We start from the raw sequence: 54,364 nt of genomic DNA, 5'->3' as shown, positions 1-54,364 counted from the left end.
AGCTCAGCCATATCTTCGGCTATCCGCCGGACAGGCAGATGACGCCGGAGGATGTGGTTGCCCGCATCCACCCGCTCGATGCTCGGCGTATGATGGCGGAAACCAAGCGTTTCTATTCCGAACTGCCGCCCGACATCGACTATGAATTCGACCATCGCATCGTCCATCCGGAGACGGGGACGCGCTGGCTACGCTGGCATATGCGCCGCTCTACCGGGAAGGGCCGCACGGCTCGCGGTATCTATGGCTCGGTGCGTGACATTACCGAAATCCGCCAGAACGAGCGGACCGTGCGGATGCTGCAATTGCGTGCGGAACGGCGGGTGAAGGAGCTGGACCGCGTAACGCAGGACCTGGAGGTTGAAAGAACCCGCGCGGAGGACGCGCTGGCCGTCCGCACCCGCTTCCTGTCGACCATGGCCCATCAGTTCCGCACGCCCCTGGCGGCGCTGTCCGGCCTGATCGACCTGCTCGACGGGCGGGCCGAGGACGAGGCGCAGCAACGTATCCTGCACCTCGCCGAACATTCGCTGGAGCGGATCGGCGCGCTGGTGGAAGATGCCTTGGCCGAAGCGCAGGGCGGTTCCGATTCAACGACCCTGTTCGATGCGCCCCTGTCGCTCGCGCGCCTGTTCGAACAAAGCCGCCTCTTCTGGGACGAAGCCGGCGACGGGCAGGACTATACGATCAGCTGGGAGATCGCGCGCGAGCTGCCAGTCCGCGTCATCGGCGATGCCGTGCGGCTGCGCGAACTGGTCGACAATCTGTGCGGCTTTGCAGCGGGCGAAGGGCATGACGCGCTGCTGGCCGCGGGGTGGGCCGGTGGGCTCGATCTGACATTGCAGTCCGCGCGTATCGGATATGAAGTTGCAAGGGGGAGCGATCCCGCGCTCGATCCCCAGTTCCGCCGGGCCGTGGAACTTGCCCGGGCCATGGGCGGACAAGCGAAGGTCGATGGAGAGCGGCTGTAAATCTCACTCCCGCTGCCGGTCGCGGCCGATGGCGACGGGGGCGAGGCAGCCACGCTTCGCACCGGCGACGGGGACGCACCCTCCGTCCTGCTGGCCGAGGATACCGAGAGCAATCGGCAGATTATCGCTGCCCTGCTGGAGAAGCTGGGCTGCACGGTGCAGACCGTGACCAATGGTGCCGAAGCCGTGGACCTTGTGCGCCGCGAGGCATTCGACGCCGTGCTGATGGATGTGCAGATGCCGGTCATGGACGGCGAAACAGCCGTCCGCACCATCCGGTCGATGGAGGGGGACGTTTCGCGCACACCGGTCATCGGCATTACCGCACACAGCCTGCAGGAAGAGCGCGACCGCCTGCTGGCGGCGGGAATGTCCGCGTGCCTGTCGAAACCGGTGAAGCAGGGCGAGATCCGCGCGGCGCTGGCGACGGCGCTCGCCGCGGCATCGCAAGGGCGGGCAGGGCAACCGCCCTTCGACCTGGTGCGGTTCCGCGCCGCGTTCGAGGCGCTTCCTGCCCATTTCGGAGAGCGTTTCCTCGAAGCGGTGAAGAGCGATCTGCTATCCTACGGCGAGAAGCTGGAAGCTGCCATGCGCGGCGGCGATGGCGAGGCCGCAGACCGGCAGGCCCATGCGCTGAAGGGCGTCGCCGGGAATGTCGGCGCGATCCGGCTGCTTTCCGCGATCGAGGCGTTCCGGGCGCAATTGTCCGGCAGTTCGCCCGGCCGGGCGGACGACGGTGCGGACGACCTTGCCGAGGCGCTGCAGGAAACGCTGGCCGCCTGTGACGAGGCTTATGCGCTGGTGGTCGCCGGCCAGTGATGACCGGCGAGCACGCGCATTCCGGTTTCGCTTTTCCGGCTCAGTAGGCCCCGCGTCCGCCCAGCACGGCGGGGACGGTGCGTGCCAGCAGGGCAAGGTCGGCCATCAGGCTACGGCGGCGCAGATAGGCGACATCCATCGTCAGCTGCCGATCGAAGGGAATGTCGGCCCGTCCCGAAACCTGCCAGATGCAGGTCAGGCCCGGCTTTCCGCGCAGGCGGCGATAGGCGTTGGGGCGATAGGCAGCGACTTCGCTCGCCAAAGCCGGACGCGGCCCGACCAGCGACATATCGCCGCGCAGCACGTTGATAAGCTGCGGCAGCTCGTCGAACGAGAATCGCCGCAGGATGCGTCCGACACGCGTGATGCGGGGGTCGCGGGCGATCTTGAAGCAGATGCCGGATCGGTCCGACTGGCTCACCAGCGCTGCCCGGCGCGCTTCTGCATCGACATACATGCTGCGCAGCTTGAGCATGGCAAAGGGGCGGCCGTTTTCGCCGATCCGCATCTGGCGGAAGAAGACGGGACCACGGTCTTCCAGCTTGATGGCCAGCATGGCGAGAAGGAAGAGCGGTGCAAGCATTGCCAGGGCGAGCGCGGCGACGACGGCATCGACGCAGCGCTTGGTTGCCGCGAATACGGCGTCTCCCACGTGGCGGACATTCAGGGCATGGCGCAGGGCGTGTCCCATGAAGATTGCATTGCCGACGAGATAGCGGCTGGCGAGGCGGCGCGGCTCCATGGCGAGGCGCCACGCCCATTCGCAGCCCACCGCACGGACGAGGGCGGGGGCGCGGGCGATGCGGCCGGAATAGTAATCGAACAGGCCGCCCACGGCGAGGACGACCGGCACGTCGATCCGGCTGCGCAGGCGTTCGATCCATTTTTCCTGTAGCGGCACGCCGAACCCGACGAACAGGATCCGTGCGCCCGATGCTTTGATCCGTTCGATCAGGGCATCTTCTTCCGCAGCCCGGAAATAACCATCGGCCGTCCCGGCGATGCGCAGGCCCTGATTGGCCGATACCATCGTGGCCCCGGCGCGCATGGCGATGCCCGGACGTCCGCCGAGGAGGAAGATGGGATCGCCCGTCTCGCTCGCGCGCTTGCAGATCTCGGGAAAAAGGTCGGTGCCGTTCAGATTGTCGTCGAAGCTGCGCCCGGCAAGCCTTGCCGCGATCCGCATGCCGCTGCCATCGGGCAGGATCATGTCGCTTGCCTCCAGCGCGCGGCGGTAGCCGGCATCGCGCTGGGCGACATTGATGCAATGCGCATTGGCGAAACTGACGGTCAGGCGCTGTCCGGCAGAGGCGGCGGCGACGATGCCCTGCGCCATGGCGCTGCGCGTGCGGCAGGCGATGGGCAAGCCGAAAAGGTCGGTCGTCCGGTGCTCGCCGCCCCGGGCAAGACGGGCAGCGAGGCCATGTTCGGGATAAAGGTTGGCGGTGCCGAGGGCGGGATCGAATTTCATGAGCTGGGCTCCGTTTGCGTTGAGCCCGTCACACAGCATCGGCTGTGCCAGATTGCCTAAATCGTTCTAATTACGTCGCTTTTTGCCCCTTTGACCTGATCGCCAAACCGTTCGCGACAGCGTTTTCGCAAATTGCGAGACGCAAAGCGGGAAAACACTCCTCACCTCTTCCCAAAATGCGAAATTTGCGATCCTCTCTTCGGTAGCACTGCATGGATCGGACGAAGAAACCGCGCATTTCCTGCAATCCAGCGAATTGGCACGCAAATTGAAACGAGGGCCGCATGACCATGCAACCTCGCCCTTATCCCTTTGCAATTCGCAGCCTCACCGTGCCGCCGGGCCTGCAGCCGATCCTGCGCGGGGTGGCGGGGTATGCTTCGGCGGAACTCGCCAACCGGGTCGTTCGCCTGCTCGCCATCCTGGTCATCGCGCGTCACACGGATGCGGCGATGCTGGGAACGGCGGCGCTGGCCCTGTCCCTGTTCGAACTCGTCCGGGTGCTCGCCAATGTCGGGATCGGCCAGCGGATCATCGTCGCTCACGACGCGGAGCTGGAGGCAATCTGCCGCACCGCGCTTCGGCTCTTCATCCTGCTGTGCGCGGGGGTCGCGCTTTTCCAGCTGGGCGTTGCAGGCATACTGGCTGTCATCTTCGGCCACCGCGAGGCAGGCACGATGCTGGCCGTGCTGGCCGGCGTCTATTCCTTCATGCCCGCCGGGCTGGTGCAGATACACCTGGCGCGCGCGAGCGCAGGTTGGCTACGACTGCGCGTATTGCCGCGACGCAGGCGATTGCCGATCACCTGCTGACCATGGCGCTCGTCGTCATCTGGCCGTCGGCATGGGCCATCGTCCTGCCCAAGCTGCTGACTGCGCCGCTGTGGACCGTCCTCGCACGCCGCGCCCGCCCCTGGAAGCCGCGCCGCGATGTCGCCCCGGCGCCTGCCGCGCAGTTCCGCACCTTCTTCGTGGGCGTGTTCGGCAGCGAAGCGATGATCGCCCTGCGCGGCCAGGCGGACAAGCTGGTGATCGGTGCGGTTCTGGGGGTGAAGGCGCTGGGCATTTACTACTTCGCCTTTGGCGCCGGGCTCGGCATCGCGCAGTCGCTGGTCACCGCATTCGGTATTGTCCTGTTCCCCAATCTCGCAGCCGAAGGCGATGCGGGCGAGCGTTCTGCAAGGATGCGCGCAGCCACGCTCGCCGGTCTCGCCTGCATCGTTCCCTTCGCGCTGTTCCAGGCCGTGGCCGCGCCGTTCTACGTCCCGCTCGTCTTCGGCGAGCAGTGGGCTGAGGCTGCCCACTACGTCGCGCTGCTTTCCCTTGCCGCGATACCCCTGTTCCTGGCGGCGGCCATCGGTGCCCATCTGCGCGCAGGCGGCAAGCCGGGCCGCGAGGCAGCGCTGTCGGCTGCGGCCACCGGTGCGGCGCTCGGCGGTCTCGCCATCGGCGCGCAGCTGTCCCTCTTCGCCGCGTGCGCCGGATATGCCGCCGGGCTCGCCCTCGTCCTCTTCCCCGCGGCGGCGCGGTCACTCCTGCCGCGCCGCCAAACCCTTCACCCCGCCCGAAAGGAAGCCTGACCATGACCTGCAAAGCGCCCGCCTTCTCCGTCGTCATCCCGGTCTACAATGCCGCCGCCACGATCGAGGCCACCATTGCCAGCGTGCTGGCGCAGGACTGCCGGGATTTCGAGATCGTGCTGGTCGACGACGGCTCGACGGATGAAAGCCTATCCGTCCTGCGGGCGCTGGCCTGCCGGCACGACTGCATTCGCTTTGTCTCGCAGTCCAATTCCGGAGTCTCGGCCGCGCGCAATCTGGGCGCTTCGCTGGCGCGCGGGACATTCCTCGCCTTCCTCGATGCGGACGATACGTGGGAAGGGGACAAGCTGTCGGCCCATGCAGAGCTGCATGCTGCAGGCCCGCGCATCGATGCCAGCTTCGGCAGGATCGCCTTCTGCGAGGCGCAGCCGGGCAAGCGGCTGGTCCCGCAGGTTTTCAGCACGGTCACCGCCGGTGCGAACACGCTGGACAGCGTGATCGCGGAAAATCCCGTCTGTTCCTCCTCCAACCTGCTGGTCCGCCGCACGGCGTTCGAAGCCATTGGCGGCTTTCGCGAAGGGATGCACCATGCAGAGGACCAGGAATTTATCGCCCGCCTGGTGGCTGCCGGACATGGCCTGCACGGCATTGACCGCCACCTCGTCAATTACCGGATGAGCGCGGACGGCCTCTCCGCCAACCTTGCCGCCATGCACGATGGCTGGCGCGCTCTTGCCGCACCCTATGCCGCGCAGGTGGACCTGCGGGCGGCAGAGGCGGTCTATTGCCGCTACCTCGCCCGTCGCGCGCTCAGGACCGGGGGCCCCGCACGCGAAGCGCTGGGCTACGCCGCGATGGGCCTGCGCAGCGATGCCGCGCGCTTCCTCGCCGATCGCCGCCGCGGCGTGCTGACGCTGGTGTCCGCCGTCGCCGCTCTCGCCATGCCGGGCGGCCTGCGCCGCCGTGTTTTTGCCTGAACCCCGATCCCAACCCGCTTTTCACCGGAAGGACCCTGCCATGATCACCGCCATCCCCACCGGAATTCCCACCGCCACCATCGTGTCCGCCCCCCGCATGTCGGTCGTCATGCCGGTCTACAATGTCGAGAAATATGTCGCGCAGGCCATCGAGTCCGTGCTGGCCCAGACGTTCGAGGATTTCGAGCTGATCATCGTCGACGATGGCGGGACAGATGGATCGATGGAGATCTGTCGCAGTTACGACGATCCGCGTATCCGGATCATCAGCCAGCGCAATCGCGGCCTGCCGGGCGCGCGCAATACCGGCATCGCCGCGGTCCGCTCCCCCTTCGTGGCGCTGCTCGATTCCGACGATGTCTTCCATCCCGACAAGCTGCTGATGCACTTCGTCCACCTGTCGGCCAATCCGCATATCGGCATCAGCTTTGCCGGGTCGCGCATGATCGACCACGAAGGCGCGGTCATGAGCGTCGCCATGCGGCCCAAGCTGACCGGCATCACCCCGGCCGATATCTTCTGCCGCAACCCGGTCGGCAATGGCAGCGCTGCGGTCATGCGGATGTCGGCCATCGATCTCGCCGCCTTTTCCACGCCCGGCGAGCCTGATCGCCTCTGCTGGTTCGACGAACGTTTCCGCCAGTCGGAAGACATCGAGTTCTGGACCCGCTGCGCGGTCCAGCATGGCATTGCGTTCGAAGGGATCGAGGGGATGCTGACCGATTATCGCATCGTCGGCGGCGCCTTGTCGGCCAATATCGTGAACCAGTATGTCAGTTGGCAATACATGGTGCAGAAGCTGTCCTCGCTCGCCCCCGAATTCGTCGAGAAGCACGGGGCACAGGCGCGCGCGTTCCAGCTGCGGTATCTCGCGCGGCGGGCGGTCCAGTTGGGCGATATTGCCTTTGCCCGCGATCTGCTGCGTAATGCGCTGAAGAACGACTGGCACATTGCCACGCGCGAACCGAAGAAGACACTCGCCACGCTGGCGGCCGTTGCTGCAGGCACCATGCTGGGACGCCGTGCCTTCACGTCGCTGATGGCGCGGCACCTGCGGGGCGCAGCTGGCCCCGCATGAGAGGGAGCGCATGATCCGTATCGCCCATTTGCTCGACGATTTCGCCATGGGCGGGGTGACGCGGGCGCTGGGCGTGTTCGAAGAGCCGGAGCTGTCTGCTATCGCGGACAGCTCCGTTCATGCCATGAAGCCCGGCTCGCTGGTCGCCCCGGCGCTCGATGCAGAAATTATCGTGACCCATTTTCCGCCGTCATGGCGGGGGCTGGCGTTCCATGCCGGCCTACGGGCGCGCAACAGGCACGCCCGTATCGTCCATGTGGAGCACACCTATACCGACGCGTTCGAGCGCCGGGAGGTGCGCTCGCTCCCCCGGTTCCGCGCCATGCTGCGCGCCCATGCAAGGCTGGTCGACGAAATCGTGTGCGTGTCGAACGCACAGCGCCGCTGGCTGGTGGCGGCGAGCAGGATCGGCGCAGCGAAGGCACGAACGATCTATCCCTGGAGCGGGCGTGACGCGCTGCTGGAGCTGGAGCCGCCAGCAGTGCGCGGCTCCCCCGATGTACCGCTCCGCTTCGGCGCCTATGGCCGCTTTTCCGAAGTCAAGAATTTCGCCGCGCTGATAGAGGCTGTCGGTGCGTACCCGGATAGCTGTTCCCTGCTGCTCGGCGGATCGGGTCCGCTGGAGGGGGAGCTGGCGCGCGCCGCTGCTCCCCATTCCAATGTCGCGCTGGCGGGCCAGGTAGAAGACGTTGCCGCGTTCCTCGCCCGGGTCGACGCCGTGATCGTGCCGTCCTTCTCGGAATCTTACGGTCTCGTCGCGACTGAGGCGCGGCTCGCCGCCCGGCCCATCCTCGTCGCCGATGTGGGCGGCCTGCCCGAGCAGGTGGGGCAGGGCGGCCTGTCCGCCCCCATGCACGATGCGCAGTCGATCGGTGCGGCCATCGATCGGTTCCGCGCGATGCCGCTTGCCGACATGGGCATGGCCGCAAGGGAGGAAGCCCGCGGCATTCGCGCAGGCGTCATCGCCGGATGGGTGGACCTTCTGACCGGACGCTGACGTCTCAGGCCTTTGTCTGACCGTTATCCGAAGAGGATGCGAGTGCCACCCCGATGGCGAGCCAGGCGGGCCAGCACAGATAGGCCAGCATCTCCAGGTTCTCGCCAAAGCTGTAGAGCACCATTGCCAGTACGAGGCCGAAACCGCAGCGGCCGGCGGCGCTTTCAAGGGCAGCCTTGCCCAGCACGGCTGCGGTCACCGCCAGGGGAACGGCAAGGGCGAGCGCGCCCGTCAGCCCCTTGACGAACAGCAGGCCGTACCAGCTGTGATGGCTGCCGATGGGCATGTATTCGACCAGATGCGGCCCGGCCTCGACCACGCCATGGCCGAACCACGGTGCCTCGTTCTGCCAGCGTTCGACGGCGATCCGGCCCAGCGCCGCACGCACCCGCGTGCTGTCGGCGCGGGCGCCCTGCAACTGGTCCATCACCTGAGCGGCCCATTCGATCAGGGCGCCGCCGAAGATACCGGCACACAGCATGGCGGGAACCGCTGCAAGCCAGAGCCATGGCCGCGCAGCATGGCGCATCGCCCACAGGACCGGCAGGATGGCCAGCAGTGCGACCAAAGCAAGGCGCGACTGCGACAGCAGGGCGACCAGGATCCATCCGGCAATCCCGGCGGCGCGCAGTCCCCGCTTACTTTCCTGCAAGGCGAGGATGACATTCAGCACGGCGACCATCCCGGCAGCGGGCGACCACGGCGCAAAGAACTGCCAGCGCGCCGTGCCGACGCCCGGTTCTATGGTGTAGAGCGTGGTGGCGAAATATTCCGGGCCCGAGCCGCCGATGATGCTCAGGGGCGATACCCACAGCGTCTGCGGCAGGCCCAGCATGGGCCCAGCCCTTCGCCCAGCCGATCGAGGATTTCACCGTCGCGGCCATACCCAGCGCATGGGTCGCATGTCCCATCCACAGGATGACCAGCATCGCGGCCATGCCCGCCAGCCAGAGCAGGGCGGCACCGCCGGGTGCCTGTGCGCGCTGTCCTTCGGGCCGCGCCGGCGCGGTATAGAGCGCCCACGCCGCCATCGCCGCCAGCACCCAGCCGAGTGCCGGCCCCGCAATATACAGTCCGCCGACCAGCCATAGCAGCCAGGTGGACCGTATCGTGAGCGAGATCAGGCGTTCGGCAGGAGTTTGCGGATAATCGGCTGGCGCAGCCATAACAGCAGGAACCCGGTCAGGAGGAGGAAGGTCGCGCCCGCTGCGCCGCCCAAGACGAGTAGGGGCTGCGGGGATGCCTTTGCGCGGGGCAGCGAGGGAACTTCCAGCGTCTGCACCAGCGGATAGGAGGCGTAGGGATCGGACTTGTTGGTATCGAGCCGAGCAAGGGCGGAACTGAAGACCGCTTCTGCCACGCGCAGTTCCCGGGTCAGTTCCGTCAGCTCGGCCGCGTGGCGAACCATCGTGCCTTTCTGGGCGGATTGTTCCCCGATCTGGCGGCGGATTTCGCTTAACGCTGCCTTCGATCCCGCTCCGTCGCTGTCGCGCGTCATCAGGGTCTCGAACAGGGCGGCCCGGTTTCCGGACACGGCGAGATCGGCGAACTTCATGACCGTCGCGCGGTTCAGCCCGGCCAGCGTGTTGCCGCGCCGCGCCAGTTCGCCGAGCAATTCGGACTTCTCCGCTTGCAGCTCTTCCATCCGTGCATGGGCTGGACCCAATGTCGCGCCCTGTTCGGCGTTCTCGGTGGCGATGTCGGCATACCGTTCCAGTAGGCCGGTGAAGACAGGATCGGATTGCAGGCGCAGCGCGCGATTCGCCGTGCCGGTGGAAACCCCCAGCGTCGCGGCAAGGCGGCCGGACATCGCGGCCGATTGGCGAGCGGACACGCGGGCCATCCGTTCCCGGTCCTTCAGCGTGTCGAGCGTGGAGATGCGACTGGCGAACTGGTCGAGCGAGACCAGCCCCGTGCGGCCCTGGAATGCCAGCAGCTTTTGCTGCGCCTGCGCGACCTTCGCGTCCAGCTCGGCAATGCGCGCCTGGTCCGCATCCTCGCGCGTGGCGAACTCGTCGCTGCGCAGCGCATCCAGCGCGTCGAGAAACGCGGTGCGCACCGCCTCCGTTCGCGCGCGGGCCTGTTCCGGGGTTGCGCCCGGCATCTGCACGGCGATGAGGTTGGTCTGGTCGACCAGCTTGATCGAGGGCTGGGGGAAAGCGGCAGGTTCCTCGCCCAGCGCGCGGGCGGCTTTTCCGGTCACCCTGTCGGACATCAGCAGGCGCTTGTAATTCTCCGTCGGGCTGAGCGTCGAGCTGGCGAAAGCGGAATTGGTGCTGCTGCTGGCCTGGCCGATGGATTCAAGGTTGATAGACCCGCCGACGCCGCTGCCCGGCAGGATGAGCGTCATCGTGCTGTCGTAGCGATCGGGGGCAAACGCCAGCACTGCCAGCGCCAGGCCCCAGATCGCGGCAAGCGGGAAGGCGAGGGCCGCGATATAGCGGCGATAGCGCCCGACGGAAGGCAGGCCGTCGCGCAGCCAGCGTGCGGCGCGGACCAGTCGCCGGGGCGGCGTGACTGCGCTATCCGTGGCCTCCTCCTGCGGGCCCAGGGCGGTCATCATGTTCATCAGTCGATCGCCTGCTGCAGGATGATGGCCGGCGTGATGCTGCCTGCGACATCGGACACCATGCCCAGCGCTTCGCGGAAATTGGTCCACTTGCTGTCGTAACAGGCCAGCGCGTCGCCCGGCATCAGGTAGGGATCGACGGTGTCGCGGTCCGCGCTGCGCACGAGCTGTTCGATCTTGCGCTCGATCACGACGGACTGGCCATTGGCAGGGTTGCGGCTGATCAGGATCGCGCGGCGCCCGGCCTGCATCTTCGTGCCGCCGACGCAGTTCATCGCGACCAGCCCTTGCAGCATCCGCGTGCCATAAGGCAGGCTGCCGGTCTTCTCGTTGATGGCCGCGCCTGCATTGTTGTTCGCGCTGCGGGTCAGGTTGGACATGAACACCTTGATGCCGGGCTGGGTCAGCGGACCGGGGCGTACCAGTGCCTCGTCGAAGCAGCCGGTTTCGGGCACGATGATCCGGTCGCCGGATGCCAGCACCGGGTCGTTTGCACCGTGGCCGGTCATCAGCCCGGCCATGTCGAAGATGGCATAGCGATCCCCCCGCACCAGAATGACGCCGCGCGCATCGGCATCGGGACGCAGCCCGCCTGCCGCGCGCAGTGCGGTGGAGAGCATGCGTGCGGCATTGGCATCGCCCGATGCCTCGCCTTCCTTCTGGCCGATGCGGCTTTCGGGTGTTCGCTCGCCCGGACGCACGGCCCCGCTGTTGAAGACCGCACCGGCGACATGGACGGAAACCCCGCCTGCCTCCGCCAGCCTGACGCGAACCGCATTCCTCAACGGGCGAACCAGCCCGGCAGCGACGAGGGCGGATTTCAGATCATGTGCAAACCGCTCCGGCGTTGCTCCGAGCGCATCGACAGGATCGATGGACCCGAGGGCGACCATGCCGTCCGCGCCGATGGCATAGGTGCCGCTCAGCGCGTCGGGGTCGCCCAGGATCTCGACCAGCAGTCGATCGCCCGGAGCAAGCCGGAGGGTCGCCGTTCCCAGCTCACCTGGTGCGACCCGAAGGGCACCGGGAACGGAGGGGAGGGGGGCATTGGTGCAGGAGGCCTGCGCGGATGCTGCGTCCGGCGCGGCCCACTCGCCCTGCGGATGGACGGTGCCGCCCGCGTCCTGTCCCGGCGCCCAGCGCGCCTGTGACAGGTTGGCAGGGGCCGGTCCGGCAGCGCATCCGCCCAGCGTCATGGAAGCGGCGGCAAGGCTGGCGAGCGGAGCGGTGAAGGGGGAACGGCGCATCGAACATAATCCGGTCAGGTTTCTGTGTGCCCCTCCTGTTCAAGACCCGTGCCAAACCGGCAGCCTCGTTGAAAACATTGGGATTTCGCATTTTGCCTACCCGCTGCTCGCAAAATGCAAGGGCTTATTTTTGCAAAATGAAAACATTTTCGCATTATGCGTCAGATTTGGCGGTAAAATCAGGGTTTCCATCGGGTTTACGGTGGCATGCATCTTGCATCAATAAGGCGTCGCGAATTGAAAGGACGTCCATGAAAGGTATCATCTTTGCCGAGCTCATCGGGTTTATGGAGGAGGTCGGCGGACTGGAGTTTGCCGAGACCGTCCTTGCCCGGTCGGACCTGCCGAATGACGGTGCCTTTACGCGGATCGGGACCTATCCGGCGGCCTACGCCCTGAAAATGGTCGGCACGGCCAGCGAATTGAGCGGCACGCCGGCGGAAAGTCTGTGCGATGCCTATGGCGAATGGCTGTTCGGACGCTTCGTGGTCCTCTATCCCGACATCGTGGGACGCTATCCGAGTGCTGAGTCCATGCTGGAACACGTGGGATCGCATATCCATGAAGAGGTCGTGGTGCTTTATCCCGATGCGAAACCGCCGCAGGTCAGTACCAGTTACGCAGAGGATGGCGCCCTTCAGGTGCATTACAGTTCGCACCGTCCGCTCGCCCATATCGCGCACGGCCTGATCCGCGGCTGCCTGAAGCATTACGGCGACCCGCGGCGGCCCGTATGGATCACGGATGCCGATCCCTCCAGCGCCAGCTTCAGGATCGTCGGCGAAGAAAAGGCCGCCGCATGAACGCAGCACGTATCCTGATCGTCGAGGACAGCGCATCGCTCGCCATGAGCTATGCCGCGCAATTGTCGGAAGCGGGGCACGAGGTGGAACTGGCCCAGACCGGGGCCGAGGCGGAGGCGCAGTTGACCGGCGCGCGGTTCGACGTGGTTCTGCTCGACCTGCAATTGCCCGACGCCAACGGGCTTGACCTGTTCAAGGCGCACCAGGCGCGGCTGCAGGAAACCAGCGTCATCGTGGTGACGGCCGACGGCTCGCTGGGCCGCGCGGTCGAGGCGATGCGCGTCGGGGCCTATGATTTCCTGGTGAAGCCGGTCGCAGCGGAGCGCCTGCTGACCACCGTGCGCAACGGTGCGGAACGGCACCAGCTGGCGCGGGAGGTCAAGGCCGTCCGCTCCGCCCGCACGCGCGACAGCTTCCACGGATTTATCGGCGCGTCCCCGGTTATGCAGGCAATCTACCGCGCGATCGAGAATATCGGCGATTCCAAGGCCGCCGTGTTCATCACCGGCGAAAGCGGCAGCGGCAAGGAAGTGGCGGCTGAGGCCATCCACCTGTCCGGACGCCGGGCGAAGAAACCGTTCATCGCCATCAATTGCGGTGCAATCCCGGAAAACCTTCTGGAGTCCGAGCTGTTCGGCCATGTGAAGGGCGCCTTCACCGGTGCGCTGGAGAACCGCGTCGGCGCGGCAAAGGCTGCGGACGGGGGCACGCTGTTCCTCGACGAGATTTGCGAGATGGAACTCAAATTGCAGGTCAAGCTGCTGCGGTTCCTGCAAACCGGGATGATCCAGCGGGTCGGAACGAGCACCACGGAGCCCGTGGATGTGCGTGTCATCTGCGCGACCAATCGCAATCCGGCGCTGGAAGTCGCGGAAGGGCGTTTCCGCGAAGACCTCTATTACCGGCTCAACGTCATCCCGCTGGAACTGCCGGCGCTGCGGGAGCGGGGCGACGACATCGTGCTGATCGCTCGCCGCTTCGTCGAGCGTTTCTCTCGCGAGGAGGGGCGGGAAATCGAACGCATCGCGCCCGCCAGCGAAGCGGCGCTGGCGGAGCATGGCTGGCCCGGCAATGTGCGCGAATTGCAGAATACCATTCGCCGAGCGATCGTGATGGGCGACGGGCCGGAACTGGTGGTGCATCCGGCAGCTGGAACAGCGGCGCCGCGCCCGGCGGCTCTTGCGACATCTCCCAGCCCGGACAGCCAGCAGAAACATGATGGCGCTGCGGCCCTGCCGCCGGCATCGGCAACGCTCGGCATGGCAGAGAATATGGGCGCGGATACGTCCACCACCCTCGATGCGATAGAACGCGCCGCAATCGAGGCGCGGCTGGCGGCGATGGACGGCAACATCGTTCAGGCCGCCCGCACACTCGGGGTCAGTCCGTCGACGATCTATCGCAAGATGGAGAAGTGGGAGCGCGCGGGCTGACCGCCGCGCCCCCTCACCGGATCAGACACGCTCCACGATGATGGCAGGGGCCATGCCGCCTGCTGCACACATGGTGACAAGGCCGCGCTTCTTGTCCTGGCGTTCCAGTTCGTCGACCATCGTGCCGATTAGCATGGAGCCTGTCGCGCCGATGGGATGGCCCAGCGCAATCGCGCCGCCATTCACGTTCACCTTTTCCCAGTCCAGCCCGAGATCGCGCACGAATTTCGCCGCGACCACGGCGAACGCCTCGTTGATCTCGAACAGGTCGATATCGTCCAGCGTCAAACCGGCGCGCTCCAGCACGCGTTTGGCCGCCGGGACCGGGGCGTTGAGCATCAGCGTCGGATCGTCGCCCATATTCGCGGTCGCCACGATCTTCGCGCGCGGTTTCAGGCCGTGCTTGTCGCAATACTCCTTCGATGCGATCAGCACCGCCGCCGCACCGTCGACCACGCCGGAACTGTTGCCCGCATGGTGGAAATGCTCGATCTCGAGATCCGGGTATTTCCGGTTGATCAGCTTCCGGAACGTGGTCCCTTCCTTGTCCAGCGGCACGTCCGCCAGCTTGGTAAAGGCGGGCTCCAGCGCCCCGAGCGTTTCCATCGTCGTCTGCGGCCGGGGGAACTCTTCGCGGTCGAGGATGACATTGCCCTCGTCGTCGACCACGCTCACCAGCGACTTGTCGAAGCGCCCTTCCTCGATCGCCTGCGCGGCGCGCTGCTGGCTGCGATAGCCGACCTCGTCCAGTTCCTCGCGCGTGAAGCCTTCCATGCTGGCAATCGCATCGCCGCACACGCCCTGGTGGCTTTGCGGATGCTTTGCCTGCAGGCGCTCGTTATAGCTGCCCATCATCGGCGGGGCGATGCCGGCGGCCATCTTGTCCTTCGTCATCTGGGCCGTCAGGCTCATCATCTCGGTCCCGCCTGCAACGACGCAGTCGGCCATGCCGGACATGACCTGCGCGGCCGCGAGGTTCACCGAGGTGATGCCTCCGCCGCAGAAGCGGTCCAGTGTCATGCCGCTGCTGGCAACGTCGTATCCGGCGTCGAGCGCGGCCATGCGGCCCATGTCGCCCGCCTGCTTCCCGTCCTGCGTGCTGACCGACCAGATGACGTCGTCGACCGTCTTCGTGTCGAGGCCGCTGCGCTCCGCAATCGCTTTCAGCACGGTGGCAGCCAGGTGCTGCGGATGCTCTGCGGCGAGGGCGCCCTTGCCCTGCTTCCCGATGCCGCGCGGGGTGCGGACGGCATCGACGATATAGGCGGTATGGGGCTGTGCAGGCATGGAATCGGTCCTCTCTTCTTTTGTCGGTTGACGTTTTCGTAAAGGCTGGGCAGCACCGTCACAAGAAAAGTTTCAAAAAGCCACGGAGAGAGAGAATGACCGACACCGGGACCGACGAACTGCTGGCCGAAGCGAAGGACGGCGTCTTGATCCTCACGATCAACCGCCCCGAGGCGAAAAACGCCATGACCAAGGCGTGTTCGGAAGCCATCGCCGCCCAGCTCGACCGGCTGGACGAGGATGACGATCTGCGCGTCGGCATCCTGACCGGTGCCGGGGGCACCTTCTGTTCGGGCATGGATCTGAAAGGCTTCCTGCGCGGCGAGAGCCCCAGCGTTCCCGGCCGCGGTTTCGGCGGCTTGACGGAGCAGAAGCCGGTCAAGCCGCTGATTGCCGCGGTCGAGGGCTATGCGCTGGCCGGTGGGCTGGAGCTGATGATCGCCTGCGACCTGGTGGTGGCAAGCTCGGGCGCGAAGTTCGGCATTCCCGAGGCGAAGCGCGGTCTGGCCGCGGCGGCGGGTGGCCTGATGGTCCTGCCCGATCTCATCCCGCACAAGGTTGCGATGGAACTGGCCCTGACCGGTGATTTCATCGATGCGGGCCGCGCCTACGATCTGGGCATGATCAACCGCGTGACCGATGGCTCTGCGCTGGACGGCGCGCTGGAACTGGCGAAGGCGATCACGGCCAATGGCCCCATCGCGGTGCGCGTGTCCAAGCAGATCATGGACGAATCGCGCGGCTGGCCCCTCGACAAACGATACGAGGAACAGGCCAAGCTGCTGCCGCAGGTCTTCATGTCGCAGGATGCGCAGGAAGGCAGCAAGGCCTTTGCCGAGAAGCGCGCGCCCAACTGGCAGGGCAAGTAATCGTGGCCGGGACCAGGGCGGGGCCCCTGCACGGCATCCGCATCATCGAATTCGCCGGGATCGGGCCGGGCCCGTTTTGCGGGATGATGCTGGCCGATCACGGCGCGGAAGTCATCCGCATCGACCGCGCCAGCGGCGGGCGGGGAGGCAGCCAGCCGATCACGACCAAGGACGTGCTGGCACGCGGGCGCAAGTCCATCGCACTGAACCTCAAGAGTGAAGAAGGCGTCGCACTCGCCCGCAAACTGTGCGCGAGTGCGGACGGTATCATCGAAGGCTTCCGGCCCGGGGTGATGGAACGGCTTGGCCTGGGTCCGGACGAACTGCTCTCCGACAATCCGAAGCTGGTCTACGGACGCATGACGGGCTGGGGCCAGACGGGGCCGTATGCGCCCTATGCCGGGCATGACATCAATTATATCGCCCTTGCCGGCGCGCTCGCCCATTTCGGGCGCAAGGGCGAGAAACCGACGCCGCCGATCAACATGGTCGGTGATTTCGGCGGCGGCGGAATGATGCTGGCCTTCGGTATGGTCTCCGCGCTGCTGGGCGTGGCCCGCGGCGGGTCCGGGCAGGTGATCGATGCGGCCATGACAGACGGTACGGCGGTGCTGATGAGCATGATGCACGGCATGAAGAACACCGGCACCTGGCGCGAGGAGCTGGGCGTCAACCTGCTCGATACCGGTGCGCATTTCTACGATACCTACGAGACGGCGGACGGCAAGTTCGTCTCCATCGGCAGCATCGAGCCGCAATTCTATGCCGAATTGCGCAAGGTTGCAGGGCTGGAAGAGGACGGCGATTTCGACGCGCAGATGAACCCTGCCGCGTGGGACGGGCTGAAAGACAAGCTGGCTGCCCTGTTCAGGACGAAGACCCGCGACGAATGGGACGCCCTGATGGAGCATACCGATATCTGCTACGCACCGGTGCTGACCATGAGCGAGGCCGCACGGCATCCGCACAACACCGCGCGCGAGACCTTCATCGAGATCGGCGGCGATACCCAGCCCGCGCCTGCACCCCGCTATTCGGGAACGCCTACGGCAAGGCCTGCCCCGGCCCCGATGCCGGGCGACCAGACCGATGCCATACTGGCCGATCTGGGACTGGATGAAAGCGAGAGGGAAGCCCTGCGCGAAGCAGGCACCGTGAACTGAGAGGAGGCCAGACGGCCATGTTGCAAACAGCGACACGCACCGCATACACCGACGACCACGAGGCCTTCCGCGATACGGTTCGCAAGGTCCTGGCCGAACACATGGAACCGTTCCTCGACGATCACGAGCGAGAGGGCATCGTCGGGCGCGAGGCGTGGAAGGCGCTGGGCGAGGCAGGCATGCTGTGCCCTACCGTGGCCGAGGAACATGGCGGCCTGGGGCTCGATTTCGGTTTCAACTGCGTGGTTGCGGAAGAACTCGCCTATCTCGGCTCGTCCGCCGGCTTCACTTTGCAGAACGACATCACCGTCAATTATTTCGAGCGCCTGGGCACGCCGGAGCAGAAGGCGAAATATCTGCCCGGCATGATCTCCGGCGACATCATTTCCGCCATCGCCATGACGGAACCGGGCGCGGGCAGCGACTTGCAGGGCATCAGCACTACCGCGAAGGCGGACGGGGACGACCTGGTCATCAACGGGTCCAAGACCTACATCACCAATGGCCAGAACGCCGATGTCGTAATCGTCGTGGCCAAAACCGATCCCGCCGCAGGGGCGAAGGGCACTTCGCTGGTGCTGGTCGATGCGGGGACCGAAGGTTTCGAGCGCGGGCGCAATCTCGACAAGATCGGCCAGCATGCGGCCGACACGTCCGAGCTGTTCTTCAACGATGTCCGCGTGCTGAAGACCAATATCCTGGGCGGGGAGAACCGTGGCTTCATCCACCTGATGGAGGAATTGCCGCAGGAGCGCCTGTCGATCGCGGTCGGCGCGCAGGCCGGGGCCCAGCGCGCTTTCGACGAGGCGGTGAAGTTTACCAAGGAACGCAAGGCATTCGGCAAGACCGTGTTCGAATTCCAGAACACCCGCTTCACGCTGGCCGACCTGAAGGCGAAACTGCAGGTCGGCTGGGCCCATCTCGACTGGGCCATTGCCCGCCATTTGCGCGGCGAACTGACCACGGGCGAGGCGAGCGCTGCCAAGCTGTGGCACACGGAAATGCAATGGGACTGCGTCGACACCGCGCTGCAGCTTCATGGCGGCGCCGGCTACATGAACGAATACGTCATCGCCCGCCTGTGGCGTGATGCCCGCGTCCAGCGCATCTATGGCGGGACCAGCGAGATCATGAAGGAAGTCGTCAGCCGAGAGGTTTGAGCGCGGGCGCGGATTGCCTGCTTCCGCTCCGGCTGAAACGCTGGAAAACTTGGCGGATCATCTTTGCGCTCAGCCGTCAGATGCCTACGCCGAGAGAGTGAGCGCGCAGATCATCATCGGGCAGGATTCGGCCGACCGGGACATTGCCATCGATCTCGAGGAGTTGCTGGCCACGCGCTTGCTGGTCCAAGGCAATTCGGGGTCGGGCAAGTCGCACCTTCTTCGCCGCCTGCTGGAGGAATGCGCCGGGCAGGTGCAGCAGGTGGTCATCGACCCGGAGGGTGATTTCGTCACGCTTGCGGATCTGTTCGACCATGTCGTCATAGACGGGGCGGCCCATTCTCCCCGCGAGATCGAGGCACTGGCGCAGCGCGTCCGGCAGCACCGGGCCTCCGTGGTCCTCGCGCTCGACGAACTGGAGGTCGAACAGCAGATCCGCTGCGCGGCCCTGTTCCTTTCAGCGATGTTCGATGCTCCGCGAGAGCACTGGTATCCCGCGCTCGTCGTCGTCGACGAGGCTCAGATGTTCGCTCCGGCCGCGGCGGGGGAGATGTCGGACGATACGCGGCGCCTGACATTGTCGGCCATGACCAATCTCATGTGCCGCGGGCGCAAACGCGGACTTGCCGGGATCGTTGCGACCCAGCGACTGGCGAAACTGGCCAAGAACGTCGCGGCGGAGGCGTCCAATTTCCTCATGGGCCGAACCTTTCTGGACATCGACATGCAGCGGGCAGCCGACCTGCTCGGCATGGATCGTCGGCAGGCCGATCGCATACGGGACCTGCAGCGCGGCCAGTTCCTCGGCCTCGGTCCGGCCATCAGCCGCCGCCCGGTCGCCGTGAATGTCGACCCGGTCCGCACACGCGGCAAGAACGCGAGCCAGGGCCTGATGCCGCTGCCGGATACGCCGTCCGAAGACATGGAGGCGCTGCTTACGGACAAGCTGGAAGACGCGGTGACCGTACGGAGCGCGCCGCCCGTGACGGCCTCACCCATACAGGCTATCGACCTCGACAAGGCGTTGCAGGCCGCGCCGCCATTGGCCCCGATGCGCTTGGCGGATCCTGCCGACCCGGAAACACGGGAGGATGATTGCGGCGCAGGGCAAGACCTTACCGGGGAAGCCGCTACCGGCGAGACGAACGCGTCCGTGCCCGCCGTGGAAGCCGAAGCCGGACCGGTCGGGCCTGTTACCGATATAGCAGGGGTAATCCGCGAACTGGCGGCAGGCGAGGGTGCGACCTTCCGGCCCGTCACCTCGCTCTTCCGCGATTTCGCCGTCCGGTCCCGGCAATACGGTGTGCCGAGTGCGCATGTCGACATGGCCCGGTTCCGGCGATTGTTCGCCTGCCAGGTCGGCGGCCTGGACAGGCTGCAGGGGGCTGCCCGCGATGCCGCCGAACAGATCATCGAAAATGTCGACGACGATGTTCTGGCGCCCTTCCTCGCCATGGTCGTGGCCACGGCCCTGGGCGAGGATATGCCCGACGAAGACGATCTGGCGCTGCTTTATGGCAGTTCCTCGCCAAGCCGGGTTCGCCGCCTGCTGGACCATCTCGAGCGCAGCGGGCTGATTACCGTCCGGGAAGAATTCGGCGGAGAGCGGACGATCATCGTGCCCGGTGTTCACGACCTGATAAAATCGCGCGAACCGGCCTGAAGGCAGGCTACCGAGACATCGCCTTGCGGGGGCATCGATTGAGCCTCACTCGATGAATTGTCGTACCTCTTCAACGAAGTCGTCGAACCGGTCGTGATGGACCCAGTGGCCGGCGCGGTCATAGGCGCTAACCTGCACGTTCTCGCCGAAATGCCCGATGCGGCCGTCCTTCTCCGGATTGCTGGCCCAGCTGTCATTGCCATAGACCATCAGCGTGGGGCAGGTGACGCGCGCCCATAATTCCTCCACCTGCTCGCTCGTCAGGTCGTCCGGCGGCCAGGCGTGCAGGTGGGGATCGAATTTCCAGCTCCACGTACCGTCCTCATTGCGGATGGCGCCGTGGCGGGTCAGGTGCTCCGCTTGCGCGCGGCTGAGGTAGCTGTTGGCCTCGTGCATTCGGTCGAGCGCGTCCTCGAACGTGTCGTATTTGCGGATGGAGCGCGCGCTGGCCTCGCGCTTTTTCTCCATCCACTCCGTTCGCCGCTCGAACCACGGGGTCTGGTCCATTTCGGCCTGCACCTTGGGGCTGGGGCCCAGCCCCTCGATCGCGACCAGCTTGCGCACCTTTTCCGGGAACAGGCCGGTAAAGCGGATAGCTACGTTGCCGCCCAGCGAGTGGGCTACGATGGTGACCGGCGCCAGTTCAAGCTGGTGGACCAGCTGCGCGAGGTCGTAGACGTAGCTGCCAACGTGATAGACACCGGTATTGGTCCATTCGCTGTCGCCATGACCGCGCAGGTCGGGGCAGATGACATGCCAGTCCCGCCGCAGCTTCTCCGCCGTCCAGTCCCAGCTGCGGCAATGGTCGCGCCCGCCATGCAGCAGGATCAGCGGGGGCGCATCGGGATTGCCCCAGTCGGCATAGTGCAGCCGGGTGCGCTGGCTGATGAAGCTCTGCGAAGTGGGGCCGATCAACTCCATGAATCCGTCCTGTCGTCTATGGTCTTCGGAACGCGTTGCAGTCCGCTACCGATTATGTACGGTGGATGGCAATAAAACAAAACGAGAGGAATGCCCCATGCCCACCGTTAATGTGCCGCAGCCCGAATTCATGGATGACGAGGAGATCGCGATCTTCGCCGATGCCGTGGGCAAGTTCTACCAGGACAAGGCGCCCGAAAAGCGCGTGCTGAAATGGCGCGAGGACGGGCAGGTCGAACGTGAATTCTGGAACGAGGCGGGCGAGGCCGGGCTCCTCGGCGTATCCGTGCCGGAGGAGTATGGCGGCCATGGCGGCGATTTCCGTCACGAGATGGTGGTCATCGACCAGCAGGCGAAGCACGGCGTGGAAGGCTTCGCCGCCAGCCTGCACAACACCGTGATCCTGCCGTATCTGGTGCGGCACGGGACGGAGGAGCAGAAGAAGAAATACCTGCCCAAGCTGGTGACGGGCGAACTGGTCAGCGCCATCGCCATGACCGAACCGGGTGTGGGCAGCGACCTGCAGGGCATCACGACGACGGCCCTGAAGGACGGCAACGGCTACCGCATCAACGGGGCGAAGACCTATATCTCCAACGGCCAGACCGCCGATTTCATCATCGTGGTCGCCAAGACCGATCCGAAGGAACGGGCCAAGGGCATTTCGCTGATGCTGCTCGAGACGGAGGGCGCGGAAGGCTTCCAGCGGGGCAAGAAGCTGGACAAGGTCGGGATGGATGCCGCCGACACCTCAGAACTGTTCTTCGACGACGTCTTCGTGCCGAGCGACGCGGTGCTCGGCGGCGAAGAGGGCAAGGGCTTCTACCAGCTGATGGGCGAACTGCCGCAGGAACGCCTGATCATCGCCATGGGCGCTATGACCGGTATCGAGAAGGCGCTGGAAGTGACCATGGAATTCGTCAAGGAGCGCAAGGCGTTCGGGCAGACGATCTGGGATTTCCAGAACACGCAGTTCGTGCTGGCCGAACTCAATGCCAGGGCCACGGCGGCACGGGTGTTCGTCAATCACTGCATCGCGCAGCACCTGGAAGGCAAGCTGGACGTGCCCACGGCCTGCATGGCGAAACTGATGGTGACGGAACTTCAGGGCGAAGTGGTCGACAAGTGCCTGCAGTTCCACGGCGGGGGGGGCTTCATCAACGACTACCCCATCGCCCGCATGTACCGCGATTGCCGCATCACCCGCATTTTCGGCGGGTCGAACGAGGTTATGAAGATGGTGATCGCCCGCTCCATGTAGGCCGCCTTCGGGATATTCTGCGCTCCCCTGTCGTTGAAGGGCGAACAGGGGAGATGCAGGATGAGCGAGAGCACGGAACCCGAAAACCTCGAAGACGTCGTTGGCGGGCTCGAAAGCCTGGGCGAGGAAAACGGCGAAGTCTCGCTGGGCGATGCGCTGGACGCGTTCGGCCATCGCAGCTTCTCGCCCCTGCTGATCGTGCTGCCGCTGGTCGAGATCAGCCCGCTCGGCGGCATACCGGGCTTCCCCACCGTGCTCGCCACGATCATCGCGCTGATTGCCCTGCAATTGCTGGTCGGGCGCGACCACGTTTGGCTGCCGGACGTGATCGAAAACCGCAAGGTCGACGGGCGCAAGCTGGCCAAGGGAATGCACAAGCTCGACAAGGCCGCCGCCTGGATCGACAATCACATCGGGGATCGGCTCGACTGGATGCTGAAAGGGGTCTGGCCCAGAATCGCGGCCCACGTCATCCTGCTGCTGTGCCTGTCGGTTCCGCCGCTGGAATTCCTGCCCTTCGCCAGCAGCGTGCCGATGATTGCCGTGGCCTGCATCGGGCTCGCATTGCTGGTGCGGGACGGGCTGCTGCTGCTGGGCGCGATGGTGCTGGGCGGCGGCTCGATGATTTTCGCGCTCAATACGCTGCTGTCGGGCAGCGGTTCGGGCTGAGTTAGGGCGTGTCCGGGCGGTAACCGTCGCCGCCAAGCGCCTGCCACAGCAATATGCGCGCCCTGAGTGCCCGGCCCCGTGCCGCCGCCCTGCGTTCGCCGCTCGCATCTGCGGCGCGGCGCGCTTCCAGCACTTCGAGGAAGTTCGACAGGCCCGCATTGAAGCGCGTTTCGGCCAGGCTTGCTGCGCGCTGGGCGCTTGATGCCTCGCGCGTGGCGGCGGCCAGTTCGCGGTCGGCGGCCGCGACCAGCCCATAGGCGGTTTCCGCATCGCCCAGCGCGGTGAACACGGCCCGGCGATAGGATTGGAAGGCCAGTTTCTTGTCCGCCTCGGCCGCGTCGATGTCGGCCTCTATCCGCCCGAAATCGAGCAGCGGTGCGAGGAGCCCGGCACTCGCGCTGCCGACGATGGCGTCCTCGCTGAACAGGTCGCCCAGGTCGAAGGCCAGCAGGCCCAGTGCGGCGGACAGGGTGAATTGCGGGAAACGCGCAGCGGAGGCGGCATAAAGCTCCGCATCGCTGGCTTCCAGCTGGGCGGCGGCCGCCAGCACGTCGGGCCGGTTTGCCAGAAGCGAGGCGGGCAGCGTGGCCGGCGCAGGCGGCTCGCTGGGTGCGGGGGCTGGCACGGCAAGGCGGTCCAGCACCGTCTGCGCGGGTTCGGCGGTCAGTGTGACCAGCCGCCCGGCAATCCGCGCCCGTTCGCTCGCCAGAGCGGCGATGCGGCCGCGGCTCGCCTCGGCAGCGCTTTCGGCGCGGACCCGGTCGAAGCCCGGGGCGATGCCTGCCCGTTCCCGCGATCCGGCAAGCGAGACGAGGCGCTCTGCCGAAGCGAGGTCGCTTTCGAGTTCGACCTGCCTCGCGGCAAGCGTGCGCCAGTCAATGATGGCACCTGCGATTTCGGACAGCAAGGCCAGGCGAACGCCCTGCGCCTCGGCGCTCGCAGCCCCGAGACGGGCCGCCGCCGCCCGCTCGCGCGCGGCCAGCCGTCCGAACAGGTCGGGATCCCAGCTGGCGAGAAGGTTCGCACCGTAGCTGACGCGCTCCGTGTCGAAGGCGATCCCGTCTGGCAGGTCGCCGCCGAATTGGGCGGGATTGGTACGCGTCGCGGTAATCGCGGCATCCGCGTCGAGGCGGGGCAAGCGGTTTGCCCCTGCGCGGCGTCCAGATGCGCGTGCGGCCTCGATCCGTGCAGCCGCTTCGCCGAGTGTCGGCGCGCCGGCCAGGGCCATGGCTGATAGCTGCTCGAATGCCGGATCGGCGGAAGGTAGCAGGGCTGCGACATCCGCCTGCGTCCCGGTGTCCGGCGCGAAGGCGAAACGGTCCGGGATGGACGGGGGAGGCGTGGAAATCTCTACCGCCGGACCTGCGGCGCAGGCGGCCAGTGCAAGCGACGAGGCCAGAGTGAGGCCTATCTTCGCGCCCTGGATGCGTGGCCCATTGTGTGCGGGCGTGGGTTTGCTTGGGCGAATCACGAAGCACCACCTGCCTGCGTCTCCGGCCCGTCCTGCCGCGAAGGCGCGCCCGTGCTGCGCGCAGGAATGAAGGCATCGACCTGTTGCCCTACGCGAAAATCGCCGCGCGCATCGGCGGGGAGCGCGTAAATCACCTGCAGCACCCGCACATCGACCCGCTCTGCCGCGGTGTTCGTCAGCTGGCGTTTGGGTACCACCTGCGGTTCGGCGCGCACGAAGCTGGCCTTCGCCTGGTTTCGCGCTGCGCCGCGCGGCGACACGGTCGCGGGTTCGCCCATGGCAACGCGGGAGGCCTGCTCTTCGTCGATGTCGATGCGGATATGCAGCGGACGGGTCTCGCCCATCGTGATGAACGGTTCTGCATTGCCGCCGCCCTGGTTGGAGAGAAATTCGCCCGGGCGGATATTCACCGAGAGTATTTCCCCGGCAATCGGCGCACGGACCACGGCGCGCCCCAGTTCGGTCCTCGTACTGGCGGCTTGGGCCTGCGCGCTCTGGAGACGGGCCTGCGCGGCAGCGAGGCGAGCCTGGGCAAGCTGTCGCCGTTCGCGCGCCGCGCTTGCCTCTCCCTCTGCGCGGATGACTTCGGCCCGGCTGACGGCGGCAGGATCGTCGACATTGCGATAGAGCGCAAGTTGGCGTCCGGCCGTGTCCTCTGCTGCACGCGCCTCTTCGATCGCCGCCCGCGCCTCGCCTATGGCGGCGCTGGCTTCGCCGATGGCCGCCTGCGTTTCCTCTGCCCTGGCGCGCAGCGCGCGGGTATCGACGGTGAACAGCGGCTGCCCCTTGTCGACGAATTGGCCGGGCTGCACCCGCAGGTCGGTGACAAGCCCGGCAAGCGCGGTGCCCACTTCGATGAGCTCGCTCGAAGGTTCGACGATACCGGCACCTGCGACGCGCGGCGCGTCTGCCAGCTCGCCATCCGCGCTGGGCGGTTCGCGTTCCGGTTCGCTCAGTTCGCGGTCCGGCAGGCCGCCTGCGATGTAGATGGCCGCCACCACCAGCCCGATGACCGCAATCAGGGGCAGTCCCATGCGGGAGAAGCTGAAATTGTCGAGATTGAGTGCCATGGTCGTCAGGTCCCTAGTGGCCGTCCGGCATTTCGGTGCCGTCATGGGTAATGCAGCCATCCTCGAGCACGAGGATACGGTCGGCGAGGTCGAATATGCGGTTGTCGTGGGTCACGATGATGCAGGCGCGGTCCTCTGCCACGGCGACGTCCCGCAGCAGGTCCATCACCCGCCTGCCGGAACTGGCGTCGAGCGCTGCGGTCGGCTCGTCGCACACAACCAGCCGCGGCTTGTGGACCAGGGCCCGGGCGATGGCGACGCGCTGCTGCTGCCCGCCCGATAGCTGGCTCGGCAGCTTGTCGGCCTGTTCGCCGATATTGAGCTTTTCAAGGATCGCGCGCGCCTTCTCCCGCGCTTCCAGCCGGTCCATTCCCTGCGCGATCAGCGGGACGGCGGCGTTGCTGGCAGCATCGATGGACGGGATCAGATTGTACTGCTGGAAGATGAAACCGATATTCTCAAGGCGGAAATTCACCAGGTCCGTATCGTCCAGCGCGTAGATGTCGGTGCCGAACACCTCCACCTCGCCTTGCGTCGGGTAGAGAATGCCGCACATGATCGAAATCAGCGTGGTCTTGCCCGACCCGCTCTCGCCAACGAGGAAAGTCATCTCGCCGGACCGGATTTCGGTATCGATACCGTGCAGCACGGTGATGGTCTGCTGGCCGGACTTGAAGTCGCGCGTCACACCGGTGGTGCGGATGGCGGAAGATAGGGATGTCTCGGCCATCAGCGGAACACCGATGCCGGTTCGGTGCGGAACACGCTGCGCAGGGCCAGGACCCCCGTTATGGCGAGGATCAGGATGACCGCGACGAGGCTGACGAGCGGGATCTGCCACGGGATGTAGAACCCCTTGAAGAACGGACTGCCACTGAAGCCCCACAGGAACGCCACCGTCCCCAGCACGCCAAGGCCGTATCCGATCAGCCCGACCAGCGCCGCCTGCACCGTCACCATGCGCAATATGCGGCCATTGGTGACACCGATCGCCTTCAGCGCGCCGAATTGCTTGATGTTGTCGCGGATGAACAGGCTGAAGGTCAGCCCGACGATTGCCACCCCGACCACGAAACCCAGCACCACGGTGATGCCGAAATTGGTCGGAATGCCGGTATTCTCAATGATGAAATCCACCCCGGCCTGCGCGAATTCGTCGCGCGTCTCGGCCTTGAGGCCCGTCTGGCTCTCGATCCGGTCGGCGACCTCCTCTGCGGTCAGCCCGTCGGCCACCCCGGCCAGCACGAAGCTCATCCGGTTGCGCGTGCCCGGTACGTAATTCAGCGCCTGGCTGTATTTGGTGTAGAGCGTGACCTGGCTGGTGAAGCTGGGCGTGGCATCGGCGATCGCGCGTACCACGGCGCGCTGGTCGTTGAGCTCCAGCCGCTCCCCGATCGGGTCTCTTCCTTCGCCGAACATGTTGACCGCGCCGACATCGTCGATGATCACGCTGTCGGGCTGGGACAGAACGTCGATGCTGCCTTCCGCCATGCGTTTCGGCAGGCCGATCAGGGTGGCATCGTCGACCCCGATGATCGCCACCCCTTCCAGATCGCCGTCCCGCGTGCGGACGGATGCGGAGGAGCGCAGATGCGGCACGGCCCAGTCGACGCCCGGCACCCCGCGCACGGCGTCGAGCGCGGTTGGCGGCAACGCATAGGCGACATCGGTCGTCCGGCTGACGGGGTCCATCACCCAGACCTCTGCCTCGCCGACATTATAGGCGCCGCTCGCCCCGCGTTCGATCAGGTTCACGAAGATCGTCAGCTGCTGCGTGATGAGCAGGGTCGAGAACGCGATCCCGAAGACGAGGCCGTAGAATTTCTGCTTGTCGCCGGTGAGCATGCGGATGGCGATCCAGAGCATTCGGGACTCGATCCTTTCCGGCCGGCGGTTGCATCACGGGGCGCGAATGCCCATAAGTGAACGGTAGCGTTCAAATGAACGGAGTCGTTCAGTTTGTCAATCGATCCGGTAGAAAAACCCCTGCGACCCTCCAGCGAGGTCAAGCGCGACGCCATTCTGGCGGCGGCGTCGGAGTCCTTCTTCTCCGACGGTTTCGCCGCGTCGTCGATCGAGGCGATTGCAGAGGTGGCCAGTGTATCGAAGGTGACGGTGTACAACCATTTCGGCGACAAGAAGGGCCTGTTCACCGCCGCGGTCGAGCGGGAATGCGAAAAGATGCGCGGGCATTTCAGTATCGAGGCCATGCCCGGCTCGTCCCTGCGCGCGCGCCTGACAGCCATCGGGGAGGCGATGGTGGCGTTCCTCTCACGCCCCGAAATGGTCCGGTTCGACCGGCGGATTGCGGCGGAGACGGAGCATGAGCCGACCATCGGCCGGGCGTTCCTGGCCGCCGGACCCCATCGGATGAAACAGGCTTTCGCAGACCTGCTGTCGGCAATGGATGCCGCAGGCGAAGTCCGGGTCCCGGACCCGGCGCTGGCGGCAGAGCAATTTGCTTCGCTCTGCAAGGGGATGGGCGACCTCGACCGGCGGTTCGGTCTTCCTGCGGACCCAGCGCGCGACCGCCAGCGCATAGCGGGCGCGGTGGACCTGTTCTGCAAGGCTTATGCGACCGGCGATTGCGACGATTAGAATAATCGGCTTTTCCGACGCATCCCCCGCCTTCGGGCTAACTTGCCATTCACCCCCGCGCGCCTACATATCGGACATAGGAAAGGTACGCATCCGATCATGAGCGACAATAATCAGCCCGAAGAGCCCGGCCAGGGCGGTCCGAATCCCTGGGTGAAGAGCCTGATGATGTGGGGCGGGATATTCCTCGCGCTGCTGCTCGTCGTGTCGATGTTCGGCAATACGGGCCAGAATACCGGTACGCAGATCGGCTATTCCGACTTCCGCGAGCGCGTGGTCGCGGGCACCGTCGAAGAGGTGCAGATCAGCGAAGACCGGATTACCGGCACGCTGAAGAACGACCAGGCCTTCTCCACGGTCCCCGTCGCCAATGATGCGGAACTGACGCGGCTGCTGGACGAAAACGGCGTGAAGTACTCCGGCACCGCGCCGGAGGAGCCGAACCTGCTGCTCTACATCCTGATCCAGTCGCTGCCCTTCATCCTGATCCTGGGCATCGCATTCTTCGCGCTGCGACAGGTGCAGAAGGGTGGAGGCGCCGGCGGCGCGATGGGCTTCGGCAAGTCGAAGGCCAAGATGCTGACGGAGAAGCAGGGCAAGGTGACCTTTGCCGATGTCGCCGGCATCGACGAGGCACGCGAGGAGCTGGAGGAGATCGTGGAGTTTCTCAAAGACCCCTCGCGCTTCTCCAAGCTGGGCGGCCAGATTCCCAAGGGCGCTCTGCTGGTCGGCTCGCCCGGTACGGGTAAGACGCTGCTGGCCCGCGCCATTGCTGGCGAGGCCGGCGTGCCGTTCTTCACCATTTCCGGTTCAGACTTCGTGGAAATGTTCGTCGGTGTCGGTGCCAGCCGCGTGCGCGACATGTTCGAACAGGCGAAGAAGAACGCGCCCTGCATCGTCTTCATCGACGAGATCGACGCGGTCGGCCGCAGCCGTGGCGGCGGTCTAGGCAATTCGAACGACGAACGCGAGCAGACGCTGAACCAGCTGCTGGTCGAGATGGACGGGTTCGAGGCGAATGAAGGTATCATCATCATCGCGGCGACCAACCGTCCCGACGTGCTGGACCCAGCATTGCTGCGCCCGGGCCGCTTCGACCGCCAGGTCGTGGTGCCGATCCCCGACATCGACGGGCGCGAGAAGATCCTCGCCGTTCACATGAAGAAGGTGCCGCTGGCGCCTGACGTGAACAGCCGCACGATTGCGCGCGGGACACCGGGCTTCTCCGGTGCCGATCTTGCGAACCTCGTCAACGAGGCAGCCCTGCTGGCCGCGCGCCGTAACAAGCGCCTGGTCGCGATGCAGGAATTCGAGGACGCGAAGGACAAGGTCATGATGGGCAGCGAACGCCGCTCCATGGTCATGACCGACGACGAGAAGAAGATGACGGCCTATCACGAGGCGGGCCACGCGCTCGTCTCGCTGAACGAGCCTGCATCGGACCCCATCCACAAGGCGACGATCATTCCGCGCGGCCGTGCGCTGGGTATGGTGATGCGCCTTCCGGAACGGGACAATTACTCTTACCACCGCGACAAGATGCACGCTGACCTCGCCGTGGCGATGGGTGGCCGCGTGGCGGAGGAGATCATCTTCGGCCACGACAAGGTGTCGAGTGGTGCGTCGTCCGACATCCAGTACGCGACCAACCTTGCCCGCAACATGGTCACCAAGTGGGGCATGTCCGAAAAGCTGGGGCCGCTGCAGTATGAGGACCAGCAGGAAGGCTATCTCGGCATGAGCGCGAGCCAGCGGACCATGGGCTCGGACGAGACCAACAAGCTGATCGATGCCGAGATCAAGGAACTGGTCGAAGGCGCTCTGAAACGGGCGACGACGATCCTGACCGATCAGGAAGACAAGCTGCATCTGCTTGCTCAGGCCATGCTGGAATACGAAACGCTGACCGGCGACGAAATCGACCAGCTCCTGGAAAACGGCAAGCTTGACCGGCCCGACGAACCGAAGGGCCCGGCCAAGGTGCGCCCGGTCACCGGCAGCGCCATTCCCAAGGCCGGCAAGCGGTTCGGCAATGGCGGCAATGAAGGCGGTCCTGCCCCTCAGGGCGCGTGAAAGAGCCTGAGAGCTCACAACGGAGAATGACGATGAACCGGACAGTTCTTTCCGCGGTCCTTGGCACCGGATTGCTGGCGGCAGGATGCTCCCAGCAGACCGAGCAGGACGCATCGGAAATGGTCGACCGCGCAGCGCAGGATGCCGAGGCCAATCTGGACGTCGCTGGCGAAGTGATCGAGGAAGGCGCGATCGACGCGGCGGACAGTGTCAGCGAAGGGGCGGCAAACCTGCGCGACAGTCTGGAAGCGGGCGACGAGGAAGAACCCGGCCCCGCACCGGTGCTGGGCGACGATCTGGGTTCCTGATACCGGCCTTCCTCCCGTCGGAGGTTGGGAACAAGTGTAGAACATATGTGTTGATTCCGCAAAAGGAGTAACACTGATGACTGCACCGCAACCGAGCGAACATCCCAAGGCCAACCCGGTATCGAATGCCGAGAAGAAGCCGGAAAACTGGACCACCGGCGACGAGGCGATGACCGGCGCACAGGCCAGCTACCTGAAGACGCTGTCGGAAGAAGCGGGCCAGCCGGATGCCTACGATACCGAACTGACCAAGGCAGAGGCATCGCGCCGGATCGATGCGCTGCAAGGCGAAACGGGGCGGGGCGGGTAACACAGCCCCTCCTTGCCGGAAAGCTGCCGTTCATTGTCCGGCAGGCAGGACCCTCCCGTTGAATTTCGGGAGGGTTTTTCCATGCGCGGCGTCACGGTATTTCTTGGAGCATTGTCTTTGGCGGCCATGCCCGCTGGCCTGTCCGCTGCGCCCGGCGACATGAGCGTGGCGACGTTCCTTACCAAGGCAGAGGCGCTGGAGAAGAAGGGGATGATGGCGATGTTCTCTGCCGACCTCAAGGTTCTGAAGGCGGAAGCGGAGGGCGCCGGGGACGCTTACCGCGCATCGCTCGCCGCCGATCGCAAGGCGGGCCGGACGCCGCATTCCTGTCCTCCGCCCAAGGGTAAGGCATCGATTTCCAGCGACGACATGCTCGCCCACCTGCGCAGCTATCCTGCCAGCAGGCGTCAGGCCATCCCGCTCAAAGCCGCATTCGCCGACCTGATGAAAAAGCGTTATCCCTGCAGCTAGAATGCGCCGAGGATAAGCAGGAGCTGCAGGAACAGCCCCGTCACGATGGTGATGAACACCATGAGGGCCGCCAGCCGCCATGCCGCGCTGAACCTGCCTAGAGCGTACGTGCCGCGTAGCTGCTTGTACATGTGCACCGGCGGGATCAGCAGTCCCGCCATCACCAGCCATCCCGGCGCGACGCCGGCCGCACCGATGACCGACAGCGCAATGAACAGCAGGGTCATGAAGGACAGCGAGTAAGTCACGAAGATGGCGTGGTCGTAAGCCTTGAACCGCCGTTTCCAGAAAAACAGCAGCCACACGAACGGCACGGACAGGGGGATCAGGAGCCAGCTGAACTTGTAACTGTTGGCCTGCAATTTGTACACCATCAGCGACGGGTTCTCGCGCCACTTCTTGAAGATGCCGCTATCTATCGACTCGATGCCGGTCAGATTGGCGGTGATTGAAGACGTCTCGCTGCCATCGACGATCAGGTCGGTCGCGCGGTCGATCGCGTCGACTTCCTCCGATGCGTCCAGCAGCTGCTCTTCCAGCCTGGCGCGCTCCTGCTCCGTCAGGTCCGTGGCGGACAGGCGCTCGGCCAGCGCATCGCGTCTCTGCGTTCGCTGCTCGGCCACCTGCTCTAGGTCGGCGCGCATTCCGTCCTGTGTCCTGATCTGCGTCGGAGCGGTCAGCCCGATCGCCTGGAACACGGCAAACATCAGGAACACGGCGAACAGGAACAGCGCCATGGGCGAGACGAAACGCGCCCGCTCTCCCTCGACATAGCGGCGCGTCAGTTCGCCCGGCTTCAGCACGAGCAGCGGCAGGGTGCGCCAGATCTTGCCGTCGAAATGGAGCGCCCCGTGCAGGAAATCGTGCCAGAACGCGGTCAGCGTGCGGTGCAGGCCCGCCTTCTGTCCGCAATTGCTGCAATAATTGCCGTGCAGAGGCGTGTCGCAATTGGCGCAGGTTCCGGTGCCGAGCCGCGAGGTCACCGTGGCGTGCTGTTCCGGCGGCTTTTTGCCGCCTGGCCCGCCATGATCGGGCTCCAGCGATCCGGCGACGAGGCCTCCGGCCGCGATGGACCCGATTGCGTCGAATTCGTCCGCGCTCATCGGGCCAGCCTAACCCAGAATCCCGGAAATGCTAAGCCCGGTCCCGATCACGCCCAGCACTGCGATCCCGGCCACGATCAGCGCGGCGCCGCGCGCAGCAGACCCCGGCCAGGAAAGGTCGAACGCGCCCCGCACATGCACCGATGTATGGGCGAGCATCAGGATACCGGCCACCGCAATCGCCAGGGAAACGGGCATCCCGGCCCCGACCAGCGCCGTACCCGCCGCCATGACGAGCGCACCGAATGCGAGCGTAAAGGCGAGGAAATGCGCGCGTTCCAGTGAACCCGCCTTGCTGCTTCCGGGCAGCAGCAAGCGCGTCACCGGCAGCAGGGCCGGGATCAGCAGCCAGCCGATCAGCAGGAACAGCGCGGGCAAGGCGGACGCGGCGCGTGCAATCGTGCCGCGCGAACCTGCCATGCCTTCCTGCGGCGAAGGGGCCGGGTTCCACGCCTTTACCGCCTGATCGGCAAAGAACTTGGTGCTGAGGGCCCTCTCGCGCCGTTCCTCCGCCGACAGCTTCGCGCGCGCGGCGCTGCTGTCGTCCTGCAACAGGCCGGGCGTATCGGAACCCTGCTCGGCCTCACCCTCGGCATAGGCATCGAGCGATGACTGCGCGCGGGCCAGTGCCCGGTCTACGGAGCGTTCGTGACTGATCGCGCCATCGCTCCCGCCGGTCATCCACTGGACGCCGTGCAGCACGATCATGGCGAACAGCACCATGGCGAACGGCGAGAGGAACCGGGCGCGCGCACCCGCATTATATGCCCTCGTCAGTGTTCCGGGCGAGGCGACGAGGCCGGTCAGCGTCTCGAAGAACCGGCCGCCGGGCGTCGCTACAGACCCCGCAAAGCGCTTCAACAGGGCCGGGAAGCCCATACCGTCGCGCTGTTCCTGCCCGCAGGCATGGCAGAAGGCGCCGGACAGCGGCGTTTCGCAATTGCGGCAGGTCTCTGCGCCCGGGGTGGTCGGTTCCGGCATGAATGCTCCCGTCTTGGCACGATCGGTATAGACCCGCCCCGCCCCCACGCAATCGGAACGGCTTGCACAGGCGGGAAACGGGCCCGATATCATGGGCATGGAATTCTTCGGGATCAGCGCCCCGATCATGGGCTTCGGCATGATCGCCGCCGCCTTCGCGTTCTTTGCGGCGCTGGAGCTGGCGCGCCCTTTCCGCAAATTCCCGCTTGGCCGCCTGCAGCGGTGGAGGACCAATCTGGGCCTTTACGCCATCGATACGCTGGCCGTGCGGCTGGTGCTGCCGCTCGCCATGGTCGGCGCAGCTGTGTGGGCGCGTGATGCGGGCTGGGGCCTGTTCAACGTCACGCAACTGCCGCCGTGGGCAGAATTCATCGCGGCTATCGTGCTGCTCGACCTCGCGCTCTACATCCAGCATCGGGCCACCCACGAGATCCCCCTGCTGTGGAGGCTGCACAAGGTCCATCATACCGACACCGGCTTCGACATCACCACGGGCGCGCGCTTCCACCCGGCAGAGATCGTGCTGTCCATGGCGTACAAGATGGCGATCGTCGTCGCGCTGGGGGCAGCGCCGCTCGCCGTGTTCGTCTTCGAGATCGGCTTTGCCGTGGCCACGATCTTCACCCACGGCAATTTTCGCCTGCCATCGGGGCTCGAGGCTGCGTGGCGCAGGCTGTTCGTCACCCCCGACATGCACCGCATCCACCACTCCGCCATGATGGATGAAACAAACAGCAATTACGGCACCGTCCTTTCGGGCTGGGACCGGTTGCTCGGCACCTATGTGGGCGCGGCGAGAAAGGGCCAGAACGGCCTGATCATCGGTCTGGAAAGCTATCAGGACGAGCGGCCCGGCCGTCTCGGCTGGAGCCTTCGCCTGCCATTCGCGCGCCGGCGCGCGGGCGAGGAATAGGGCCTATTTCCGCTTTGCCAGCTTGCGCTCTATGGCCGTCCACAGGTGCTGGAACGACCGGGCGGCGGGGCTGCGCGGGGCAAAGGCGCCGACCGGTTGCTGGTGCACCGCACATTGTTCGGCCGCGCTCGCCTGCGGAATGCTGGGCCAGTCGGGGTTTTCTTCCCGTGCCGAGCGATGGAGCGTGCGCCGCAAGTCCAGCATGGACAGCACGGGCAGGATCGGGGGATGGCGCGACGTGTTCGCCTTCACCTCTTCCACCACGCGGTCGAATGCGCGCGCCGAAAGCGGCGATGGCGGCAGCGGCACGATGATGAGGTCGGCGGCGCGCACGACCTGCGCGCTGGTTTCGTTGAGGACCGGCGGACAGTCGAAGATGATCCGCTCGTAATCCTTGCCCAGCTGAGCCGCGATCTTGGCCAGCCGCTTGCGCTTGCCGATATCCATGAACTGGTTTTCCAGCGCGCGGATCGTCTCGTCCGCCGGTAGGACATCCAGCCTGCGATAGCCCGTTGTCCGGATCAGCTTTTCCGGGTCGCGCTCCAGCGCGAACACGCTGGTCGCGACTTTCTTCTTGCGCGGTTCGACGCCGAGCAGAAAACTGGCCCCGCCCGACGCGTCCAGGTCCCACAGCAGGGTGCTGCGGCAGGAAATCTCGGCCGAGCACCAGGCAAGATTGGCCGCCATCGTCGTCTTCCCGACGCCGCCCTTGACGCTGTAGACCGCTACGACTGCCATCGGTGCCTCGCTCTCCCTTGAAAATGGAAGACCCGTGTGGACATGGGCCCGCGCCGTGCCGAGGCACAAAAAAAGGCCGCCCCGTTAAGGGACGGCCTTTCGTGTTGTTCAAAGGACAAGGCCTCAGCCTTCGTAATCGGCCCCGATCGAGGTCGAGCGGGTCGGGGCGGAAGCGGTGATCCGCAGCGCCTCTGCCGACTGGCTGAGCGAACCGATTTCATCGATGTCGTCGTCGTCGTCCGGCAGGATCTTCTGCAGGTTGGTAACGACCGATTCCTTCAGTTCTTTCGGCTTGATGTTCTGTTCCGCGATTTCGCGCAGGGCGACGACGGGATTCTTGTCCCGGTCGCGTTCCAGTGTGAGCTCTGCACCGCCGGAAATGTCGCGCGCGCGCTGAGCTGCGAGCAGGACGAGATCGAAACGGTTGGGGATCTTGTCGACACAATCTTCGACGGTAACGCGCGCCATGCAGGGGCCCTTGCAAACAGGTATTGAAATTTCGGGGTTGACGCCGGATACGCCCCGGGGGCCGTAGAGTCAAGGAAATCGCGCTCCTTGCCCGGTGCGGGGCGGCTATCTTGCCGGGGCGGGGCCGCCGCCCTAGGGATGCCCGGATGACCGATGCCCTTCCGCAAGACACCACAGGCGCGGCACCGCCGGTTCCACCGGAGGAATATTCCGATCCGCCCAGCTTTTCCGCCTCGGTCGACGGGCTGGACCTGTGGCTCTATCCGCGGGGCGGGGAACGGCTGGAGGCCCTGCTGGCACTGGTCGAAGGCGCGAAGCGCTCGCTCAAACTCTGCTTCTATATCTTCGCGGAGGACGATGTGGGCAAGCGCATGCGCAGCGCTCTGACACAGGCGGCGAAACGCGGGGTCAAGGCCACGCTGATCGTGGACGGCTTCGGGGCGGAAGCCGATGCGAGGTTCTTCCGCGATTTCACTGCGGCCGGCGGGGATTTCCGCGTTTTCTCGTCACGCGCATCGCTGCGATACCTCATCCGCAACCACCAGAAGATCGCGCTGGCCGACGATGCGCGCGCGATTGTCGGCGGTTTCAATATCGCCGACGACTATTTCGCGCCGCCGACAGACAATGGCTGGAACGACCTTGCCGTGTGGCTGGAGGGGCGGGCCGTTTCGCCGCTGGTCGACTGGTACGACAACCTGCTGGAATGGACCGATTCCGACGGAGTGGAATGGAAGCATGTCCGCCACGCCGTGCGCGAGTGGGATGCGGGTGCAGGGGCTGTCCGATGGCTGATGGGCGGCCCGACACGCAAGCTGTCGAGCTGGGCGCGCACGGTCGGCCGCGACCTGGAGAACGGCCGCCGTCTCGACCTGATGATGGCCTATTTCTCCCCGCCGAAACGGCTGCTGAGGAAAATCGGCAAGATTGCGCAGCGGGGGCAGGCGAACCTCGTGATGGCGGGCAAGTCCGACAACGCTGCCACCATCGGCGCCTCGCGCTCCCTTTATGATTACCTGCTGCACAAGGGCGCGGACGTCTACGAATTCGACGCCTGCAAGATGCATACGAAGCTGCTGGTGCTGGACGATGCCGTTTACCTTGGCAGCGCCAATTTCGACATGCGCAGCCTTTATATCAATCTCGAGATCGTCCTTCGGGTGGAGGACGCGGCCTTTGCCGACCGGATGCGCGAATTTATCGCCAGCCACCTCCCGGCCTCGCTCGACGTGACCCCGCAGGTGCATCGCAGGCGCAACACGTTGTGGAACAGGATCCGCTGGAATTTCAGCTGGTTCCTGGTCGGGGTGATGGATTACACGGTCAGCCGGCGGCTCAATCTCGGGCTGTAGCCAGCGCGCTATTCGTAGCCGTAATCGCTGTAATCCTTCATGTTGGGGGACGAGAACTTCGTGATCTCGGGCTGGAAATGCAGCGGGACATTGCCGGTCGAACCATGGCGCTGCTTGGCCACGATCAAGGTCGCGCGGTTTTTCAGTTCCAGGTAGCGTTCTTCCCAGATCGCGTATTTTTCCGCGATGTCGGGGCTGGAATTCTCGTTCGGCATGTCGGGGCGCAGGGCCTCGTGGTAATAGTCGCCGCGGAAGATGAACCAGACCATGTCGGCGTCCTGCTCGATCGAGCCGGATTCGCGAAGGTCGGACAGCATCGGGCGCTTGTCCTCGCGCTGTTCGACCGCACGGCTCAGCTGGGACAGCGCGATGACCGGCACGGCCAGTTCCTTCGCCAGGGTCTTCAGGCCGCGACTGATTTCGGAGATTTCGTTGACGCGGCTGTCCTGGCTGCGCTTGGACCCCTGCATCAGCTGCAGGTAATCGACCACGATCAGCCCGATATCCTGCTTGCGCTTCAGCCGCCGCGCGCGGGTCCGCAGGCCGGAGACGGACAGCGCGGGCGTATCGTCGATATAGAGCGGCAGTTCCGCCAGCCGCTGGCTGGCATGGGCGAGCTTCTGGAATTCTTCCCGCTTCATCGTACCCGAACGCAGCGCCTCGGACGAGATTTCCGCCTGTTCGGCCAGGATACGCGTGGCCAGCTGGTCGGCGCTCATTTCCAGGCTGAAGAAGGCGACCGGCGCGCCCTGGTTCACATCGCCGCCGTCCTGCATGAACTTCAGGTGTTCTTCGGCGCAATTGAAAGCGATATTGGTGGCGAGCGAGGTCTTGCCCATGCCCGGGCGCCCGGCAAGGATGATGAGGTCGGAATCGTGCAGGCCAGCGGTCTTGTCGTCAAGCGAGGCGAGGCCGGACGTCTTGCCCGACACGCCGCCGCCGGAATTCATGGCGGTTTCGGCCAGTTTGAGCGCGGTCAGGGCTGCGGAGCGGAAGGTCGATGCCTCGTTCCCGGTCGCCGCCCCTTCCGCCACCGCGAAGAGCGAGGCCTCCGCCTCCTCGATCTGGCGCATCGGCTCGACCGTCTCGCTGGTATCCAGCGCGCCTTCGACGAGATCGCGGCCCACCGTCACCAGTTCGCGCAGCAGGGCAAGGTCGTAAATCTGGTCGGCCAGGTCGCGCGGGGCGAGCAGGCCCTGGCCGTCCGCCGTCAACTGCGCAAGGTAGGTCGTCCCGCCCAGTTCCGACAATGCCTCGTCCCCTTCGAAATAGGGTTTGAGCGTCACCGGGCTGGCCGTCGCGTTCCGGTCGATCAGCGACAGTACGCGTTCGTAGATGCGGGCATGGATCGGGGCGTAGAAGTGCTGCGGGGCGATGGGCGTCTGCAAATCCTCGATCACCCGATTGTCGATCAGCACCGCGCCAAGGAACGCGGCCTCGGCCTCGATATTCGATGGCAGGCTGCGGCCCGATTCGCCCTCTTTCGCGCCACTATCGGCGGGAGTCGGCGCATCGGATCGGATCATGAGGTCTTGGTCTGCCATGGCCAGCGGTTTGGCCGCGCGGGCGGGTAGGCGCAAGGGCACTTCGGCAACACGGTGCTGTGGATATCGGGGATGGTTCGAAGGCCCTTGCGGCGGGGCGCGCCTATCTGCGAAAGCGGCTGGCGAAACCATGACCCAAACGCTTCCCACCTGGCGCCTGTCGCATGTCGAACTCGACGAGGAGACGATTCTCTGGCGCAACGCCGATGTCGAGCAGGAGCGGCGCGTGGCGATCTACGACCTGATCGAGGAGAACGTGTTTCGCCCTGTCCGTGCCTCCGAAGCAGGGAAGAACGGGCCTTACCGGCTTAAACTGTCGGTGCAGGACGGGCGGCTGGCCATGGACATCCGCAGCGAACAGGACGAGGCGCTGGAGATGATCGTCCTGGGGCTGGCGCGGTTCCGCCGCCCGATCCGCGAATATTTCGCGATCTGCGACAGCTATTACCAGGCGATTCGCAAGGCGACACCGGCCGAGATCGAGACGATCGACATGGCCCGGCGCGGGGTTCACAACACGGCGTCCGAACTGCTGCTCGACCGGCTGGAAGGCAAGGTCGAGACCGACTTTGCCACCGCGCGGCGGCTCTTTACCCTGATCTGTGTCCTGCACATCCGGGGCTGACGGCACATGGCGCGCAAGAGGAAACGGGGCGGCTGGCTCTGGAAAGGCGTATTGGCGCTGGCCGTCATGGCAGGCATCGCTGCTGCATGGCTTTGGTGGGACACGGCCCATTGGCGCCCGGACGAGGGAGCTTATCCGGACCAGGGCGTCGAGATCTCCGCCCGCGACGGGACCGTCAATTTCCGCACCCTGCGGGCCTTGGGCGCGAAATTCGCCTATCTTCATGCGAGCGACGGAGAGACGGCGCAGGACCCGGCCTTCGTCGCCAATCTGCGCAGCGCGCGAGAGGCAGGGCTGCAGGTGGGGGCGATCCACCGCTTCGATCCGTGCCGCCCGGCCGACCGGCAATCCGCCAATTTCACGCGCATGGTCCCGCGCGACAACGACCTGCTGCCGCCGGTCATCGCCCTGACCCGGGGGACCGGCGAGTGCGCCGTGCGCGTGAACGAGGCCGCGGTCGAAAGCGAGCTCATGACGCTCGCCAACCAGATCGAGAATCACGAGGCCAAGCCGGTGATCCTGAAAATCACCCCGGAGTTCGAGGCAGAATACGGCATTGCCGGCCGGATAGAGCGCCAGTTATGGCTCGTCCGGACACGGTTCCTGCCAGACTATGGCGGGCGGCCATGGCTGATCTGGACGGCAAACGAGGAATTGCGCGTGGAAGCAACCGAAACCCCGCTTCGCTGGCTGGTGGTACGATCATGACCGACCCGCAGCGCGAAGATGCCCTGATTGCAGCGGCACGGGATGCCGCGCTCCGGTCCTACAGCCCCTATTCCGAATACAGCGTCGGCTCCGCGCTGGGGTTCGCCGACGGGTCGGTGGTGACCGGCACGAATATCGAGAATGCGAGCTACGGCCTTGCTCTGTGCGCGGAAACGGTAGCAGTTGCAAAGGCGATGGCAGACGGCGTGCGCGGAGGCCTGGAAATCGTGGCGGTCACGGGCCCTGCGGACAAGGGCGGGGGAGCGCCGATCACGCCGTGCGGGCGTTGCCGGCAGGTGCTGAACGAACTTGCACAGCTTGGCGGAACCGATCCGCTGGTGCTCTGCGTGGGCGACACGGAAACGCGGCGCGTCCGGCTGAGCGCGCTGCTGCCGCACGCGTTCGGTCCGGCCAGTCTCGACTGACCTCTAGCCGGTCGTGCCGCCTGTCGTGGCGCTTTCCGATCCCTCGACCGGACTGTCAGGGGCCGGTTCGAAACTCTCCAGAACCTCGCCTTCGCCGTCACGCAGGCAGAAACGTCCTTTCACCGGCAGGTGGTCCGCGCCGACATCTTCCAGCACGGCGAAGGACTGTACGCGCAGGGCGTTCTTCACCATGATCTGGTCGAGCGGCCAGCCGATGAAGGCCATGCTGGCGGGAAATGTCGGATAAGTCCCGCGTCCCGCGCGCGGATCGCGGTAATCGCCATCATTGCGGAAGCGCGTCGTAGTGGACGACCATGGCACGTCGTTGAAATCGCCCATCACCAGCACGTCGGCGAGACCGCCCGGCGTGATGGCCCCGGCGCGCGCGATATTGGCATCGCGCTTCTCGGTGCTTTCGCCCGGCAGCGGTGGCCGCGGGTGCAGGCCCACGAATTCGAACGCCGAATCGTTGGGCAGGCGCAGCGTGGCATACAGCGTCGGCGTGTTGGCGGAGGTGTTCGTAATCATCCGCCCCTTGATGACCGGGATCCTGCTGGCGAAAGCCATGCCATAACGGTTCTCCAGAGGCATGGAGACGCGTTCCGGGTACTTGGAAAGTTGCGGCTCCAGCGCGTCCATCCAGCGGCCATTGGTCTCCATCAGCAATAGGAGATCGGGGTCCTCCCGCTCGATCAGGGCGGCGACCCGGTCATACTGCGTGTTCGCCTGCTTCACATTGAGCGACAGGGCGGTGAAGCAAGAGCCGTTGTCGTCGTCATCCGACAGGGCAACCCTTTCCGGCGCGAACGGCAGATAGGGATAGAGCCGGACAAGCTGGATGGCGACGACCACTGCAAAAACCGCGGCGACCGCGAACCCGGCGCGCGAACGCAACAGAAGGGCGAGCGCGGCGAGGGCAACCGACACGTAAAGCATCGGCTGCCGCACGAGATCGAACATCCGGATGAGACCGGCATTGCTGTCCGTCAGCGAGGCGAGGCTTGCGAGAAGGAAGACGACCGCAAGCACACCGAGCGCGAACGTGCCGGTTTTCTTCAAGCTCATTCGCTTTCGATCCATTCCAGCAGGGCGGCCAGGCAGTCACGCGCCAGCAGCTTGCTGCGTTCCGGGCTCCACCCCTGCACCTCGTCGGGCCAGTCCGCATTGTCCTTGAACGGCATTTCCAGCGTCATCGCGCAGGCCTTGTACCGCTCCGCCACCTGGTTGGTGCTGATGGCGAGGTTTGCCGTGCCCGGGGCGGATTTGGGATACCCCTTCGCCGTCTGGAAGTCCGGCGTGCGCCGCTCCAGAATGGACTGGTAGCGATAGAACCTGTCGCCAAGATCGTCGGTCCAGGACGGGATACCCTCGAACCCGGCGAGGAAGACGGCGGCAATCGCCTCATCGCCGTGGACATCCATGGCGAAGTCGACACCGCTTTCGTCCATCGCCGCACGTATGGCGAGCACTTCGGGCGATGCCTCGGCGCTCGGTTCCGCCCATTCGCGGTTGAGATTGGTCCCGACCGCATTGGTGCGCAGGTGGCCCCGGCGCGAGCCGTCGGGATTGCAATTGGGTACGACATGCAGGCGGCAATGCTTGCGCAGGGCGCGGCCGACAGTGTCGGTCGGATCGCACAGGACTTCCAGTGCGCCTTCCATCCACCATTCGGCCATGCTTTCGCCCGGGTGCTGGCGCGCATATAGCCAGACCTGCCGCGCGCCGTCTCCCATTTCCAGGCAATCGAGCGGCTGGCCGTCCAGCGTCTGGCCAAGGCGGCGATATTCCACGCCTTCCGAAGCGGCGCTTTCGGCGACGAGGTCGTGGTGGCGTTCCATGGAGTATGGCGCGAAATAGGCGAACCAGGCGATGTCGGTGCCGGGCGTATAGCGGATGGTCAGCGTGCCGCCGTCCTCGTCCTTGTCATAAGTCGACGCCGCTCGGCCCCAGAAATCCCGGTCTTCGCTGACGCAGGCGTCATAATCCGGCCAGCCGGCGGGATAGGCGCTGTTTTCCAGACCGGTGATCTTCAGCTCCAGTTCGCGGTCGGCTGCGCCATGGACGCGGAAATGGAACCACTGCGCGAAATCGGACTGGTTGTCCTTGTGCAGGGCCAGCCTCGCGCTGGCGCCGGAAATGGACAGCACCTCGATATTGCCGCTGTCGAACTGGGTATCGATACCGATGTCGGTCATCAATTGGTCTCCACCAGGATTGTTTCGCCGGTGACGCCGGGAAAGTCGCGGAACAGCGCGTCCGCGATGATCGCGGCATTGCCGGCGGCTCCTGCGGCCTCGCTCCCTTCCGGTGCGTCGAATTCGGCGCGCCCTTCCCACAAAACGTCGCCGCTGGCCACATCGCGCAGGGTCACAGCCATGCGCGTGGTCACTTCGTCGCGTGCGCCGCCGCCCAGATTGATGCCGACGCCGACACCCACGCCTGACCCATAACTACCGGTCCCGCCGCCCACGCCGACGCTGACAGGCGACCTGCGTCCGGTGTCGGTCCGCACGAACCGTTCCACCGAAACCTGTGCCACGCGCCGCGCGCCGCTGCGGCCCTGCTCGGTGTATCCGAGGCGGGACAGCTGCTCGGCAACGGCGGCCTTGTAAGGGGCAAGCTGCAGGCTGTCCGCCTCGCTGCGCGGCGCGCTTTCGACGAAAAGGGTCGTGCCGCCAAGCGCCGCGTCCCCGGCGACGAAGCGGGTCACCTGGACCGGGCCCGGTGCCGATGCAGTGGTACACGCCCCCAGGAGAATGGGCGCTGCAAGGGCAGCGGCGAGGCTGGGAAAACGGGCTGGTTTCATGATTGCAATTCTTTCATCTTGGCGCGCTATTGCCTTCCCAACGCGCAGACCGGCCCGAGAGTGCCTGCCGCGCGGCGCAAAAACAGCAGGACGAGAACAATGAACGATATGCCGAGCACCGCCTCTTCTGGGAAGACGGTGCTGGTGACGGGCGGGGCCGGCTATATCGGCAGCCATGCGGTGCTCGCTTTGCGCGATGCAGGCCGCAAGGTCGCGGTCTTCGACAACCTGGTCACGGGCTTCCGCTTCGCCGTCCCGGACGATGTGCCATTCTTCGAAGGCGACATCGCGGATGACGAACTGGTCACCCGTATTCTGGCGGAGCACGATGTCGGCGCGATCATGCATTTTGCGGGCAGCGTGGTGGTCCCGGAGTCGGTCGAGAATCCCCTCAAATACTACGACAACAATACCGGCCGCACCCGCGCCCTGCTGGCATCGGCGGTCCGGGGCGGGGTGCCGCATTTCATCTTCAGCTCGACCGCCGCGACCTATGGCGTGCCCGAAACCTCGCCGGTGACGGAGCAGACGCCGCAGCAGCCGATCAACCCCTATGGCTGGTCGAAGCTGTTTACGGAGCGGATGCTGGCCGATGTCGTGGCGGCGCACCCGATGAACTATTGCGCGCTGCGCTATTTCAACGTCGCAGGCGCCGATCCGGAAGGGCGCACCGGCCAGTCGACGAAGGGCGCGACCCATCTGATCAAGGTCGCGGTCGAAGCTGCTCTGGGCAAGAGGGAGAGTGTCGGCGTCTATGGCACGGATTACGATACGCCGGACGGAACCGGGGTGCGGGATTACATCCATGTCAGCGACCTTGCCGCGGCCCATGTCCATGCGCTGGATGCACTGGAGGCGCAGCCCGGACGCTCCCTCACTATGAATTGCGGGTATGGCCGCGGCTTTTCGGTCCTCGAAGTGCTGGACGCGGTGGACCGGGTGACGGGCGGCCGGATAGAGCGCGTGATGGAACCTCGGCGGGCGGGGGACCCGGCAGCGCTGGTTTCCGATCCGGCCCTGATTCGCAGCACGCTGCCCTGGCAGCCGCAGCATGACGATCTCGACCGGATCGTGGCGCACGCCCTGCAATGGGAACGCAGGCTGGGCGAGATTCAGGACGCTTCTTCTTGACGAAGCGCGATTCGCCGCTTAGGCGCGCGCCTTGAATTTCGGGCATTGCATCTCCATTTGCAGTGCCGATTTTATTTTCGGGAAAAACCAATGAAAGTTCGTAACAGCCTCAAGTCGCTGAAAAATCGCCATCGCGATTGCCGCGTGATCCGTCGTCGCGGCCGTACCTACGTGATCAACAAGACCAACCGCCGCTTCAAGGCACGCCAGGGCTGATTCCAGCCTTCGGGGGCACGCTGTCCCCGGCGCGTCTACACAGTGCGGTACCGGCCCGCTTCCCGTCCCTTCTGTCCTACGCGTCCAGCGACGCGAGGCAGGGGGCCGGGACGCGGGCCGTTGGCGTTTGGGGAAGGAGCAGCATGACCACGCAAGGACCGGATACCGAAGCGAAGAAAGCGGGCGCGGTGAAGGCGGTCGTCTTCGATGTCGGCCGAGTCATCGTCCAATGGGATCTTCGCTGCCTGATCGAGAAGGTGGTCCATGATCCCGCTGAGCGGGACTGGGTGCTGGCCCACGTGGTCACGCCGGCATGGCATTTCCAGCACGATGCCGGGCGCCGGATCGAAGACATGGTGGCAGAGCGCGCCGCGCTGTTCCCCGCCCATACCGATGCGATCGAGGCTTATGCGACCCGCTTCAACGAGACCATTCCGGGCCGCGTGCCCGGCACGGCGGAACTGATAGAGCGCCTGTCGGATGCGGGCGTTCCGCTATTCGCGATCACCAATTTCGGGGCCGAGTTCTGGGACCGCTTCGCCCCGACGGAGCCGGTGCTCGGCCTGTTCCGCGATATCGTGGTGTCGGGACGGGAAAAGCTGGTGAAACCCGATCCGGCCATTTTCCGCCGCGCGGCCAAGAGATTCGGGCACGCGCCGCAGGACATGCTGTTCATCGACGACAATGCCGACAATATCGCCGGTGCGGCGGCGGAGGGCTGGCAGACGCATCACTTCCATGACGCCGAGGCGCTGGAAACCGATCTGGCCGCAAGGGGGCTATTGCCGCGGTGAGCGCGTCTGCGCGGCGTCTGCGTATGCGGCAGACAAGAAAACGCCACCGGCAGCGTTCCTGCTACCGGTGGCTCAGTCGACCCACCCTGACGGAGAAGACAGGCGGGGGGAAACTCTTGTCGAAGTGCGCTGGGCGGATCAGTCGCCCTGGCACTTCGCCATCTTGTCGGCAGCGAGCGGTTCGCCTGCCACGGTGAAGCTGGCCACTTCGCCGACCTTGCGGGCGAAGGCCTTACAGACATTGACGGGGCGCGATCCGGCCTTGGGCGCGACGCAAACCGTGCCGCTGCACTGCCACGGCGTGCCGCGCACGATCTGGACCGTCTTGTCGGTCGGCTGGACCAGTTCGGCACGGTAGTGCGGACCGCTGTCGCGGGCGTCTGCAGCGGCAGGCGTCAGGGCCGAACCGAGGGTAAGGGCGGTGAAGGTGGCAGCGACGGAGATCGCGCCGGCCTTGGAAAAGGAGAGGGTCATGGGAGAGGGTCCTTTGAAGCTCTTTCCAACCGACGAGAAACGAGGGAAGATCGGTTGCGGATCGCCACCTACCCAGATAGGTATCGAGTTGCAACCTGAAATCCAGTTTGAATTTTGAGACCGGAGGTTTTGCGGTTACAAGGCTGGAAAACCGCATGAAAGGGCACGCCTGTTATGGCCGGAGACGTTCGTGAGCCGCTGAAGGAACTGAGCGCCTGCGGCCTGCCCGATGCGCTGGAGGCGATGGGCGAGCGCTGGAGCTTCATGATCCTGCGGGCCAGTTTCAACGGGCTTCACCATTTCGAGGAATTCCTGAGCGAACTGGGCATCGCACGGAACATCCTGTCGAACCGTCTTGGCCGCCTGGTCGATCACGGCATCCTCGACCGCGAACCGTGCCCCGACGATCGCCGCCGCATCGAATACCGGCTGACCGAGCGGGGGTTCGACCTGCTGCCGGCCATGCTGGCGCTGCGGCAATGGGGCCAGAAATACGGCGAGGATTTCGTCGATACCGACCCGGTGCTGGTGGACGGCCAAGACCATATGCCGGTCGGCCCCGTGGCCATCCTGGCGCATGATGGCCGTATCCTTGGCCCGGGCGACCTCAACATGATCGCTCGCAAGGATTTGCCGGAGGCGGGCAGGGACCGGGCCGAAGGCGAACTTGCGCCCGGCACGCGCGGCTGGACCGCCGATGACGAGCCGGCCGCCGTTGCAGCCGAATAACCTTGGAAGCGAGCGACGATAACGACGCCGCCGGAGGCGCCCAGCCTGCTTCCGATCAGCCTGAACGCACACATGATGGCCGGTACATCATCGTACGCGGGCGGTTATGGAGGGCCACCAATCCCGACCTGCCCGAGGCCGAGCGGAAGCGCTGGACCCATGCGTTGATGGATGCGCGGCGCGCCGTGAAGGCGGCAAAATCCTCCGGCGATCCGGCCGAGTTGAAACAGGCGCGCGCGCAGGTTCAGGAAGCGAAGGTTGCGCTTGGCGAGCGCGGCCCTGTCTGGTGGACGGACGGTGCGCCGGACGAAAACCGCAAGCTTGTGAAGAATTCCAGCTACGCTGACTGATCGCAACCGCCCTAGCGGTACCGCGACAGTTCCATGATCAGTTCGATCCGGTTTCCGACACCGATCTTTGCCATCAGTGACCGGGCATGGGTGCGCGCCGTTTCGTAAGCCATGCCGAGCTCGCCTGCGATTGTCTTCAGGTCGTCGGCCGACCGGACCATTCGCGCTGCAACCTCTGCCTCCCGCCGGGTCAGGCCGAATATCTCGGCAATCATTGATTCCTCCGGCCCCGACCGCGGAGCGCCGCCTGTCATCCGGATCATGCATCCGAAGACCTTCTGCTCGCTACCCAGCGGCAGCAGGGGGACAGGCTCGAAATGGACCAGCCAGGGGGTCAGCCTGCGGGAGGATGCGAGTGTCATCCAGCTACCCGCGCCCTCGGCGGAGGAAGGCTGGCAGGCGCGGCGAATGTGTTGTTTCAGCGCGTCGTCCTGCGCCCCGCGCCCGACGCGCAGCTTGCCCTCACCGACGCCCAGCGCACAGCCTGCGGACAGGATCGCTTCCGCGCCCGGGCTTGCGTCCAGGACATGGGCGTTCTCGTCGACCAGGATCAGCGCTTCCTCGCTCCGCGCAAGCTCCGGGCGGCTCACCAGCAGGCGCGCTGCCCGGCTCAGATGGCTGAAGACGATATCGTGAACGCGCTCCTGCTCGGCTGTAATGGAGGTCTGTTCCGGATGCGTGTGCAGCGCGAGGGAGACGCTCAGGCTGCCGCTCGTCGAACTGATAAGGCTGTGATAATCGCCACTGCCGAAATCGTGCCGGATGAAAGCGCGCCATGCGTCCGGATCGGACGTGTTGCAATTGCTGGTGTCGCCGAACCGGAAGCGGCCGCCATCGTGCCGCTCTATGTTGAAGCCCGGGTCGAGTTCGACCAGTTCTTCGCGGTAGAGGGAAAGGGCATCGTCCAAGCGCGATTCCTCCGGACCGACCACCGTGCTTGCCACGACGGACTGCCTGTTATTGTCGACGATGGCGAGAAACGCTGCGCGTGCGCCGGTCACATCCAGGAATCCGCGCAGGGCAGACCGCCACCGATTTTCGTCGAGCGATCCCTCGTAAATGTCGTCGATGATGCCGGTCAGTGCCGGATCGAATGGCATTCCGCGCCCCCTGTCGGCGTAATTCGTACCGAAAAACGCAATTCTTTCAAGAAATACCCCAAGAGGGTGATGGCAGCGAAATCGCCCCGACCTAGAGGCAGTGCCGCGACCCGAAGGCTCTTGCAGTCCTTCTACTGGAAAGGGGGGTGGCGACTGCTGCCTCCCTTTCCTTTTTTCGTATCCTTACAGAACAAAGCGCCGTCATCCCCGCACTCCCATGCGGCGATAGCTCAGCGCTTCGGCCACGTGGATGCGCCCGACTTGCCGCGCACCGGCAAGGTCCGCGATCGTCCGGGCGACGCGCAGCATCCTGGTATAGCCCCGTGCAGACAGCTTCATGCTTTCCGCTGCCTGCATCAGGAGCGTGCGGCCCGCATCGTCCGGCGACGCGAATTCATCCAGCGCGTCTCCGTCCAGTTCGGCATTGGTCCGGGCGCCCGACGCTTCGGCGCGGGCCGATTGAACCGCTCTCGCTTCCGCCACCCGGGCGGCGACTTCGGCGCTGCCTTCCGCCGGCGGGGGCAGGGCGAGGTCGGCGGCGCTGACGGGATCGACGTCGACATGCAGGTCGATCCGGTCGAGCATCGGGCCGCTGATCTTCGCTTGGTAATCGAGCGCACATCGCGGCGCACGGCTGCATGCCATGGAGGCATCGCCCAGATGTCCGCAGCGGCAGGGGTTCATGGCGGCGACCAGCTGGACGCGCGCGGGAAAGCTGACATGGGCGTTGGCCCGCGCGACATCGACCCGGCCCGTCTCCAGCGGCTGGCGCAGCGAATCGAGGACCGAGCGCTGGAACTCCAGCATTTTAGCGCAGAGGGGACCAATGAATCCCGTGATTCCCTGCTAGATTGATGCTTCAATGGGCGGATGCAGAGTCCCAACGCCGTATCGGCACTCAAGAACAAGCGAGGCGAGATCGCCGGTCGCGTGGATGCGCTCCAGGATCAGCTTCGCCAAGCCCTGATCGACCTTGATCACGTCGACTGCACGATCCTTCTTTTCGATCCCGATGCAGAACTGGATGAGATCAAGTCGAAGCCGATGCCTCCACGCCATCACGCGTTCAAGGGGCAGGTGACCCGCTCGATCTTGACCATGCTGAGGAAGTCGGCGGCACCGCTGGACGGCCTGACGATCACGGTCAGGTTGATGGACGAGCGCGAACTGAACCAGTCCGACAAGAAGCTGGTAAAGACAATCCAGAAGCGCGTGGGAGCCGCCTTGAGGAATATGCGAGATCGAGGGCTGGTGAAGTCGGAAAAAGGCGCCAAGGGACTGCTGATGTGGTCCCTTGTAACAACTTAGAACAGCGAAACACCCATATCTCTGTCATTATCGATCATCATGCGGACCACACCGATATGGTCCTGAAAATCTCGCTTATCCATCTTGCTGAGAATGGTGTGATGCGGATTGTTTTCGCATAAAATGAGTAGGGAAGAATACACAAGCATAGCAAGTGCTCCGCCGACATCATTCGACTGCTCGAGCTCATAATCAATCGCATGGACTGCAGAGCCGTATTGCGGAATCGAAGGAAATGATCTCAACTTCTCGTACCGCTGGATAATGAACTCGAACTGTTCGAAGATGTCGGGGTTGTTGGCAAGGTGGCGCAGGAAGATATTTCCTAAAATTCCCAGCTCGATGGAATCCAGTACCGTCAGTGGGTCACCCTCATCTCCATCCTGAGCAAGCTTGAGCATAAGCAAATGTTGATTGTCGCCGGCAAAATACCTGCTCTTGAGATATTCGATTCGACCGTCGACACTCGCTAAATTCGCGGTCTGCGATCGTGTGCTGAACAAGGCGAAAATTATCCACCCTACGATAGAAAGCCCGAAAGTAGGCCAAGCAAGAATCAGGGCGATAACAAGCGTGATTATGAGCACCAGTCCACTCCAAGTGATTGATTTTCTCATTTTAGGATGGACTGTCGCGCTTCCCAAACGCACTGAATACTTGACGCATTTTTTGGAGAGAGCGATGCCGCGGAGATGGACGAAGACCGAGGCTTTCGAGCATTTCGGGACGAAACTGACCAACACAAGGTGGAGTTGGTCGGCGATCTCCGACGACGAGTCCGTGGTCGCCCTCGTGCTGTGGCAGGATGCGGTCAAAGGCCGGGATGGCAAGCTGGTCTATCACGACGATTCCGAGCTCGACGCCGAATGGAGGACGCGCCCGGGCCATGGAGAACGCATCCGTCATCTCGCACATTGCCGCGATCACCTCGATGGCCGGTTCCGTGCGGTCATCGCCCGTGCGGTAGACAAGGAAGCGGACCCCCGAGACATCGCATCCTGTCATCCGCAGGAAGGCGTCTGGTGGGAGCTGGACGAATTCGACGAAGATACCGGCGCGTTCGTGGCCCACGTGGTTCCTGCAAGCGCATGACCGACGACCCGTGGGCAGCGCATATCACGAGATTCGAGATCGCGCATGCCCAGCTGACCGGTGTGGAGCCTGACGGGCAGGTCCTGGTGAGACATGATCTCACCCTGACGGTGCAGGAAGGCCGCTTCGAAGTTCTGACCGAAGACGAGAAGGGTCGGCCGGCGCCTTCCCGTCTGTGCTATGGCTGCACCATCCGGACTTCGGGAGCGGTGCCACCGGACTACTGGAGCGGAACCGACATGCAGAGCGTCGTGACGGGCACGCATCAGAATGGCTCGCGCATCACCATAGCGGGTCCGGGTGGTGTGGGCTTCGATGATGAAGGCTCGCTCGGCATCGAGTTCGAGAAGCCTCCGACAATGTTTGTTGAGCAAGACTGGAGCGGCGATGCGTGACTGGAATAATGAACCGGACGAGTCGACAACGCCTTCGTTCTGGTTCGAGGTGCTCGCGGCAGGCACGATGGTCCTTGTTGCATACGTCTCGCTTGGCTGGACGGCCATTCGATGGCTGTCCGATGCGTTGATCTGAATTCGGTCCGTTACCGGAAGAACACCTTCAGCGGATCATTGTCGGTCATCGCAGTCACGCTGCTACGCGAAATGTTGGCAGCCCTGTTGAGCAGGAACTGGCTGGCCTGGCCGAGGGGATTGGCCAGCGATCGGAAGCGATCTTCTTCCCGTGTAATGATGCCCCAGGATCCGAGCGTCTTGAAGGCATAGCTCGTCGCCTGATCGATGGTCGTGCGCTTACCATGGAGCTCGAACATCCGTCGATGCACTTCGCCTGGCTTGCAGGACCCTTGGATCCGGATGAGCCTTCCGAGGTGTTCGGCGACCTGACGGATATACGGGTAGGCCATAATGCCGACGGCAAGAAACATGGCTGGCTCGCTGGCGGAGTGCTTGCCCGCTTCTGCGGCGCAACCGTCGACCACACCGAAGCGATCACGGTCTTGGGGAAACCACATTCGATTTAGAATGCCGTTGGTCTTGCTCCGCACCGTAGGTGAAGGAACGTCGATCTCGAGCCGCTCCTGTATCACGTCCCTTGCGACTTCGCCGCGCACGACTGCAGATGCGAGGCGCATCCATTCGGCATCGATATAGCGGTCGATGCCGATCATCGGGGGCTTAACGTTCACTTCTTTTCCTTCCTCGTGATCTTCACGAACGGGACGATCACCTCTTCGATGTCGGTCCCACCGTGCACGACCTGTGAATGCCCGGCAGGGAAGAACCCCTTCCCGTAGTCCGCAAACAAAGGGCGATAGTTGTCGGGTAGCGCCCGCGGCGCGAGCACTCGAGCTCCCGGGATTTTTGCGAGGCCGTCGTTCAACAGCTGCGGACTGTCATAGATGCGCATCCGTTCGCCACGGCTCTCCGCCCTGACTCCTTCGGCGGGACGACCGACGCCGACTGCTTCGACGTTCCCATGATCCGCCGTGACGTAGATGTCGAACCCGCGGGTCAGCAGAATTTCGATGGTATTGGCCCATTGGCCCATTTCCAGCCAATGGGCGATCCGTTCGGTCAAGCTCTTCTTGCCGAAGATCTCGCCGTGCATGAGCTCGTCGACGGTGTCGATCACCAGGCCGGCGACGAGCGGCTCGTGTCTGTCGAGCAGATGCTCGAGTTCGTTCGTCGACCCCTCGCCGCCCAGTCCCTTCATATAGACGACCTTGCCATCGGGGATGTCGTTGGCTGCCCAGAACCTTCCCCAAAGCGACTTCTCCGCGTGGGTTCCGCTGATCGAACTTGCGAACGCCTTGGGCGGGTTCCCCGCGAAGATCGACTGTCGTGAGACGTTCGTGACCGTCGGGATCCATGCAAAGCAAGAGCGTGCATCGATCGAGCCGGCGATCTGTCGATCACGCAGATCCTGCTCGAGCTGATGCCATTGCTCGAGCGCCAATCCGTCGACGACGAGCAGCGCCTGTCGCTGATCGATGTCCGTGCGCGCCATCGCCATGTGCGGCGCGACCTGATGGACGAGCGAAGGATGGGAGGAGCAGCTGTTCAACGAGAGGCTGTCGAAGTTCGTGCCGAGCCAATCGAAGAACACGAGGTCGATCTGCCGCCGCAGATCTTCGAGTGCCGACACCACCGTCTCGTGATGGATTTCCTTGGGGTAATTCCTCACCTCGTATGTCAATTCGGCGAGACGCTCGCCGTACCGCAGCCAGTCCCTGTAGTTCGTGTCGGCTTGCGGGATGTCCTGCTTCAGGCGATCGATCTGCTTGCAGAGCAGATCAGCCTTGGCTGCCATATCGTGCTGCAGACCGATCTTGGCCCACGACGGCAGCATCTTCGGTATCTCGGGGACGTCGATGGGCTTGATGGCACCGTCCAGCACCAAGCTGTCGAACATCACCCTGATCCGCGGAGCGCCGAATGGCACCAACGCCCCCGCCGGACGATCGGAATTGACGAGCGCGATTGCGAACTTCCGCCAATCGACCTGGAGCCGTTCCAGAAGCGCGGATCGGTCGGTGAGCATATCGAATGCGTCCTGATCCGTCATGCTCTCTGGCAGTTCGGCAAGTTCGACCACCCGATCGGCGAGGATGGCAGGCAGTTCCACGTCGTCGTAGAACAGGACGAGAGCGGTAACCCAGAAGTCCTCGCTCTTGTCGAGCAGGGCAGGTGTGATCTTGAACAGATTGGCAAGTATGAAGTCGGCGGTCGCCCCCTCACCCATCCGGGCGGGAACGACCTGACGCTGTGCCACGCGCCACAGGTCAGGCAGTCTGGCGCCACCTATGGCCCTCAGGATAGTCGGATCGAACTGGTCGAAGACCTCGGCCAACCGGAGATCGACGTGCCGGGAGGACTGCAACACGTCCCATGGGAGTTCCTGTCGGGCATCCCCCCGGACGTGTATGATGGTCGGAGCCGCTTCCGTATTTTCCCGCAGGTCCCTTTCGTAGAGCAGACGGAAGGCTATCGGTTCCGCATATTCTACGACATCGATGCCGCGCTCCACCAAGGTGCGCGAAACCGCATCGCCGAAGAGCACGTCGTCGGGGTCGCTGACCGCCCACAGCTTGGCGAACTCCGACTGGAAACCCCCTGCGACGTGATCGACCCAGTCCTTCACCTTCTCAGCCTGCGGCCTCGAGCCGTGTCTCGGCCATGCTGTGATACATCAGCAGGCGTTCGTCCTCCTGCCAAGCGTCCTCGGGGATCTTGTTCGCCACCTCGACGATGGTCTGGTAGTCGCGTTCGGTCCATGCCGCCTTGAACCCGGCACGCAGGACCTCGAGCCTGACTTCCTTCAGCTTGCGTCCGCGGTGTCCCTTGTATGTCTCGAATTCCTTGAGGAGCGACTTTTCCCTTCTCTTCTCGACGTCGGCTTGCTTGTTGGGGTCGGGCACATACCAGCGGTTCCTTGCCTTGGCGACGAGTGCCGGCGCGTCTTTTTCGAGGTTGCGCAACTCCTTCCAGTTCGAAGAGAGATAGCGATGGATCTGGGCCGGGACGGGTCCCGTTCCATCGTAGTTTAGGAAGTTCTCTTCGAGGATCTGCAAGAGTTCGGGCTTCTCCTCGTGCTTGCGCCAGCCGGCTCCGATGCGCTGGGTGAATTCGGGATGGAGCTCCTGGTAGGTTGACGGCTTGCTTTTGAGGTGTTCCGCGACCCAGTCGATCGCGGTCCGCTCGTCGTCGACGAACAGTTCGCGCTGCGGCGGGCTTCCCGCCTGTAGCCGTTTCTTGTCGTATTCGTCGACTTGGCTTGGAAGGAAGAACATGTCGTCGCGTTCGGGGAAGCGCTCTGCCAATCCGGCCTGGAATTCGGCGCTCGACAACGGGACAGGCGTGTTGTGCCGCACGAACCATGCGACCATCCGATCGAAGATGCGCCGCGCATCACGCTCCGGCACATTCTCGACCACACCGTTCCTGATCTTGGAGACTGGCAACTTCTTAAGGTGGGTTCGCGCGAAATCCCACACTGTATCATCGACCGATTGCCCCTGTAGGAATCGGTCCTCCAAGCCACCGTTAGGCTTGTAGGCCGATATGACCAAGTCCTGCTTAACAGATGTTGTAGTGGTCACCGAATTGAAGCTGCGCTGCTTTTTGTCCAGAGCGGCAACATTGGCAATGATAAAGCCAGACTGCTGCATTGCGACTTGAATGGCATTCCATACGCTTGCCTGAGTATTACTAAACTCGACGGTGATCCACCTGCCTGGCTTTAGAATGCGATAAGCTTCGTTGAAGCTTTTGCGAATGGTCTCTCCATAAAATTCCAGATCTTTTTCATGGACATAATTCATCACGCAATCGTCGGGTATGCTCGTTCCGA

The 54,364-nt window shown here is 64.7% G+C and carries 57 protein-coding genes and 2 pseudogenes (1 of these 59 cut by a window edge); 34 read left to right on the top strand and 25 right to left on the bottom strand.

Annotated elements, in window-relative coordinates:
• On the top strand, positions 1-971 hold the 3' portion of the coding sequence (locus ACGHJ7_RS09550) for a histidine kinase dimerization/phospho-acceptor domain-containing protein (RefSeq protein ID WP_390476732.1). 277 nt of this gene lie to the left of the window's left edge; 971 of the gene's 1,248 nt are visible here — the last part of the coding sequence; its start codon lies off the left edge, out of view; it ends in the stop codon at positions 969-971.
• Complete coding sequence (locus ACGHJ7_RS09545) at positions 972-1,790, top strand: response regulator (protein WP_390476913.1); 819 nt, start codon at positions 972-974, stop codon at positions 1,788-1,790.
• A gap of 40 nt (positions 1,791-1,830) precedes the next feature.
• Here the strand turns inward: ACGHJ7_RS09545 and ACGHJ7_RS09540 are convergent, their stop codons facing one another.
• A complete protein-coding gene (locus ACGHJ7_RS09540) occupies positions 1,831-3,261 on the bottom strand; it encodes a WecB/TagA/CpsF family glycosyltransferase (protein ID WP_390476730.1) in 1,431 nt (476 codons plus the stop codon).
• 284 nt (positions 3,262-3,545) lie between these two features.
• On the opposite strand from ACGHJ7_RS09540, the gene ACGHJ7_RS09535 reads away from it, so the two are divergent.
• The 5 genes from ACGHJ7_RS09535 to ACGHJ7_RS09515 are packed head-to-tail and all read left to right on the top strand — an operon-like array spanning position 3,546 to position 7,853.
• The gene (locus tag ACGHJ7_RS09535; protein ID WP_390476727.1) at positions 3,546-4,073 is read left to right on the top strand and encodes a hypothetical protein; all 528 of its coding nucleotides are present in this window, start codon (positions 3,546-3,548) and stop codon (positions 4,071-4,073) included.
• A complete protein-coding gene (locus ACGHJ7_RS09530) occupies positions 4,019-4,840 on the top strand; it encodes an oligosaccharide flippase family protein (RefSeq protein WP_390476724.1) in 822 nt (273 codons plus the stop codon). The genes ACGHJ7_RS09535 and ACGHJ7_RS09530 overlap by 55 nt, the downstream gene beginning before the upstream one ends.
• Positions 4,841-4,842: 2 nt before the next feature.
• A complete protein-coding gene (locus ACGHJ7_RS09525; RefSeq protein WP_390476722.1) occupies positions 4,843-5,778 on the top strand; it encodes a glycosyltransferase family 2 protein in 936 nt (311 codons plus the stop codon).
• 40 nt (positions 5,779-5,818) lie between these two features.
• On the top strand, positions 5,819-6,856 hold the full coding sequence (locus ACGHJ7_RS09520; RefSeq protein ID WP_390476719.1) for a glycosyltransferase family 2 protein: 1,038 nt from the start codon (positions 5,819-5,821) through the stop codon (positions 6,854-6,856).
• A gap of 10 nt (positions 6,857-6,866) precedes the next feature.
• Positions 6,867-7,853: a glycosyltransferase family 4 protein gene (locus tag ACGHJ7_RS09515; RefSeq protein ID WP_390476716.1), complete on the top strand. Its 987-nt coding sequence runs from the start codon at positions 6,867-6,869 to the stop codon at positions 7,851-7,853.
• A gap of 4 nt (positions 7,854-7,857) precedes the next feature.
• Here ACGHJ7_RS09515 and ACGHJ7_RS09510 read toward each other — a convergent pair whose 3' ends face one another.
• The 3 genes from ACGHJ7_RS09510 to ACGHJ7_RS09500 all read right to left on the bottom strand — a co-directional run bounded on the left by ACGHJ7_RS09510 (position 7,858) and on the right by ACGHJ7_RS09500 (position 11,669).
• Complete coding sequence (locus tag ACGHJ7_RS09510) at positions 7,858-8,688, bottom strand: O-antigen ligase family protein (RefSeq protein ID WP_390476713.1); 831 nt, start codon at positions 8,686-8,688, stop codon at positions 7,858-7,860.
• Between the two features lie 285 nt (positions 8,689-8,973).
• Entirely contained in the window at positions 8,974-10,422 is a 1,449-nt protein-coding gene (locus ACGHJ7_RS09505) for a GumC family protein (protein WP_390476710.1), read from the bottom strand.
• Entirely contained in the window at positions 10,422-11,669 is a 1,248-nt protein-coding gene (locus ACGHJ7_RS09500) for a polysaccharide biosynthesis/export family protein (protein ID WP_390476709.1), read from the bottom strand. Before ACGHJ7_RS09500 ends, ACGHJ7_RS09505 begins: the two co-directional genes overlap by 1 nt.
• Before the next feature lie 251 nt (positions 11,670-11,920).
• On the opposite strand from ACGHJ7_RS09500, the gene ACGHJ7_RS09495 reads away from it, so the two are divergent.
• Together ACGHJ7_RS09495 and ACGHJ7_RS09490 are read left to right on the top strand one after the other, a co-directional pair.
• Positions 11,921-12,472: a heme NO-binding domain-containing protein gene (locus ACGHJ7_RS09495; protein ID WP_390476707.1), complete on the top strand. Its 552-nt coding sequence runs from the start codon at positions 11,921-11,923 to the stop codon at positions 12,470-12,472.
• Positions 12,469-13,905, top strand: a complete 1,437-nt coding sequence (locus ACGHJ7_RS09490; protein ID WP_390476705.1) for a sigma-54-dependent transcriptional regulator — start codon at positions 12,469-12,471, stop codon at positions 13,903-13,905. Before ACGHJ7_RS09495 ends, ACGHJ7_RS09490 begins: the two co-directional genes overlap by 4 nt.
• Before the next feature lie 21 nt (positions 13,906-13,926).
• On the opposite strand, the gene ACGHJ7_RS09485 is transcribed toward ACGHJ7_RS09490, so the two are convergent.
• On the bottom strand, positions 13,927-15,192 hold the full coding sequence (locus ACGHJ7_RS09485; RefSeq protein WP_390476703.1) for an acetyl-CoA C-acetyltransferase: 1,266 nt from the start codon (positions 15,190-15,192) through the stop codon (positions 13,927-13,929).
• Positions 15,193-15,287: 95 nt separating this feature from the next.
• Between ACGHJ7_RS09485 and ACGHJ7_RS09480 the strand changes: the two genes are divergently transcribed.
• The 4 genes from ACGHJ7_RS09480 to ACGHJ7_RS09465 all read left to right on the top strand — a co-directional run bounded on the left by ACGHJ7_RS09480 (position 15,288) and on the right by ACGHJ7_RS09465 (position 20,047).
• On the top strand, positions 15,288-16,061 hold the full coding sequence (locus ACGHJ7_RS09480; RefSeq protein ID WP_390476701.1) for a crotonase/enoyl-CoA hydratase family protein: 774 nt from the start codon (positions 15,288-15,290) through the stop codon (positions 16,059-16,061).
• A 2-nt stretch (positions 16,062-16,063) separates the two neighbouring features.
• Complete coding sequence (locus tag ACGHJ7_RS09475) at positions 16,064-17,224, top strand: CaiB/BaiF CoA transferase family protein (RefSeq protein WP_390476700.1); 1,161 nt, start codon at positions 16,064-16,066, stop codon at positions 17,222-17,224.
• Between the two features lie 17 nt (positions 17,225-17,241).
• Positions 17,242-18,384 (top strand): acyl-CoA dehydrogenase family protein, encoded by a 1,143-nt coding sequence (locus ACGHJ7_RS09470; protein WP_390476698.1) that lies wholly within the window; start codon positions 17,242-17,244, stop codon positions 18,382-18,384.
• A gap of 97 nt (positions 18,385-18,481) precedes the next feature.
• Positions 18,482-20,047, top strand: a complete 1,566-nt coding sequence (locus ACGHJ7_RS09465) for a helicase HerA domain-containing protein (RefSeq protein ID WP_390476696.1) — start codon at positions 18,482-18,484, stop codon at positions 20,045-20,047.
• A 45-nt stretch (positions 20,048-20,092) separates the two neighbouring features.
• On the opposite strand, the gene ACGHJ7_RS09460 is transcribed toward ACGHJ7_RS09465, so the two are convergent.
• On the bottom strand, positions 20,093-20,968 hold the full coding sequence (locus tag ACGHJ7_RS09460) for an alpha/beta fold hydrolase (protein ID WP_390476694.1): 876 nt from the start codon (positions 20,966-20,968) through the stop codon (positions 20,093-20,095).
• Between the two features lie 97 nt (positions 20,969-21,065).
• Here ACGHJ7_RS09460 and ACGHJ7_RS09455 point away from each other — a divergent pair, with 97 nt between their 5' ends.
• Entirely contained in the window at positions 21,066-22,229 is a 1,164-nt protein-coding gene (locus ACGHJ7_RS09455) for an acyl-CoA dehydrogenase family protein (protein ID WP_390476692.1), read from the top strand.
• 60 nt (positions 22,230-22,289) lie between these two features.
• Positions 22,290-22,898, top strand: coding sequence for an exopolysaccharide biosynthesis protein (locus tag ACGHJ7_RS09450; protein ID WP_390476690.1), 609 nt, complete (start codon positions 22,290-22,292; stop codon positions 22,896-22,898).
• A 1-nt stretch (position 22,899) separates the two neighbouring features.
• Here the strand turns inward: ACGHJ7_RS09450 and ACGHJ7_RS09445 are convergent, their stop codons facing one another.
• From ACGHJ7_RS09445 to ACGHJ7_RS09430, 4 genes are read right to left on the bottom strand one after another with little or no spacing between them, the layout of a single operon-like run.
• A complete protein-coding gene (locus ACGHJ7_RS09445; RefSeq protein WP_390476689.1) occupies positions 22,900-24,369 on the bottom strand; it encodes an efflux transporter outer membrane subunit in 1,470 nt (489 codons plus the stop codon).
• Positions 24,366-25,439: an HlyD family secretion protein gene (locus ACGHJ7_RS09440; RefSeq protein WP_390476688.1), complete on the bottom strand. Its 1,074-nt coding sequence runs from the start codon at positions 25,437-25,439 to the stop codon at positions 24,366-24,368. The genes ACGHJ7_RS09445 and ACGHJ7_RS09440 overlap by 4 nt, the downstream gene beginning before the upstream one ends.
• Positions 25,440-25,452: 13 nt before the next feature.
• Positions 25,453-26,169 carry an ABC transporter ATP-binding protein gene (locus ACGHJ7_RS09435; protein ID WP_390476686.1) on the bottom strand — a complete coding sequence of 239 codons (717 nt, stop codon included), beginning with the start codon at positions 26,167-26,169 and terminating at the stop codon, positions 25,453-25,455.
• Positions 26,169-27,305 carry an ABC transporter permease gene (locus ACGHJ7_RS09430; RefSeq protein ID WP_390476684.1) on the bottom strand — a complete coding sequence of 379 codons (1,137 nt, stop codon included), beginning with the start codon at positions 27,303-27,305 and terminating at the stop codon, positions 26,169-26,171. The genes ACGHJ7_RS09435 and ACGHJ7_RS09430 overlap by 1 nt, the downstream gene beginning before the upstream one ends.
• A 93-nt stretch (positions 27,306-27,398) precedes the next feature.
• Here ACGHJ7_RS09430 and ACGHJ7_RS09425 point away from each other — a divergent pair, with 93 nt between their 5' ends.
• The 5 genes from ACGHJ7_RS09425 (at position 27,399) to ACGHJ7_RS09405 (ending at position 31,199) form a co-directional block, all read left to right on the top strand.
• Positions 27,399-28,037, top strand: a complete 639-nt coding sequence (locus ACGHJ7_RS09425) for a TetR/AcrR family transcriptional regulator (RefSeq protein ID WP_390476682.1) — start codon at positions 27,399-27,401, stop codon at positions 28,035-28,037.
• 99 nt (positions 28,038-28,136) lie between these two features.
• The gene (ftsH, locus tag ACGHJ7_RS09420) at positions 28,137-30,110 is read left to right on the top strand and encodes an ATP-dependent zinc metalloprotease FtsH (protein WP_390476680.1); all 1,974 of its coding nucleotides are present in this window, start codon (positions 28,137-28,139) and stop codon (positions 30,108-30,110) included.
• A gap of 32 nt (positions 30,111-30,142) precedes the next feature.
• A complete protein-coding gene (locus tag ACGHJ7_RS09415) occupies positions 30,143-30,418 on the top strand; it encodes a hypothetical protein (protein ID WP_390476678.1) in 276 nt (91 codons plus the stop codon).
• A 76-nt stretch (positions 30,419-30,494) separates the two neighbouring features.
• The gene (locus ACGHJ7_RS09410) at positions 30,495-30,728 is read left to right on the top strand and encodes a DUF3072 domain-containing protein (protein WP_390476676.1); all 234 of its coding nucleotides are present in this window, start codon (positions 30,495-30,497) and stop codon (positions 30,726-30,728) included.
• 117 nt (positions 30,729-30,845) lie between these two features.
• A complete protein-coding gene (locus ACGHJ7_RS09405; protein WP_390476674.1) occupies positions 30,846-31,199 on the top strand; it encodes a hypothetical protein in 354 nt (117 codons plus the stop codon).
• On the opposite strand, the gene ACGHJ7_RS09400 is transcribed toward ACGHJ7_RS09405, so the two are convergent.
• Both ACGHJ7_RS09400 and ACGHJ7_RS09395 read right to left on the bottom strand, forming a co-directional pair.
• Positions 31,196-32,302 carry a DUF3667 domain-containing protein gene (locus ACGHJ7_RS09400; RefSeq protein ID WP_390476672.1) on the bottom strand — a complete coding sequence of 369 codons (1,107 nt, stop codon included), beginning with the start codon at positions 32,300-32,302 and terminating at the stop codon, positions 31,196-31,198. The genes ACGHJ7_RS09405 and ACGHJ7_RS09400 overlap by 4 nt on opposite strands.
• A 9-nt stretch (positions 32,303-32,311) precedes the next feature.
• Complete coding sequence (locus tag ACGHJ7_RS09395) at positions 32,312-33,424, bottom strand: DUF3667 domain-containing protein (RefSeq protein ID WP_390476670.1); 1,113 nt, start codon at positions 33,422-33,424, stop codon at positions 32,312-32,314.
• Between ACGHJ7_RS09395 and ACGHJ7_RS09390 the strand changes: the two genes are divergently transcribed.
• The gene (locus tag ACGHJ7_RS09390; protein ID WP_390476668.1) at positions 33,381-34,196 is read left to right on the top strand and encodes a sterol desaturase family protein; all 816 of its coding nucleotides are present in this window, start codon (positions 33,381-33,383) and stop codon (positions 34,194-34,196) included. The two genes, ACGHJ7_RS09395 and ACGHJ7_RS09390, sit on opposite strands and share 44 nt — an antisense overlap.
• A 3-nt stretch (positions 34,197-34,199) precedes the next feature.
• On the opposite strand, the gene ACGHJ7_RS09385 is transcribed toward ACGHJ7_RS09390, so the two are convergent.
• Positions 34,200-34,934, bottom strand: a complete 735-nt coding sequence (locus tag ACGHJ7_RS09385; protein WP_390476666.1) for a ParA family protein — start codon at positions 34,932-34,934, stop codon at positions 34,200-34,202.
• A gap of 123 nt (positions 34,935-35,057) precedes the next feature.
• Positions 35,058-35,402: a DNA-directed RNA polymerase subunit omega gene (rpoZ, locus tag ACGHJ7_RS09380; protein WP_390476664.1), complete on the bottom strand. Its 345-nt coding sequence runs from the start codon at positions 35,400-35,402 to the stop codon at positions 35,058-35,060.
• Positions 35,403-35,548: 146 nt separating this feature from the next.
• On the opposite strand from rpoZ, the gene ACGHJ7_RS09375 reads away from it, so the two are divergent.
• A complete protein-coding gene (locus ACGHJ7_RS09375) occupies positions 35,549-36,754 on the top strand; it encodes a phosphatidylserine/phosphatidylglycerophosphate/cardiolipin synthase family protein (protein WP_390476662.1) in 1,206 nt (401 codons plus the stop codon).
• 8 nt (positions 36,755-36,762) lie between these two features.
• Here ACGHJ7_RS09375 and ACGHJ7_RS09370 read toward each other — a convergent pair whose 3' ends face one another.
• Complete coding sequence (locus ACGHJ7_RS09370) at positions 36,763-38,298, bottom strand: replicative DNA helicase (protein WP_390476660.1); 1,536 nt, start codon at positions 38,296-38,298, stop codon at positions 36,763-36,765.
• A 130-nt stretch (positions 38,299-38,428) separates the two neighbouring features.
• Between ACGHJ7_RS09370 and ACGHJ7_RS09365 the strand changes: the two genes are divergently transcribed.
• Genes ACGHJ7_RS09365 through ACGHJ7_RS09355 form a run of 3 tightly spaced genes read left to right on the top strand, consistent with a single transcriptional unit; the run spans position 38,429 to position 40,056 of the window.
• Positions 38,429-38,923, top strand: a complete 495-nt coding sequence (locus tag ACGHJ7_RS09365; RefSeq protein WP_390476658.1) for a UPF0262 family protein — start codon at positions 38,429-38,431, stop codon at positions 38,921-38,923.
• A gap of 6 nt (positions 38,924-38,929) precedes the next feature.
• Complete coding sequence (locus tag ACGHJ7_RS09360; RefSeq protein WP_390476657.1) at positions 38,930-39,631, top strand: glycoside hydrolase family 25 protein; 702 nt, start codon at positions 38,930-38,932, stop codon at positions 39,629-39,631.
• Entirely contained in the window at positions 39,628-40,056 is a 429-nt protein-coding gene (locus ACGHJ7_RS09355; RefSeq protein ID WP_390476655.1) for a cytidine deaminase, read from the top strand. Before ACGHJ7_RS09360 ends, ACGHJ7_RS09355 begins: the two co-directional genes overlap by 4 nt.
• 3 nt (positions 40,057-40,059) lie before the next feature.
• Here the strand turns inward: ACGHJ7_RS09355 and ACGHJ7_RS09350 are convergent, their stop codons facing one another.
• From ACGHJ7_RS09350 to ACGHJ7_RS09340, 3 genes are read right to left on the bottom strand one after another with little or no spacing between them, the layout of a single operon-like run.
• Positions 40,060-41,121: an endonuclease/exonuclease/phosphatase family protein gene (locus ACGHJ7_RS09350; protein ID WP_390476653.1), complete on the bottom strand. Its 1,062-nt coding sequence runs from the start codon at positions 41,119-41,121 to the stop codon at positions 40,060-40,062.
• Entirely contained in the window at positions 41,118-42,251 is a 1,134-nt protein-coding gene (locus ACGHJ7_RS09345; RefSeq protein WP_390476652.1) for a M14-type cytosolic carboxypeptidase, read from the bottom strand. The genes ACGHJ7_RS09350 and ACGHJ7_RS09345 overlap by 4 nt, the downstream gene beginning before the upstream one ends.
• Positions 42,251-42,862, bottom strand: a complete 612-nt coding sequence (locus ACGHJ7_RS09340; RefSeq protein WP_390476651.1) for a DUF4136 domain-containing protein — start codon at positions 42,860-42,862, stop codon at positions 42,251-42,253. The genes ACGHJ7_RS09345 and ACGHJ7_RS09340 overlap by 1 nt, the downstream gene beginning before the upstream one ends.
• Positions 42,863-42,961: 99 nt before the next feature.
• Here ACGHJ7_RS09340 and galE point away from each other — a divergent pair, with 99 nt between their 5' ends.
• The 3 genes from galE to ACGHJ7_RS09325 all read left to right on the top strand — a co-directional run bounded on the left by galE (position 42,962) and on the right by ACGHJ7_RS09325 (position 45,003).
• Positions 42,962-43,993 carry a UDP-glucose 4-epimerase GalE gene (gene galE / locus ACGHJ7_RS09335; RefSeq protein WP_390476649.1) on the top strand — a complete coding sequence of 344 codons (1,032 nt, stop codon included), beginning with the start codon at positions 42,962-42,964 and terminating at the stop codon, positions 43,991-43,993.
• Positions 43,994-44,083: 90 nt separating this feature from the next.
• Positions 44,084-44,209, top strand: coding sequence for a type B 50S ribosomal protein L36 (ykgO, locus tag ACGHJ7_RS09330; protein WP_011415100.1), 126 nt, complete (start codon positions 44,084-44,086; stop codon positions 44,207-44,209).
• A 143-nt stretch (positions 44,210-44,352) separates the two neighbouring features.
• Positions 44,353-45,003 carry an HAD family hydrolase gene (locus ACGHJ7_RS09325; RefSeq protein WP_390476647.1) on the top strand — a complete coding sequence of 217 codons (651 nt, stop codon included), beginning with the start codon at positions 44,353-44,355 and terminating at the stop codon, positions 45,001-45,003.
• 138 nt (positions 45,004-45,141) lie between these two features.
• On the opposite strand, the gene ACGHJ7_RS09320 is transcribed toward ACGHJ7_RS09325, so the two are convergent.
• Positions 45,142-45,477, bottom strand: a complete 336-nt coding sequence (locus tag ACGHJ7_RS09320; RefSeq protein WP_390476645.1) for a hypothetical protein — start codon at positions 45,475-45,477, stop codon at positions 45,142-45,144.
• Between the two features lie 174 nt (positions 45,478-45,651).
• Between ACGHJ7_RS09320 and ACGHJ7_RS09315 the strand changes: the two genes are divergently transcribed.
• Positions 45,652-46,206 (top strand): winged helix-turn-helix transcriptional regulator, encoded by a 555-nt coding sequence (locus ACGHJ7_RS09315; RefSeq protein ID WP_390476643.1) that lies wholly within the window; start codon positions 45,652-45,654, stop codon positions 46,204-46,206.
• Positions 46,207-46,208: 2 nt separating this feature from the next.
• Positions 46,209-46,556: a hypothetical protein gene (locus ACGHJ7_RS09310; RefSeq protein WP_390476641.1), complete on the top strand. Its 348-nt coding sequence runs from the start codon at positions 46,209-46,211 to the stop codon at positions 46,554-46,556.
• 11 nt (positions 46,557-46,567) lie between these two features.
• Here ACGHJ7_RS09310 and ACGHJ7_RS09305 read toward each other — a convergent pair whose 3' ends face one another.
• Entirely contained in the window at positions 46,568-47,656 is a 1,089-nt protein-coding gene (locus tag ACGHJ7_RS09305; protein WP_390476639.1) for a LuxR C-terminal-related transcriptional regulator, read from the bottom strand.
• A gap of 201 nt (positions 47,657-47,857) precedes the next feature.
• Positions 47,858-48,457 (bottom strand): annotated as a pseudogene (locus tag ACGHJ7_RS09300) (ATP-binding protein); the annotation flags it as partial.
• A gap of 69 nt (positions 48,458-48,526) precedes the next feature.
• Here ACGHJ7_RS09300 and ACGHJ7_RS09295 point away from each other — a divergent pair.
• The gene (locus ACGHJ7_RS09295; protein ID WP_390476637.1) at positions 48,527-48,964 is read left to right on the top strand and encodes a hypothetical protein; all 438 of its coding nucleotides are present in this window, start codon (positions 48,527-48,529) and stop codon (positions 48,962-48,964) included.
• Here the strand turns inward: ACGHJ7_RS09295 and ACGHJ7_RS09290 are convergent.
• Positions 48,961-49,551: a hypothetical protein gene (locus ACGHJ7_RS09290; RefSeq protein ID WP_390476635.1), complete on the bottom strand. Its 591-nt coding sequence runs from the start codon at positions 49,549-49,551 to the stop codon at positions 48,961-48,963. The two genes, ACGHJ7_RS09295 and ACGHJ7_RS09290, sit on opposite strands and share 4 nt — an antisense overlap.
• A 94-nt stretch (positions 49,552-49,645) precedes the next feature.
• Between ACGHJ7_RS09290 and ACGHJ7_RS09285 the strand changes: the two genes are divergently transcribed.
• From ACGHJ7_RS09285 to ACGHJ7_RS09275, 3 genes are read left to right on the top strand one after another with little or no spacing between them, the layout of a single operon-like run.
• Positions 49,646-50,056, top strand: coding sequence for a hypothetical protein (locus ACGHJ7_RS09285; protein ID WP_390476633.1), 411 nt, complete (start codon positions 49,646-49,648; stop codon positions 50,054-50,056).
• A complete protein-coding gene (locus tag ACGHJ7_RS09280; protein WP_390476632.1) occupies positions 50,053-50,451 on the top strand; it encodes a hypothetical protein in 399 nt (132 codons plus the stop codon). Before ACGHJ7_RS09285 ends, ACGHJ7_RS09280 begins: the two co-directional genes overlap by 4 nt.
• Positions 50,444-50,587, top strand: coding sequence for a hypothetical protein (locus tag ACGHJ7_RS09275; protein WP_390476630.1), 144 nt, complete (start codon positions 50,444-50,446; stop codon positions 50,585-50,587). The genes ACGHJ7_RS09280 and ACGHJ7_RS09275 overlap by 8 nt, the downstream gene beginning before the upstream one ends.
• Positions 50,588-50,597: 10 nt before the next feature.
• On the opposite strand, the gene ACGHJ7_RS09270 is transcribed toward ACGHJ7_RS09275, so the two are convergent.
• The 3 genes and pseudogenes from ACGHJ7_RS09270 to ACGHJ7_RS09260 form a co-directional block, all read right to left on the bottom strand.
• A complete protein-coding gene (locus tag ACGHJ7_RS09270; RefSeq protein WP_390476629.1) occupies positions 50,598-51,182 on the bottom strand; it encodes a hypothetical protein in 585 nt (194 codons plus the stop codon).
• A 14-nt stretch (positions 51,183-51,196) separates the two neighbouring features.
• Positions 51,197-53,155 carry a BREX-3 system phosphatase PglZ gene (gene pglZ / locus ACGHJ7_RS09265; protein WP_390476627.1) on the bottom strand — a complete coding sequence of 653 codons (1,959 nt, stop codon included), beginning with the start codon at positions 53,153-53,155 and terminating at the stop codon, positions 51,197-51,199.
• Between the two features lie 4 nt (positions 53,156-53,159).
• Positions 53,160-54,364: pseudogene (locus tag ACGHJ7_RS09260) on the bottom strand (DNA methylase); the annotation flags it as partial.

Origin of the sequence: Altererythrobacter sp. MTPC7 (assembly GCF_042851395.1) — a bacterium.
GTDB lineage: Bacteria > Pseudomonadota > Alphaproteobacteria > Sphingomonadales > Sphingomonadaceae > CAJXSN01.
This window is presented reverse-complemented; position numbering and strand designations above follow the sequence as displayed.

Bases quoted from the DNA above. Each gene is read 5' to 3' on its own strand.
- ACGHJ7_RS09340 (WP_390476651.1), bottom strand. From the start codon at position 42,862: ATGAAACCAGCCCGTTTTCCCAGCCTCGCCGCTGCCCTTGCAGCGCCC.
- galE (WP_390476649.1), top strand. From the start codon at position 42,962: ATGAACGATATGCCGAGCACCGCCTCTTCTGGGAAGACGGTGCTGGTG.
- ACGHJ7_RS09535 (WP_390476727.1), top strand. From the start codon at position 3,546: ATGACCATGCAACCTCGCCCTTATCCCTTTGCAATTCGCAGCCTCACC.
- ACGHJ7_RS09470 (WP_390476698.1), top strand. From the start codon at position 17,242: ATGTTGCAAACAGCGACACGCACCGCATACACCGACGACCACGAGGCC.
- ACGHJ7_RS09390 (WP_390476668.1), top strand. From the start codon at position 33,381: ATGGAATTCTTCGGGATCAGCGCCCCGATCATGGGCTTCGGCATGATC.
- ACGHJ7_RS09400 (WP_390476672.1), bottom strand. From the start codon at position 32,302: ATGAGCGCGGACGAATTCGACGCAATCGGGTCCATCGCGGCCGGAGGC.
- ACGHJ7_RS09505 (WP_390476710.1), bottom strand. From the start codon at position 10,422: ATGAACATGATGACCGCCCTGGGCCCGCAGGAGGAGGCCACGGATAGC.
- ACGHJ7_RS09345 (WP_390476652.1), bottom strand. From the start codon at position 42,251: ATGACCGACATCGGTATCGATACCCAGTTCGACAGCGGCAATATCGAG.
- ACGHJ7_RS09495 (WP_390476707.1), top strand. From the start codon at position 11,921: ATGAAAGGTATCATCTTTGCCGAGCTCATCGGGTTTATGGAGGAGGTC.
- ACGHJ7_RS09305 (WP_390476639.1), bottom strand. From the start codon at position 47,656: ATGCCATTCGATCCGGCACTGACCGGCATCATCGACGACATTTACGAG.
- ACGHJ7_RS09285 (WP_390476633.1), top strand. From the start codon at position 49,646: ATGCCGCGGAGATGGACGAAGACCGAGGCTTTCGAGCATTTCGGGACG.
- ACGHJ7_RS09450 (WP_390476690.1), top strand. From the start codon at position 22,290: ATGAGCGAGAGCACGGAACCCGAAAACCTCGAAGACGTCGTTGGCGGG.
- ACGHJ7_RS09385 (WP_390476666.1), bottom strand. From the start codon at position 34,934: ATGGCAGTCGTAGCGGTCTACAGCGTCAAGGGCGGCGTCGGGAAGACG.
- ACGHJ7_RS09320 (WP_390476645.1), bottom strand. From the start codon at position 45,477: ATGACCCTCTCCTTTTCCAAGGCCGGCGCGATCTCCGTCGCTGCCACC.
- ACGHJ7_RS09460 (WP_390476694.1), bottom strand. From the start codon at position 20,968: ATGGAGTTGATCGGCCCCACTTCGCAGAGCTTCATCAGCCAGCGCACC.
- ACGHJ7_RS09485 (WP_390476703.1), bottom strand. From the start codon at position 15,192: ATGCCTGCACAGCCCCATACCGCCTATATCGTCGATGCCGTCCGCACC.
- ACGHJ7_RS09370 (WP_390476660.1), bottom strand. From the start codon at position 38,298: ATGGCAGACCAAGACCTCATGATCCGATCCGATGCGCCGACTCCCGCC.
- ACGHJ7_RS09515 (WP_390476716.1), top strand. From the start codon at position 6,867: ATGATCCGTATCGCCCATTTGCTCGACGATTTCGCCATGGGCGGGGTG.
- ACGHJ7_RS09295 (WP_390476637.1), top strand. From the start codon at position 48,527: ATGCAGAGTCCCAACGCCGTATCGGCACTCAAGAACAAGCGAGGCGAG.
- ykgO (WP_011415100.1), top strand. From the start codon at position 44,084: ATGAAAGTTCGTAACAGCCTCAAGTCGCTGAAAAATCGCCATCGCGAT.
- ACGHJ7_RS09540 (WP_390476730.1), bottom strand. From the start codon at position 3,261: ATGAAATTCGATCCCGCCCTCGGCACCGCCAACCTTTATCCCGAACAT.
- ACGHJ7_RS09490 (WP_390476705.1), top strand. From the start codon at position 12,469: ATGAACGCAGCACGTATCCTGATCGTCGAGGACAGCGCATCGCTCGCC.
- ACGHJ7_RS09355 (WP_390476655.1), top strand. From the start codon at position 39,628: ATGACCGACCCGCAGCGCGAAGATGCCCTGATTGCAGCGGCACGGGAT.
- ACGHJ7_RS09360 (WP_390476657.1), top strand. From the start codon at position 38,930: ATGGCGCGCAAGAGGAAACGGGGCGGCTGGCTCTGGAAAGGCGTATTG.
- ACGHJ7_RS09280 (WP_390476632.1), top strand. From the start codon at position 50,053: ATGACCGACGACCCGTGGGCAGCGCATATCACGAGATTCGAGATCGCG.
- ACGHJ7_RS09435 (WP_390476686.1), bottom strand. From the start codon at position 26,169: ATGGCCGAGACATCCCTATCTTCCGCCATCCGCACCACCGGTGTGACG.
- ACGHJ7_RS09500 (WP_390476709.1), bottom strand. From the start codon at position 11,669: ATGCGCCGTTCCCCCTTCACCGCTCCGCTCGCCAGCCTTGCCGCCGCT.
- ACGHJ7_RS09415 (WP_390476678.1), top strand. From the start codon at position 30,143: ATGAACCGGACAGTTCTTTCCGCGGTCCTTGGCACCGGATTGCTGGCG.
- ftsH (WP_390476680.1), top strand. From the start codon at position 28,137: ATGAGCGACAATAATCAGCCCGAAGAGCCCGGCCAGGGCGGTCCGAAT.
- ACGHJ7_RS09350 (WP_390476653.1), bottom strand. From the start codon at position 41,121: ATGAGCTTGAAGAAAACCGGCACGTTCGCGCTCGGTGTGCTTGCGGTC.
- ACGHJ7_RS09275 (WP_390476630.1), top strand. From the start codon at position 50,444: ATGCGTGACTGGAATAATGAACCGGACGAGTCGACAACGCCTTCGTTC.
- ACGHJ7_RS09325 (WP_390476647.1), top strand. From the start codon at position 44,353: ATGACCACGCAAGGACCGGATACCGAAGCGAAGAAAGCGGGCGCGGTG.
- ACGHJ7_RS09365 (WP_390476658.1), top strand. From the start codon at position 38,429: ATGACCCAAACGCTTCCCACCTGGCGCCTGTCGCATGTCGAACTCGAC.
- ACGHJ7_RS09270 (WP_390476629.1), bottom strand. From the start codon at position 51,182: ATGATCGGCATCGACCGCTATATCGATGCCGAATGGATGCGCCTCGCA.
- ACGHJ7_RS09315 (WP_390476643.1), top strand. From the start codon at position 45,652: ATGGCCGGAGACGTTCGTGAGCCGCTGAAGGAACTGAGCGCCTGCGGC.
- ACGHJ7_RS09480 (WP_390476701.1), top strand. From the start codon at position 15,288: ATGACCGACACCGGGACCGACGAACTGCTGGCCGAAGCGAAGGACGGC.
- ACGHJ7_RS09395 (WP_390476670.1), bottom strand. From the start codon at position 33,424: ATGCCGAAGCCCATGATCGGGGCGCTGATCCCGAAGAATTCCATGCCC.
- ACGHJ7_RS09440 (WP_390476688.1), bottom strand. From the start codon at position 25,439: ATGGCACTCAATCTCGACAATTTCAGCTTCTCCCGCATGGGACTGCCC.
- ACGHJ7_RS09410 (WP_390476676.1), top strand. From the start codon at position 30,495: ATGACTGCACCGCAACCGAGCGAACATCCCAAGGCCAACCCGGTATCG.
- ACGHJ7_RS09525 (WP_390476722.1), top strand. From the start codon at position 4,843: ATGACCTGCAAAGCGCCCGCCTTCTCCGTCGTCATCCCGGTCTACAAT.
- ACGHJ7_RS09520 (WP_390476719.1), top strand. From the start codon at position 5,819: ATGATCACCGCCATCCCCACCGGAATTCCCACCGCCACCATCGTGTCC.
- ACGHJ7_RS09455 (WP_390476692.1), top strand. From the start codon at position 21,066: ATGCCCACCGTTAATGTGCCGCAGCCCGAATTCATGGATGACGAGGAG.
- ACGHJ7_RS09510 (WP_390476713.1), bottom strand. From the start codon at position 8,688: ATGCTGGGCCTGCCGCAGACGCTGTGGGTATCGCCCCTGAGCATCATC.
- rpoZ (WP_390476664.1), bottom strand. From the start codon at position 35,402: ATGGCGCGCGTTACCGTCGAAGATTGTGTCGACAAGATCCCCAACCGT.
- ACGHJ7_RS09375 (WP_390476662.1), top strand. From the start codon at position 35,549: ATGACCGATGCCCTTCCGCAAGACACCACAGGCGCGGCACCGCCGGTT.
- ACGHJ7_RS09430 (WP_390476684.1), bottom strand. From the start codon at position 27,305: ATGCTCTGGATCGCCATCCGCATGCTCACCGGCGACAAGCAGAAATTC.